Annotated in this window: 47 protein-coding genes (1 of these 47 running past the window's edge); 25 read left to right on the top strand and 22 right to left on the bottom strand. The window is 58.0% G+C overall.

The features are described from left to right. Window positions 1–1,733, top strand: partial view of a nitrate reductase gene (locus BM205_RS03925; RefSeq protein WP_092412798.1) — the 3' portion only. Its footprint begins 1,033 nt before the window's first position; the window shows 1,733 of its 2,766 coding nt (coding positions 1,034–2,766); the start codon falls outside the window, past its left edge; its stop codon occupies window positions 1,731–1,733. A 23-nt stretch (window positions 1,734–1,756) separates the two neighbouring features. On the opposite strand, the gene BM205_RS03920 is transcribed toward BM205_RS03925, so the two are convergent. Further along, window positions 1,757–2,980 carry an MFS transporter gene (locus BM205_RS03920; protein ID WP_092412796.1) on the bottom strand — a complete coding sequence of 408 codons (1,224 nt, stop codon included), beginning with the start codon at window positions 2,978–2,980 and terminating at the stop codon, window positions 1,757–1,759. A 155-nt stretch (window positions 2,981–3,135) separates the two neighbouring features. Between BM205_RS03920 and BM205_RS03915 the strand changes: the two genes are divergently transcribed. Both BM205_RS03915 and BM205_RS03910 read left to right on the top strand, forming a co-directional pair. Continuing rightward, on the top strand, window positions 3,136–3,615 hold the full coding sequence (locus BM205_RS03915; RefSeq protein ID WP_092412794.1) for a nuclear transport factor 2 family protein: 480 nt from the start codon (window positions 3,136–3,138) through the stop codon (window positions 3,613–3,615). Between the two features lie 100 nt (window positions 3,616–3,715). Next, window positions 3,716–5,764, top strand: a complete 2,049-nt coding sequence (locus BM205_RS03910) for a M3 family metallopeptidase (RefSeq protein ID WP_254783734.1) — start codon at window positions 3,716–3,718, stop codon at window positions 5,762–5,764. A 373-nt stretch (window positions 5,765–6,137) separates the two neighbouring features. Here the strand turns inward: BM205_RS03910 and BM205_RS03905 are convergent, their stop codons facing one another. The 3 genes from BM205_RS03905 to BM205_RS03895 are packed head-to-tail and all read right to left on the bottom strand — an operon-like array spanning window position 6,138 to window position 8,230. Continuing rightward, window positions 6,138–6,896: a molybdopterin-dependent oxidoreductase gene (locus tag BM205_RS03905; protein ID WP_092412790.1), complete on the bottom strand. Its 759-nt coding sequence runs from the start codon at window positions 6,894–6,896 to the stop codon at window positions 6,138–6,140. Continuing rightward, window positions 6,893–7,546, bottom strand: coding sequence for a cytochrome b/b6 domain-containing protein (locus BM205_RS03900; RefSeq protein ID WP_092412788.1), 654 nt, complete (start codon window positions 7,544–7,546; stop codon window positions 6,893–6,895). Before BM205_RS03900 ends, BM205_RS03905 begins: the two co-directional genes overlap by 4 nt. A gap of 60 nt (window positions 7,547–7,606) precedes the next feature. Beyond that, complete coding sequence (locus BM205_RS03895) at window positions 7,607–8,230, bottom strand: hypothetical protein (protein ID WP_092412786.1); 624 nt, start codon at window positions 8,228–8,230, stop codon at window positions 7,607–7,609. A gap of 153 nt (window positions 8,231–8,383) precedes the next feature. Between BM205_RS03895 and BM205_RS03890 the strand changes: the two genes are divergently transcribed. Next, on the top strand, window positions 8,384–9,064 hold the full coding sequence (locus BM205_RS03890; RefSeq protein WP_092412784.1) for a heavy metal response regulator transcription factor: 681 nt from the start codon (window positions 8,384–8,386) through the stop codon (window positions 9,062–9,064). After that, window positions 9,061–10,473 (top strand): heavy metal sensor histidine kinase, encoded by a 1,413-nt coding sequence (locus BM205_RS03885; RefSeq protein ID WP_092412782.1) that lies wholly within the window; start codon window positions 9,061–9,063, stop codon window positions 10,471–10,473. The genes BM205_RS03890 and BM205_RS03885 overlap by 4 nt, the downstream gene beginning before the upstream one ends. A gap of 45 nt (window positions 10,474–10,518) precedes the next feature. Here the strand turns inward: BM205_RS03885 and phnD are convergent, their stop codons facing one another. Together phnD and BM205_RS03875 are read right to left on the bottom strand one after the other, a co-directional pair. Further along, window positions 10,519–11,517: a phosphate/phosphite/phosphonate ABC transporter substrate-binding protein gene (phnD, locus tag BM205_RS03880; RefSeq protein WP_092412780.1), complete on the bottom strand. Its 999-nt coding sequence runs from the start codon at window positions 11,515–11,517 to the stop codon at window positions 10,519–10,521. Between the two features lie 135 nt (window positions 11,518–11,652). Further along, complete coding sequence (locus tag BM205_RS03875) at window positions 11,653–12,945, bottom strand: HAD family hydrolase (protein WP_092413338.1); 1,293 nt, start codon at window positions 12,943–12,945, stop codon at window positions 11,653–11,655. Between the two features lie 367 nt (window positions 12,946–13,312). Here BM205_RS03875 and BM205_RS03870 point away from each other — a divergent pair, with 367 nt between their 5' ends. Beyond that, window positions 13,313–14,497: a geranylgeranyl reductase family protein gene (locus BM205_RS03870; protein WP_092412778.1), complete on the top strand. Its 1,185-nt coding sequence runs from the start codon at window positions 13,313–13,315 to the stop codon at window positions 14,495–14,497. Here the strand turns inward: BM205_RS03870 and BM205_RS03865 are convergent. Further along, entirely contained in the window at window positions 14,494–15,033 is a 540-nt protein-coding gene (locus BM205_RS03865; RefSeq protein ID WP_092412776.1) for a methylated-DNA--[protein]-cysteine S-methyltransferase, read from the bottom strand. The genes BM205_RS03870 and BM205_RS03865 overlap by 4 nt on opposite strands. A 223-nt stretch (window positions 15,034–15,256) precedes the next feature. Here BM205_RS03865 and BM205_RS03860 point away from each other — a divergent pair, with 223 nt between their 5' ends. Together BM205_RS03860 and BM205_RS03855 are read left to right on the top strand one after the other, a co-directional pair. Next, window positions 15,257–15,715, top strand: a complete 459-nt coding sequence (locus BM205_RS03860) for a (2Fe-2S)-binding protein (protein WP_092412774.1) — start codon at window positions 15,257–15,259, stop codon at window positions 15,713–15,715. Between the two features lie 10 nt (window positions 15,716–15,725). Further along, entirely contained in the window at window positions 15,726–17,930 is a 2,205-nt protein-coding gene (locus BM205_RS03855) for a xanthine dehydrogenase family protein molybdopterin-binding subunit (RefSeq protein ID WP_092412772.1), read from the top strand. A gap of 58 nt (window positions 17,931–17,988) precedes the next feature. Here BM205_RS03855 and BM205_RS03850 read toward each other — a convergent pair whose 3' ends face one another. From BM205_RS03850 to BM205_RS03830, 5 genes are all read right to left on the bottom strand, one after another. Further along, entirely contained in the window at window positions 17,989–19,020 is a 1,032-nt protein-coding gene (locus BM205_RS03850) for a Glu/Leu/Phe/Val family dehydrogenase (RefSeq protein ID WP_092412770.1), read from the bottom strand. A 271-nt stretch (window positions 19,021–19,291) separates the two neighbouring features. Next, window positions 19,292–20,551: a DEAD/DEAH box helicase gene (locus tag BM205_RS03845; RefSeq protein WP_092412768.1), complete on the bottom strand. Its 1,260-nt coding sequence runs from the start codon at window positions 20,549–20,551 to the stop codon at window positions 19,292–19,294. 226 nt (window positions 20,552–20,777) lie between these two features. Further along, window positions 20,778–23,261: a DEAD/DEAH box helicase gene (locus tag BM205_RS03840; protein ID WP_092412766.1), complete on the bottom strand. Its 2,484-nt coding sequence runs from the start codon at window positions 23,259–23,261 to the stop codon at window positions 20,778–20,780. Further along, window positions 23,258–24,028 (bottom strand): fumarylacetoacetate hydrolase family protein, encoded by a 771-nt coding sequence (locus tag BM205_RS03835; RefSeq protein WP_092412764.1) that lies wholly within the window; start codon window positions 24,026–24,028, stop codon window positions 23,258–23,260. Before BM205_RS03835 ends, BM205_RS03840 begins: the two co-directional genes overlap by 4 nt. Before the next feature lie 2 nt (window positions 24,029–24,030). Beyond that, a complete protein-coding gene (locus BM205_RS03830) occupies window positions 24,031–24,789 on the bottom strand; it encodes a GNAT family N-acetyltransferase (protein ID WP_092412762.1) in 759 nt (252 codons plus the stop codon). A 124-nt stretch (window positions 24,790–24,913) separates the two neighbouring features. On the opposite strand from BM205_RS03830, the gene BM205_RS03825 reads away from it, so the two are divergent. Continuing rightward, the gene (locus BM205_RS03825) at window positions 24,914–27,064 is read left to right on the top strand and encodes a S9 family peptidase (protein ID WP_254783732.1); all 2,151 of its coding nucleotides are present in this window, start codon (window positions 24,914–24,916) and stop codon (window positions 27,062–27,064) included. Window positions 27,065–27,079: 15 nt separating this feature from the next. Here the strand turns inward: BM205_RS03825 and BM205_RS03820 are convergent, their stop codons facing one another. Then, window positions 27,080–28,102, bottom strand: a complete 1,023-nt coding sequence (locus BM205_RS03820; protein ID WP_092412760.1) for an alpha/beta fold hydrolase — start codon at window positions 28,100–28,102, stop codon at window positions 27,080–27,082. 181 nt (window positions 28,103–28,283) lie between these two features. Here BM205_RS03820 and BM205_RS03815 point away from each other — a divergent pair, with 181 nt between their 5' ends. From BM205_RS03815 to BM205_RS03805, 3 genes are all read left to right on the top strand, one after another. After that, window positions 28,284–28,691: a nuclear transport factor 2 family protein gene (locus BM205_RS03815; protein ID WP_092412758.1), complete on the top strand. Its 408-nt coding sequence runs from the start codon at window positions 28,284–28,286 to the stop codon at window positions 28,689–28,691. Between the two features lie 75 nt (window positions 28,692–28,766). Further along, entirely contained in the window at window positions 28,767–29,654 is an 888-nt protein-coding gene (locus BM205_RS03810; protein WP_092412757.1) for a helix-turn-helix domain-containing protein, read from the top strand. A gap of 103 nt (window positions 29,655–29,757) precedes the next feature. Continuing rightward, window positions 29,758–30,282, top strand: coding sequence for a DUF3455 domain-containing protein (locus BM205_RS03805; RefSeq protein WP_254783731.1), 525 nt, complete (start codon window positions 29,758–29,760; stop codon window positions 30,280–30,282). Between the two features lie 28 nt (window positions 30,283–30,310). Here BM205_RS03805 and BM205_RS03800 read toward each other — a convergent pair whose 3' ends face one another. The 3 genes from BM205_RS03800 to BM205_RS03790 all read right to left on the bottom strand — a co-directional run bounded on the left by BM205_RS03800 (window position 30,311) and on the right by BM205_RS03790 (window position 35,047). Then, complete coding sequence (locus BM205_RS03800) at window positions 30,311–31,489, bottom strand: nucleoside hydrolase (RefSeq protein WP_217646014.1); 1,179 nt, start codon at window positions 31,487–31,489, stop codon at window positions 30,311–30,313. An 80-nt stretch (window positions 31,490–31,569) separates the two neighbouring features. Then, on the bottom strand, window positions 31,570–33,762 hold the full coding sequence (locus tag BM205_RS03795) for a TonB-dependent receptor (protein ID WP_254783730.1): 2,193 nt from the start codon (window positions 33,760–33,762) through the stop codon (window positions 31,570–31,572). 547 nt (window positions 33,763–34,309) lie between these two features. Then, window positions 34,310–35,047 (bottom strand): GntR family transcriptional regulator, encoded by a 738-nt coding sequence (locus tag BM205_RS03790; RefSeq protein ID WP_092412753.1) that lies wholly within the window; start codon window positions 35,045–35,047, stop codon window positions 34,310–34,312. Window positions 35,048–35,382: 335 nt separating this feature from the next. Between BM205_RS03790 and BM205_RS03785 the strand changes: the two genes are divergently transcribed. The 5 genes from BM205_RS03785 (at window position 35,383) to BM205_RS03765 (ending at window position 40,501) form a co-directional block, all read left to right on the top strand. After that, entirely contained in the window at window positions 35,383–36,939 is a 1,557-nt protein-coding gene (locus BM205_RS03785) for an ABC transporter ATP-binding protein (protein ID WP_092412752.1), read from the top strand. Continuing rightward, entirely contained in the window at window positions 36,932–38,020 is a 1,089-nt protein-coding gene (locus BM205_RS03780) for an ABC transporter permease (protein WP_254783729.1), read from the top strand. Before BM205_RS03785 ends, BM205_RS03780 begins: the two co-directional genes overlap by 8 nt. Before the next feature lie 2 nt (window positions 38,021–38,022). After that, window positions 38,023–38,943: an ABC transporter permease gene (locus tag BM205_RS03775; protein ID WP_092412748.1), complete on the top strand. Its 921-nt coding sequence runs from the start codon at window positions 38,023–38,025 to the stop codon at window positions 38,941–38,943. A gap of 72 nt (window positions 38,944–39,015) precedes the next feature. Continuing rightward, on the top strand, window positions 39,016–40,158 hold the full coding sequence (locus BM205_RS03770) for a BMP family ABC transporter substrate-binding protein (protein ID WP_092412746.1): 1,143 nt from the start codon (window positions 39,016–39,018) through the stop codon (window positions 40,156–40,158). A 67-nt stretch (window positions 40,159–40,225) separates the two neighbouring features. Next, complete coding sequence (locus tag BM205_RS03765) at window positions 40,226–40,501, top strand: DUF3566 domain-containing protein (RefSeq protein ID WP_139227209.1); 276 nt, start codon at window positions 40,226–40,228, stop codon at window positions 40,499–40,501. Between the two features lie 80 nt (window positions 40,502–40,581). Here BM205_RS03765 and BM205_RS03760 read toward each other — a convergent pair whose 3' ends face one another. The 3 genes from BM205_RS03760 to BM205_RS03745 form a co-directional block, all read right to left on the bottom strand. Beyond that, window positions 40,582–42,159, bottom strand: a complete 1,578-nt coding sequence (locus BM205_RS03760) for an aldehyde dehydrogenase (NADP(+)) (protein ID WP_092412742.1) — start codon at window positions 42,157–42,159, stop codon at window positions 40,582–40,584. A 554-nt stretch (window positions 42,160–42,713) separates the two neighbouring features. Then, window positions 42,714–43,625 (bottom strand): 5-dehydro-4-deoxyglucarate dehydratase, encoded by a 912-nt coding sequence (gene kdgD, locus BM205_RS03755; RefSeq protein WP_092412740.1) that lies wholly within the window; start codon window positions 43,623–43,625, stop codon window positions 42,714–42,716. Between the two features lie 334 nt (window positions 43,626–43,959). Then, window positions 43,960–44,718, bottom strand: coding sequence for a FadR/GntR family transcriptional regulator (locus tag BM205_RS03745; RefSeq protein WP_092412736.1), 759 nt, complete (start codon window positions 44,716–44,718; stop codon window positions 43,960–43,962). 378 nt (window positions 44,719–45,096) lie between these two features. Between BM205_RS03745 and BM205_RS03740 the strand changes: the two genes are divergently transcribed. Together BM205_RS03740 and garD are read left to right on the top strand one after the other, a co-directional pair. Then, window positions 45,097–46,425, top strand: a complete 1,329-nt coding sequence (locus tag BM205_RS03740) for an MFS transporter (RefSeq protein ID WP_254783754.1) — start codon at window positions 45,097–45,099, stop codon at window positions 46,423–46,425. Beyond that, entirely contained in the window at window positions 46,422–48,011 is a 1,590-nt protein-coding gene (gene garD / locus BM205_RS03735; RefSeq protein ID WP_092412732.1) for a galactarate dehydratase, read from the top strand. Before BM205_RS03740 ends, garD begins: the two co-directional genes overlap by 4 nt. Window positions 48,012–48,018: 7 nt before the next feature. Here garD and BM205_RS03730 read toward each other — a convergent pair whose 3' ends face one another. From BM205_RS03730 to BM205_RS03720, 3 genes are all read right to left on the bottom strand, one after another. After that, window positions 48,019–49,080, bottom strand: coding sequence for a questin oxidase family protein (locus BM205_RS03730; protein ID WP_092412730.1), 1,062 nt, complete (start codon window positions 49,078–49,080; stop codon window positions 48,019–48,021). Window positions 49,081–49,173: 93 nt separating this feature from the next. After that, the gene (locus BM205_RS03725) at window positions 49,174–50,487 is read right to left on the bottom strand and encodes an ATP-binding protein (RefSeq protein ID WP_254783728.1); all 1,314 of its coding nucleotides are present in this window, start codon (window positions 50,485–50,487) and stop codon (window positions 49,174–49,176) included. Further along, a complete protein-coding gene (locus tag BM205_RS03720; RefSeq protein WP_092412726.1) occupies window positions 50,477–51,154 on the bottom strand; it encodes a response regulator transcription factor in 678 nt (225 codons plus the stop codon). The genes BM205_RS03725 and BM205_RS03720 overlap by 11 nt, the downstream gene beginning before the upstream one ends. A 253-nt stretch (window positions 51,155–51,407) precedes the next feature. Here BM205_RS03720 and BM205_RS03715 point away from each other — a divergent pair, with 253 nt between their 5' ends. The 6 genes from BM205_RS03715 (at window position 51,408) to BM205_RS03690 (ending at window position 57,136) form a co-directional block, all read left to right on the top strand. Beyond that, window positions 51,408–53,582 (top strand): TonB-dependent receptor domain-containing protein, encoded by a 2,175-nt coding sequence (locus BM205_RS03715; protein WP_092412724.1) that lies wholly within the window; start codon window positions 51,408–51,410, stop codon window positions 53,580–53,582. A 70-nt stretch (window positions 53,583–53,652) separates the two neighbouring features. Beyond that, the gene (locus BM205_RS03710; protein WP_092412722.1) at window positions 53,653–54,327 is read left to right on the top strand and encodes a MotA/TolQ/ExbB proton channel family protein; all 675 of its coding nucleotides are present in this window, start codon (window positions 53,653–53,655) and stop codon (window positions 54,325–54,327) included. Between the two features lies 1 nt (window position 54,328). Continuing rightward, entirely contained in the window at window positions 54,329–54,727 is a 399-nt protein-coding gene (locus BM205_RS03705; RefSeq protein WP_092412720.1) for an ExbD/TolR family protein, read from the top strand. An 8-nt stretch (window positions 54,728–54,735) separates the two neighbouring features. Then, window positions 54,736–55,416: an energy transducer TonB gene (locus tag BM205_RS03700; RefSeq protein ID WP_092412718.1), complete on the top strand. Its 681-nt coding sequence runs from the start codon at window positions 54,736–54,738 to the stop codon at window positions 55,414–55,416. A gap of 70 nt (window positions 55,417–55,486) precedes the next feature. After that, window positions 55,487–56,206, top strand: coding sequence for an acid phosphatase (locus BM205_RS03695; RefSeq protein WP_092412716.1), 720 nt, complete (start codon window positions 55,487–55,489; stop codon window positions 56,204–56,206). 150 nt (window positions 56,207–56,356) lie between these two features. After that, on the top strand, window positions 56,357–57,136 hold the full coding sequence (locus tag BM205_RS03690; RefSeq protein WP_092412714.1) for a hypothetical protein: 780 nt from the start codon (window positions 56,357–56,359) through the stop codon (window positions 57,134–57,136). Window positions 57,137–57,671: the final 535 nt, after the last annotated feature.

Here is a 57,671-nt window from a genome sequence, read left to right as displayed (position 1 = left end):
CGGGTATGGGTCCGTTTTCGATCACAGGTCAGCCAAATGCCATGGGCGGCCGTGAAGTGGGCGGCATGGCGAACATGCTGGCGGCGCATATGGATCTGGACAATCCCCGTCATCGCGAAACGGTGCAGGATTTCTGGCAGGCGCCGCGTATGGCGGACCGGCCCGGCTTGAAAGCGGTAGACCTGTTCCAGGCGATCGAAGCCGGCCGCGTCAAGGCGGTTTGGATCATCGCCACCAATCCTGTGGTCAGCTTGCCAGATGCCGACCAGGTCCAGCGGGCATTGGCTAAATGCGAACTGGTGGTGGTGTCCGATATTATTGAAAAAACCGACACCAACGCCTTTGCGCACATCTTGTTGCCAGCCATGGGTTGGGGCGAGAAGGATGGCACGGTCACCAGTTCGGAACGTCGTATTTCGCGCCAGCGCGCTTTCCTGAGCGCGCCGGGCGAGACCCGTGCCGATTGGCAGATTCTGTGCCAGGTGGCGCAACGCATGGGCTATGCGGGTTTCGATTTCAGCGCGGCACACCAGGTGTTCGACGAGCATACCCGCTTGAGCGCCTTCCGTAACGGCGATGCCTACGGCCAGCGCCGGCTGTTCAATCTGACCGGCCTAAGCGCTCTTGGTCAAGCCGGATTCGATGCTTTGCAACCGGTGCAATGGCCTATCGTCACCACATCGTCAGGTGAAAAGCAGGGTACGGCGCGCTTGTTTGCCGACGGCCGTTTTGCCCATGCCGACGGCAAGGCGCGCTTTATCGCCACTACGCCACGGGCGCCGCGGCACGCACCCGACAGCGAATATCCGCTGAGTCTCAATACCGGCCGCGTGCGTGATCAGTGGCATACCATGACGCGCACCGGCAAGTCGCCCAAGCTGGCCGATCATGTACCGGAATCCTTCGTCGACATGCATCCGCAAGATGCCCTGTCGTACGGCGTGCGCGAAGGCATGCTGGCGCGCATTTCGACGCGCTGGGGAGCAATGGTGGCCAGGGTGCAGCACGGCGGCGGCATCACCCGCGGCAGCATTTTCGTGCCGATTCACTGGAACGGACAATCGGCATCAGATGCGCGGGTTGGAGCCTTGGTCAATCCGGTGGTCGATCCGGTTTCAGGTGAGCCGGAGTTCAAACACACGCCGGTGCGAGTCGAAGAGTTCAGGGTGGCCTGGTACGGTTTCGTGTTGAGCCGCAGCCAACCGGCATTGGATGATGTCACGCATTGGACGCGGATCCAGGGCCGCCGCTTTAATCGCTACGAACTGGCTGGTCGCAGTCCGATCGCCGATCGTGGCGCCTGGGCGGCCAAACTGCTCGGAGTAGATGCTGCCGATGCCGACTGGCTGGAATATGAAGATGCCAGCGCCGGCATCTATCGCGCCGTGCATGTGGTCGATGACCGTATCGATGCTTGCGTGTTCCTGTCGCCGCGCCCGGATTTACCATCGCGTGCCTGGCTGGCGAGCTTGTTCGTCAAGGAACAGCTGGAAGATGCCGATCGGGTCGGCCTGCTGATCGGCCAGCCGATTGAGAAGGGCGCCGATACCGGGGCCACGGTGTGCTCCTGTTTTTCGGTCGGACGCAATACCATTTGCGATGCGGTGCGCAAGCAGGGCTTGACTACCGTGGCGCAGGTAACCACTTGCCTGAAGGCGGGCGGCAATTGCGGCTCATGCGTTCCGGAGATTAAAAAACTGTTGTCGGAAATATTAGTCGAAGAAGACGCATGAACGCGGGTCTCGGTAATCTGTGATTAGTGATGGCTGGCGTCGCCAATCGAACCTGGCGTGACGTGGGTTGCCTTCTCATTGCGGCCCAGTAGCCACCAGAGAATCAGCCCGGCTGCACTCAAGCCCGCACCTGTCATCGATACTCCAATCCAGCCGGCATAGCCGTACATCGAGGTCGACAGCACGGATCCGCAAGCACCGCCGACGAAGTAGCAAGTCATGTAGCCGGCAGTCAGCCGGTTCCTGGATTCCGGGTGCAGATGATTGATGACACTGAGATTGGTAACGTGTATCGCCTGCACCATCAGGTCCAGCAGCAAGATGCCAACGATCAGGCCTGGCAACGAGCTCTTTGCAAACACCAGCGGCAGCCACGACAACAGAAGCAGGCCCAGGCCTACGGTAGTGGAACGCGCGGCATGGCCGCGATCGGCCAACCGTCCGGCATGCGAAGCAGCGAGGGCGCCGGCGGCGCCGACCAGTCCGAACAAGCCGATGGTGCCGTCGGAATAATTGAAAGGCGCAGCCGCCAGCAGGAAAGAGATCGAAGTCCAGAGCACGCTGAATACGGCGAAGATGATCCCGCCTATCAAGGCGCGGGTGCGCAATACCGGTTCTTCCAGGAACAAGGTCAAGATCGATGCCAGCAAGCGCGGATAGTTGAGATGCTGTTCCTGGTGATGGCGCGGCAATGCGCGCCCGAGCACTATCGCGGTGACGATCATCAATGCGGCGCCGAACCAGTAAACAGTCTGCCAGCCGCCCAGCGCCGACAAGTAACCCGCGACGGTACGCGCCAGCAAGATACCCAGCAGCAGGCCAGTCATGACGTGCCCAACCACTTTGCCGCGCTCTTGCGGCGCCGCCAGCGTCGCGGCAAATGGCACCAGTACTTGCGACACTACTGAAAACAAACCGGTCAGCGCGGTGCCTAGCAAAACGAACACCATGCTTTGTGCGGTGGCGGTGATCAGCAGTCCGCAAGCGGACAGCAAGGTCATCACGACGATCAGTTTCTTGCGTTCGACCATATCTGCCAATGGCACCAGCAGCAGCAGGCCCAAGGCATAACCCAGCTGGGCAACGGTGACGATCAGTCCGGCGCTGCCGTTGGAAATGCCAAAACGGGAGGCGATAGTGTGCAACAGGGGTTGCGCGTAATAATTGCTGGCCACCGCGACGCCGGTTGCGATGGACATCATGATCACCAGGCCGGAGCTGAGTTTGGTGGATTGTGAGTCTGCCATGTTGAAGTGCCTTTAAAAAATCAAGCCGACACTTTATCCCTTATCTCAATGCGGCGCTTTGGCTGCCCGAAAATGCTCAAATGGTCACCAGCATGGCCGCCAGCAGGATTTGCATTTTGTGATTACTATTCATAACCCGACCAAGGAGTTTTACCATGAGTCAAACCAGCGAAGCCCGTCCGCCGTTCCCGCCCTTCACCCGGGAGACTGCGATACAGAAAGTCAGGATGGCGGAGGATGGTTGGAATACCCGCGATCCGCGGCGCGTGTCGCTGGCCTACACGGTCGACACCATCTGGCGCAATCGCTCAGAATTTCCGCAGGGGCGCGAGCAGATCGTGCAATTCCTGACACGTAAATGGGAACGCGAACTGGAGTACCGGCTGATCAAGGAATTGTGGGCTTTCGACGGCAACCGGATCGCCGTGCGTTTTGCCTACGAGTGCCACGACGCTGCCGGCAACTGGTTTCGCTGCTACGGTAATGAAAATTGGGAGTTCGATGAAAACGGTTTGATGCACCGGCGTTATGCCAGTATCAACGACTTGCCGATTAAAGAATCCGAACGTAAATACCACTGGCCTCTTGGGCGGCGTCCGGATGATCATCCGGGGTTGAGTGATCTGGGTTTGTAAGCCCGGCTATCAGAGCTTACAAACTACCTCTGGCGGGGCGCATTAAAGATTCGCATACGGCGATACAATAGCGTTCTCTTCTTTAGTCCGGATGCTAGCCATGACAGATGCTCAAGCCATCAACCCGCTGTTGCAAGACTGGAATACCCCTTACGGATTGCCGCCGTTCGATCAGGTAAGGGCTGAACATTTCGTAGCCGCATTTGCAGTTGCGCTGCCTGCGCACCTGGCTGAAATCGATGCGATTGCCGCGCAATCCGCAGCGCCAAATTTTGCCAACACGCTGGCCGCTTTCGACGCTTCGGGTCGCCTTAACAGCCGCATCAGCCTGCTGTTCGAGAACCTGACCGCAAGCGAAACTTCACCGGCCCTGCAAGCTGTCGAGATCGAACTGGCGCCGCGGCTGGCCGCGCACAAGAATGCGATCTATCTGCATGCCGGCCTGTTTGCACGGATCGCCGAACTGTACGCAAAGCGCACTGAGCTGGACCTGGATCCGGAACAACTGCGCCTGCTGGAGCGCATCCATCTCGATTTCGTCCGTGCCGGCGCCAACCTGCCGCCGCAATCGCGGGCGCGCTACAGCGCCTTGACCGAAAGATTGGCTGCCTTGAGCACCGCGTTCACGCAAAACGTGCTGGCCGACGAATCCAGTTTTACGCTGGTACTGGAAGACGAAGCCGCGCTGGCGGGCTTGCCTGATTTTCTGCGTGCTTCAGCCAAATCGGCAGCGCAACAACGCGGCTTGCCGGAAAACAGCCATGTAATTACCTTGTCGCCATCGCTAGCCGAACCTTTCCTGACGTTTTCCGATCGACGCGATCTGCGGCAATCGGTATGGCAAGGCCGGGTAGCGCGCGGCGCCCATGCCGGCGCTCATGATAATCGTCCAGTAGCCGCTGAAATCATGGCTTTGCGTCAGGAACAGGCACGGTTGCACGGTTATCCGACTTACGCCGACTATCAGTTGATCGACCGCATGGCCGGCAAACCGGAAGCGGTGTCGGCTTTGCTCGGCAAGGTCTGGGAACCGGCCAAGGCCAAAGCTGCCGACGACCGCGCCGCGCTGACCGAAATGGCGCGCAGCCTGGGCCAGCCGACGCCGATCGCAGCCTGGGACTGGCGTTACCTGGCCGAGAAAGTACGGCAGGCGCGCTACGATCTCGACGACGCCGAGTTGAAGCCTTACTTTGCGCTCGAAAACATGATCTGCGCCATGTTCGATTGCGCCCAACGTCTGTTTGGCATCAGCTTCGTCGAACAGCACGGCGTCGCGTTGCATCATGCCGATGCGCGCCTGTGGGAAGTGCGCAATCGCGACAACGCATTGATCGGTTTGTTCATCGGCGATAACTATGCCCGCGCCAGCAAGCGTAGCGGCGCCTGGATGCATATTTTCCGCAGCCAGTCCGGTCACAACGGCGGCACGCTGCCGGTGGTCATCAACAACAATAATTTCGCCAAGGCGGAAACGACCTTGCTGAGTTTTGACGATGTCCGCACCTTGTTCCATGAGTTCGGCCACGGCTTGCACGGCTTGCTGTCGCAGGTGAAATACGAGCGCCTGGCAGGCACCCAGGTATTGCAGGATTACGTTGAATTGCCGTCGCAGATTTTCGAGAACTGGGCTGAAGAAGAGGTCGTGCTGCAGCGCCATGCCCGTCATTATCAGAGCGGCGAAGCGATGCCGCCAGCGTTACTGGAAAAGCTGAAGCGCGCGCGCCAGTTCGACCAGGCCTGGGCCACCATCATGTATGCCGGCCCGGCCTTGATCGATATGGCCTTGCACTCGCTGCCGAACGGCAGCAAGGTGGACATCGCCGCCTTCGAAGCGCAGCAGTGCGAACTGCTGGGAGTGCCGCAAGACATCGGCCAGCGTCATCATCTGTCCCACTTCCAGCATTTGTTCAGCGGTGCAGATTATGCGGCCGGCTACTACGTGTACATGTGGGCCGAAGTGCTGGATGCCGACGCGTACAATGCCTTCATTGAAGCCGGCGACCCGTTCGAGCCAAAGATTGCCGAACGTTTGCAGCGTTACATCTACAGCTCTGGCAACAAACAAGATCCGGCCCTGGCGTTCCGCGCATTCCGCGGCCGCGATCCGAAGGTGGAGCCGATGCTGGCTAAACGCGGTTTGATTGCATAAGCAGCCGTTCGCGAGTAAAGAAGTAGGGTGGGCAAGATTTTTTGCCCCACCCTACTTGAATTCCGCTCATACAAACTTGAAAATTTGTCGTTTGACGTTACCAGCCTGAACCGAGACACTCGGTAACAAGTGCTGCCTCGTCTTGTCTGGCAGCCGCATTTTTTACTGCGACCATGACCTCCCGCCAGAAACTCGTCCTGCCAAACAATTCCAGCCCGCCTGCCCCGGCCGATCTGCTCGCTAGCATGGAAAAATCGCTAGCCGCGTTCATGAAAACGCTTGCGCAAGATGATGAAGATACAAGCCCGCCTCATTTAATGAATCAGCATCGCTCCTGCCCTTGCTGCACCGGACGCGGTGAATGAAGGTTCGTTTATGAGCCGCTATACCAGTTATATCCCTGATCTTCCCAATAACCGCCCGGATTCTCATTGGTGACGAAGATGGCGGCGATGTGCTTGGGATTTTTGAAACCGAGCTTGGTCGGCACCCGCAGCTTCAACGGATAGCCGTATTCAGTCGGCAATGGCGACTGTCCGAAGTCCAGCGCCAGTATCGTCTGCGGATGCAGAGCCGTGGCCATGTCGATGCTTGAATAATAACGATCTGCACACTTGAAGCCGACATAACGCGCCGTGGTATCCGCGCCGATATGGGCCAGGAAAGTACGGAACGGCACACCGCTCCACTGGCCGATTGCACTCCAGCCTTCTATACAGATATGCCGCGTGATTTGCGATTCTTGCGGCAATGCCCGCAATTGCGCCAGGTTCCAGCTACGTTGGTCGCGCACCAGGCCCGAGACTTCCAGCTTATAGGTATCGCCGTCGATTTCCGGGGCCGAGTCGACGTCATAGAAAGCGTTGAATGGAAACGGCTTGGTAATCATGCTGGCCGGATAAGTCGGCGCCAGGTGATCGGGGCGGAACAGCATGCCTTGTACCCGGTCGTTCCAGCGTGACATGGCCCACAATACTTTATCGACTTGATCGCCGTCCTGCAAATTGCAACCGGACAGCAGCGACAATGCACCCAGCGACAGGCCGGAACGCAGGAAAAGGCGGCGCTGCAGCTGCACCAGCTCAGGCTGGAGTTCGTTGTTTTTCGGCAGCTTATTTTTCTTTTCGGTCATGCTTGTTGCTCCTGTTTCGGGGTCTTGTCACGGGAATGGCGAGGCGCCCGTCCGGTCAGCATTGGCAGTAAGGTACTCGGCACGATCAGCACCAGCGCCAGATGCACCGCAACGAATGCCACGATGCCTGCCATCGCAACAAAGTGCACGCGGCGCGCGATATCGTAACCGCCGAACAGATCAACCAGGCCGTCTAGCTGCACCGGTTTCCAGATCGACAGGCCGGACGCCACCACCAGCACGCCGAGCAGCAACACGGCGATGTACATCAGGCGTTGCACGGCGTTATATATGCCCGGCTGATGCGCCAGCTTGAAAGTCAGCGCATCCTTGACGTTGCGCAGCAGGTCGCGCGGCCGCAGCGGCAGGAAATGGCGGCGGAAATGACCCGCCAGCAAACCGTAGCCAAGATAGATCAAGCCGTTCACCACCAGCAGCCACATCGCCGCCAGATGCCAGGCAATTGCGCCGCCCAGCCAGCCGCCCAAGGTTGCCCATCGGGGAAAATCGAAACCGAACAGCGGCGAGGCGTTGTAGATCTGCCAGCCGCTCATCACCATGCAGGCGATGGCAAAGGCATTGATCCAGTGGGCTACACGCACCAGCAGCGGATGAATGATGCGGGTACGGGGTTTGTCAGCATTCGCCATGAGTACACCTTATCAAGAATCGGTGCGGGCGGCGGGAGGGGGGCCGCCCGCGATGCTGCATTACATCGGCGGCACTACGCCATTGACGCCGACCGTGGCGCGGCCGACAACGTCGCTGCCATCGGCGGCCTTGCTGACAAAAAACACGCCGTGCGCGCCCGGCACCAGCAAGCTGCGGTCACCTTTGTTGAGGCTGACGATAGGAACATCGGCCGGCACTACGATTTTCTTTTCGCCATCAGGATATTTGACCGTGATCGTGCGGCCGCTGGTCACCACCACATCGCCCACGGTACCGTTGGTCATGCTGCTGTTCTTGCCGAGATCCCAGGCGTAATGACCCTCGCCAACCTTCATGCCGGCCGGGAATACGTGCACTTCCAGCGCCTTCAGGCTGCCGTCCGGCAGTGGCACTGCCGCTGTGCCGATAAAACTGTCCGATTTGATATCGCCGATCGCTGCGTGGCTGACCGAGAAGAGCGTCAGGTCGGGAGCCAGTTTCAGCGTCATTTTCTTGCCGCCCTTGGCGCTGACTTCGAGATTGTCGGCATTCACCTTGTCGATGGTGGCGCGGACCCGGGTCACCGGCGCCGCTGCTTGCGCGGCAGCCATGCTGCCATAGGCCAGGAGTGCAGATGCTGCCAATACAGGAACAAGCCGGTGCAGGAGTTGTGTGGTTTTCATGGAAACGGTCTCTGTGATTGCTGGGAGGTCCAGTCTAGGCGCGGGGCAATGTCTTATCGGTGACATGCGAATGACAATATTGTCATTCTTCTCGACTATCGAATTGATAGAATGGGGTGGTTTTCAAGTCCATAAGCACTCAACAGGCCCAGCATGTCTATCCTCGTCATTGAAGACGATCCCAAGACCGGCGCCTACCTCAAAAAAGGTTTGCGCGAATCCGGCTACGCGGTCGATCTGGTTCGCAACGGTAGCGACGGCTTGCACATGGCGCTGGAGAATTCCTATGACCTGGTGGTGCTGGATGTGATGTTGCCCGGCATAGATGGCTGGAAAATCATGGGCGCCTTGCGTGCCAAGCGCGATCTGCCGGTGATTTTCCTGACCGCGCGCGATCACGTCAACGACCGTATCCGGGGCCTGGAACTGGGTGCCGACGATTATCTGGTCAAACCTTTTTCCTTTACCGAACTGCTGCTGCGCATCCGCACGCTGCTGCGGCGCGGCGTAGTACGCGAGACGCATGAACTGGATTTCTTCCAGGTCGCCGATTTGCAGCTCGATCTGCTGCGCCGCAGGGTCACGCGCCAAGGTATCGATATCGTTCTCACTAACAAGGAATTTCTATTGCTGCATCTGCTGGTCAAGCGTAAAGGCGAAGCGCTGTCGCGCACTGTCATCGCCTCGGAGGTGTGGGATATGAATTTCGACAGCGACACCAATGTGGTTGATGTCGCTATCAAGCGCCTGCGCGCCAAGATCGATAATCCCTTCGAACATAAACTGATACACACGGTGCGCAGCATCGGTTACATGTTCGCGGAAAATCCATGAATATCTGGCGTAGGCAATCGCTGACGGCACGCGTGACTTTCCTGTTCGCGCTGATCGCCTGTGCCATCGTGACCAGCCTCGGCATGTACTTGTATTCGTCGACCCGGCAGGCGTTGGAAACGCGCGCCGATTATTCCCTGATCGGCCGGGTCGAGCATTTTCGCCGCCTGTTGCACGATCTGTACAACGTCAAGCAGATGGAAGACCGGCCGGCCCTGTTCGAAACCATGCTGGGCAGCGAGCAGGATGTACTGATGTTCGGTTATCCGGGGCAAACACCATTCGTGCGGGTTAATCCCGATAACATGACACCGCCGCCGATGACGCCGCAAAACCTGAATCAAGCGCTGAAACTTGGCGCGCTGACGCCAGGCGAACGGACCGACGGCGTTCGCGTGCGCTGGGTGTCGGCACTGGCCGAGGTCGGCAGCGACGGCACTACCGTAGTGATTACCGGCGCCCATGTGATGACCCAGGAATCGCATATCCTGGCCCGCTATTATTGGCAAGTGATCGCGGCAGCGGCAGCTTCTGTGCTGCTGACGGCGCTGCTAGGCTTCCTGGTGCTCAAGCGCGGCTTTCTGCCGTTGAAGGCGATGGCGGAGCGCGCCGCTGAAGTCAGCCCAACCAACATTGCTGTACGTCTGCGGGAAGAAGACGCGCCGCAGGAGCTGCGCCGGCTGGCAGCTTCGTTCAATGCGATGCTGGACCGGCTGGCCTACGGCTATGAGCATCTGTCGCAATTTTCCGCCGATCTGGCGCACGAGATAAGGACCCCGATCGGCGCGCTGATGGGACAGACCCAGGTAACTTTGGGCAAGGTGCGTAACGCCGCCGAATACCAGCAAGTACTGGAATCGAACCTGGAAGAATTACAACGCCTGAGCCGGATTGTCGAAAACATCCTGTTTCTGGCGCATGCCGATCATGCCGGTCTGACGGTAGAAAAAACGCCGTTGATATTGGCCGACGAGTTGCATAAGATCGCCGATTATTTTGAAGGTGTTGCCGAAGAACGCGGTATCCGCCTGGAAGTCGACGCCAGCGGCAAGGTGCAAGCCAGCCCGGTCATGTGGCGCCGCGCCGTGAGTAACCTGGTAGTCAATGCGGTGCGTTATGCGCTGCCCGGCAGTACGGTGCGCCTCAGTGGTCGGGCGCAGGGAGAAGGGATTCAGGTCGAAGTGGAAAACCAGGGCGATCCGATACCGCGAGAGCAGCTGGATCGTCTGTTCGACCGGTTTTACCGTGGCGATAAATCACGCAGCGAATATACTGAATCGAATGGCCTGGGCCTGGCCATCGTGCGCGCCATCATGCTGGTGCATGGGGGCAGTGCGGATGTTGTGTGTTCGCATGAAGGGCTGATTCGTTTCAGCTTGTATTTCCCGGACGGCGCGGCACGCATTTAAGCATGTAACTGACGCTGTACTCGCGCCGCGCCGCTACAGGACGCGTTACCGTATACGCGCCATCTCCAACGCCATGCTCAATTTTCCGAAGCGAGCGGTAATGTCTTCGAAAGCCTTCTGCTTTTGCACCGTACTCAATTTGGCGTCATACATATTGCTGCGCAACAGGCCAAACATGGTGAGGTCGGCGATCGGCTTCAACTGAGCGTCGGTGGAATGCTGGAAACCGGACAGACCGAGAATTTTTTGCAGTACGTCAGGCTGGCTCGCAGGATTTTTCGACTTGCCGTAGGTGACGAAAAAATCTTCGATTCTGGCTTTGGCAGCGTTCGGCAGATCCTTGCGATACAGCAGCGGATCGTTGGGAATCAAAGGAGATGACCAGATCACTCGCAGCTTGCTGAATTGCTCTGGCGATTCTATTTTCAGCCTGTCCAGTTCTTCGGTATTGTTGGTCGCCACGTCGACCTGGCCGTCGATTACCGCCTGCAGGTTTTTCTTGTGATTGCCGACCGTAATCGTCTTGAACAACCGCTCCGGCTCTACTTTATTCTTGGCGAAGGCATAGTAGGCCGGCACCAGGTAGCCTGAGGTCGAGCTTTTGTCTCCGTCATAGAAACTGTAGACGCCCTTGTTGGCCAAGATATCCTCGAACGATTTGACCGGGCTCTTCGCGGGCGTGATCAGTACCGAGTTGTAACCGCGCGAACCGTCTTGCTTTACCATCTGCGCAAAAACCGTCGACTGGTTATCTTCCACCGCTGCAAGCGCAATCTTGCTGCTTAGCCAGGCGACCTGAATGGTGTTGGATTTCAATCCGGCCAGGATCTCGTTGTAGTTGGTGGATACCACCGTGCGCACTTCCATTTTTGTGTATTTGGCGAAATCGTCAATCACCGGCTGCCAGCGTTTCTGGGTATCTTCCGCGGTGGTGGTGGCGATCAGGCCGATGGTGATTTTTCTTGGAGCGTCGTCATCTTTGGCGAATGCAAAAGACGCGATCATGGAACACAGAACAAGGACGGTTTTTAGTAATCTCTTCATAAATGCCTATCTGACTATTGCGAATGTTGATGGAAAACGGATACATCGGCCGTGCCGAGGCAACGGTCGAGCAATGCGATGCGAGGAATGTGTGCAGCAGCCGGCTGCCCGCGGGCAGCCGGTGTGCGCAGAGCGTTAGCCGAGCAGCGTTTCGCCGGTTTTGCCGTACTTGATGCTGGCTTCCGATGGCATCCAGTTGCCAGTCAGTTCATTGCGGCCTTGCAGCAGGAAACGCGGCGACCTGGCCGGGATTTGATCCGCGGCCAGCTTGGACAGATCGCCGATCTTGCCCTTCTTCATGCGATTGACGATCATGCCTAGCTGGGTGTCGGCAAAATCGCGCAGCATGTCGTAGTCGCCATCGCTGTCGCCAGCCACGAAGATCGGTCCGTAACCCTTGCTGGCGACCAGTTCCTTCTTGATGACTTCGGTTTTTCCCGGTCCCCAGTTGAGCGGCCAGCCAGTCTTGTATTTGTTGATGAACACGCCGTTGGCGGTTTCCAGGCGCAGGCCGAGTATATGCTCGCGCTTGACGTTGTAGCCGTACTTGGGCGTCGTCGCAAATACCGCCACCACTTCCTCCAGCGAGGCGGTGCTGACATAGACGTCGATGCCGCTTTGCTCGAACGCATCCATCAAGGTCGCAATCTCGGTGCACAAGCGAATCCCGTGGAAATGCGTCACGCTGACGATGCCTGCTTTACCGGGCAGCGCCGCGGGGCTGGTGTATTTGGTTTTGACCAACCCCAGGCCCAGATTGTGATCGTTGGAAGCCTCGGCCAGCTGCTGTACTTCGGCCACCGACATATTGGTGAAAAAATAGATTACCCAGGGATAGCCGACATTGACGCCGTAGGTCTCATTGACGGCTTCATACAGGTAATACAGCTTGGCGCGGAAATCCTGGAACTGGGCGGTTTCGCGGATATCTTCCAGTTTCTTGCTGCCTTTTAATTTTTCGTAGTTGTCGTACAGGTATTGATAGTTGCTATCGATGTCGCTGCAGATGGCTTCCAGCTCGACGGCGTTGCCGGCGGCGTTCTTGTAGCTGGCGGCAAACGGCCCGGCCGGGACATTCTGGCGAATGATGGCGCCCATTTCCGCAGGGCTCAGCTTGAACGACAGGGTGTTGATCTGATACATGAGCAACGCCTCTTCGGTATCGTTCATGATGCTGGTGTTATCCCAGTCGAATACGGCGTAAGGACGGCGTTTCGGGTTGTAGCCGGCGCTGTTCTTGCCATTGCGCGCCAGCAGTGCCTGTATTTGCTGACGATTGCGCTCACCCCATTTGGCGCGATCTAGTGTCAGGCCGGCGGCTTTGTTTTCCTTGGCCAGCAGTTCTGAAGGCAACGCCGCGGCTGCCAGTCCAACTATCAGTCCCCCGGTCAGGCCACCGGTTAACAACGTGCGTCGTTTTTGCTGCATGGTTTTAACTTCCAATTTTTTTTCGTTTTTCATGGATATGGCCTCCCTGTGCCTGTTGAAGTGTTGTGTCATGTCCCTGTTCCATACGTTTTTTTTATGTGTGGCGTAAGCAGCCGAATACACTAACATGTTTCTAAATAGAAACATATACAAAGGATAAAAGAAAAGCACTATCCGGCGTCTGCAAGGCGCATGTCTGCCGCCACCGGGATCGCCGTTTTTTGCTATGCTGACGGTTCTGCCGCGCAAGACGGATTGCCGTGGCCAGTGATTATTTGCGAGGCGCTGCTGATGAAGTCGTCAGGAAGTCCAGGTGTGAATGATTGTGTTGAGTTAGCCGGGCCATCTGGTCCTGCGCGAGGCTGCCATGTTCGTTGACGGCGAGGGCATGACCGACGTATTGATTGTCGGCGCCGGGCCGGCCGGCTCTCATCTGGCTTATCTGCTGGCAGAGCAGGGTCTGCAGGTGACGATCATCGACAAGCAGGCTTTTCCGCGCGCCAAGGTATGTGGCGGCGGTTTGTCGCGCAAAGCGATGAATTTGCTTGATTTCGACCTCGGTCCGGCGATGCATCAGGAAATCGGCGGCGCCATCCTCAATTACCGCAATCGCGACGCCATCATCAAGGAAATTGAACCGATGGCGGCCTGCACCGTCGTTCGCAGCGAATTCGATAAATTATTGCTGGATCGTGCCTGCGCCAAAGGCGCGCGCTTTCTCGCCGAAACCGCATTTATCGATGCGACGGAAAGCGCCGACGCCGTCAGCGTCGTGACCAGCCAGGGTACCTTGCGCTGCCGCTTGCTGCTGGCCGCCGACGGCGCTGCCAGCGCGGTGCGCAACAAGTTGTTCGGCAAGGATCTGGTGGCTTACGTGCCGGCATTGGAAGCCATGGTGTGGCCGGCTGAAGGGGTGCTGGAGCGCTTCGGCGCGCGTGCCCTGTTCGATTTCGACGGCATGCCGCGCGGCTACGGCTGGATCTTCCCCAAGCGCGATCATTTTAATGTTGGTGTGTACTCACCTTTCGGCGGCACCGCATTGCGCCAGCACCTGGATCGCTTCACCGCAGCATACGCCAGCTTGCAGCAACCGCTGCGGGTCGAATACCAGGGCTACATCATCCCGTTGAAGAATCGTCGCAATGTGTTCCAGCGCGGCCGGGTCTGGCTGCTGGGAGACGCGGCTGGCCTGGCGGAAGCCTTGTTTGGCGAGGGGATTTATTTTGCGCTGAAGAGCGCCACCATCGCTGCCCGGGCGATTGCTGCCGATGGCATTGGCGCATCGGTCGCTGATTCAGGACTCTATAGCCGGTTACTGCGCCGCGAACTGCTACCCGAGCTGCGCGCCGCAGCATGGATGGCGCGCCTGATCTACCGTTTTCCGAAACTGGCTTTCTCGCATCTGGTGCTGAATCAGCATATCAACCACGATTTCGCCGGCTTGATCAGCGGCCAGATGGGTTATCGCCATTGCTTGTTCAAAACTGCAGTTGGTTTTCCGCGCTGGCTGCTGCCGAGCAAGGCGCCTGAAAGCGGCGGCAATCCGTCCTAGAAACCGGGCAAGCGCAAGCTTTCCGGATCGCCGGCTTCGGCGCGCTCATGGCCTAGCAGCCAGGCCTTGCGCTCCAGGCCACCGGCAAATCCGGTCAACTTGCCGTTCGCGCCTACTACCCGATGGCAAGGGACGATGATGGCGATCGGATTGGTGGCGTTGGCGCTGCCTACCGCGCGGGCGGCGCCGTTGTGTTCGCCCAGTTGCAAGGCGAGCTTGCCGTAAGTGGTCATCCGGGCTGGCGGAATCTGGCGCAATGCGGCCCAGACGCGGTGCTGGAAATCGGTGCCGTTGGTGGCAACCTGGATATCTTTCAGCGCATCGAGTTCGCCGGCGAAATAACGTTGCAGGGCCGGCTCCGCGCTGGACGGGGTGGTAGCATCGCTCAAGTTGTAATGGCCATAGTGGGTAGTCAGCAAGCTGCGCATGCGTGGTTCATAATCGTCGAAATCCAGTGCGCGTACGCGGTCCTGGGTATCGGTGACCAGCAGGATGACGCCGATGGGCGATGCGATCCGGTGCAGGAATAAATTCATGGTGATAATCTCGTCAGATAATAGAGCGTAGTTTAAAGTGTGCTGTGGCTTCCTGCACTCCGTTGCTTGCTTTTAAATTCAGTAAATAGCCATGTAAAGGTGAGCACGTCTTTGTTTTTTCATATTTGGCTGTCTAAAGTAATGAAGCAACCGTACGGCTATATGGCAACTAGCCGGAGAAATTAGCGTAAGAATCCAGCCGCAACCCTTTTGGAGAAATCGCATGATTAGCCTTCAGGTGAATGGTCTTACAGTAGAGGTCGATGTCGCGCCAGATACCCCTTTATTGTGGGTGTTGCGCGAAAATCTCAAGCTAACCGGTAGCAAATTCGGTTGCGGCATCGCTGCCTGCGGTGCATGTACCGTGCATGTTGGCGGCAACGCGGTGCGTTCCTGTTCTTATCCCGTGTCCGCGGTCGGGCAACAGCCGGTGACAACTATCGAAGCTGTCGCCGCCGATCCGGTCGGCAAAGCGGTGCAAGTCGCCTGGATCAAGCATGACGTGCCGCAATGCGGTTATTGCCAGAGCGGGCAAGTGATGACGGCCGTGGATTTCCTCAAAAAGAAACGCCATCCGAGCGAGGCTGAAGTGGTCGCCGCCATGGGTGGCAACCTATGTCGCTGCGGCGCTTACCAGCGGATCAAGGCTGCGGTGCTGGATGCCTCTAAATCTTTAGCATAGGAGTGCGATCATGTCTTCCGAACTCCGCGTGGCACATTCAAATTCAGCAACACTGAAAAAATCGCGTCGCAGATTCCTGCAGGCGTCTGCCGTTACCGGCGCCGGGCTGGTTCTCGGTTTCTTCATTCCAGGCTTGGGACGCGTGGCCGTGGCTCAGACTGCCGCCCCCAAAATCTATCAGCCGAATGCTTTCTTGCGGGTGGGGCCGGACAATAGCGTGGTGGTGCAGGTATCCAAAGTCGATATCGGCCAAGGCACGCTGACCGCATTGCCGATGCTGCTGGCGGAGGAGCTGGATTGCGACTGGAGTAACGTGCGGGCCGAACTGGCCAAAGGCGAAGATATCTTCCGCGACCCCGCATTCGGCATGCAGATGGTCGGCGGCTCCACCAGTATCGCCCACAGTTTCCAGCAATACCGCGAAGTCGGCGCGCGCGCCCGCAGCATGTTGGTGGCTGCCGCCGCCAGCCAGTGGAAGGTCGATCCGGCCAAATGTAAAACCGCGAAAGGCGTCATCACCGGCCCGGGCGGCCAGCGATTGAGTTACGGATCGGTAGCAAACGCGGCGATGTCGTTGCCGGTGCCGGACAAGGTGCAGTTGAAAGACCCAAAACAGTTCACGATCATCGGCAAGGCGACGCCACGGCTGGATACGCTCGCCAAGTCTAGCGGCCAGCAGAAATTCGGCATCGATCTCGATCTGCCGGGGATGAAAGTGGCGATGCTGGCGCGGGCCGTGCCGTGGGGTGCCAAGATCACCAAGTTCGACGATAGTGCGGCCAAGGCAATCCCCGGTGTACGCAAGATATTCACGATTCCAGGGATTCGTGGCGGCCAGAGCGTAGTGGTGGTGGCCGACGGCTACTGGATCGCCAAGAAAGCGCGCGACGCGCTGAACATAGAGTGGGACGCGCATGGGGTGGAGGCGGTCAGTTCGGAACAGTTGTTCGCGACCTACCGGGAAGCGGTGATGAAGCCTGGCACACCGGCGATCAAAGCGGATACCTCGGCGCTAGCCGGATCGCCCAAGATCATCGACGCCGTCTTCGAGTTTCCCTATCTGGCGCACACGCCGATGGAGCCGCTCAACATGACGGTGCATTTCACCGGCGACGCTTGCACGGTCTGGGCCGGTTCGCAGTTTCAATCGATGGACCGGCAGGCGATTGCCAAAGTGCTGGGCATCCCTGTCGGCAAGGTCGAATTCAACACCATGATGGCGGGCGGCGCGTTTGGCCGGCGCGCCATGCCGGAATCCGAGAATGCGGTGGAGGCGGCGTATGTAGCCAAGGTCATGCGCGGCACGCCGGTCAAGATCATGTATTCACGCGAAGACGATATCAAGAGCGGTTACTACCGGCCGATGCATGTGCACCGGGTGCGCATCGGTTACGACGCGCACGGCAAGATCACGGCCTGGGATCATGTGATTGCCGGCCAGTCGATATTGACCGGCAGCCCGTTCGAATCGTTTCTGGTGAAAGACGGCGTCGACGGCACCATGACCGAAGGCGTGACGGAGTCGCACTACGCGATTCCGAACCTGGCGCTGTCGGTGCACAATATGAAGGTCAACGTGCCGGTGCTGTGGTACCGCTCGGTGGGTCATAGCCACAATGGGTTTGTCATGGAAACCCTGGTCGATGAGATCGCCCGTTCGGTCGGGCGCGATCCGGTCGAGTACCGTGCCAGCCTGTTCGACAAATCGGCCAAGCGCAGCATGCAAGCGCTGGAGCTGGCGGTGGCGCGCTCCGGCTACGGCAAGCGCAAATTGCCTGCGGGCCAGGCTTGGGGCGTCGCCGTGCATCATGGCTTTAACACCTCGATTGCCTATGTGGTGGAAGTGTCGATGCATGAAGGGCGGCCGCAAGTGCACCGGGTGACGGCGGGCGTGCATTGCAATATGGCGATCAACCCGCGCACCATCGAAGCGCAAATCCAGGGTGGGGTGGTGTTCGGCATCTCAACAACCTTGCCCGGCAATCAGATCACGCTGAAAAACGGCGTCGTGCAGCAATCCAATTTTTCCGATTACACGCCGGCGTATATGGGTAGTTGCCCGGTAGTCGATGTCTATGTGGTGCCCAGCGCCGATACGCCGACCGGAGTTGGCGAACCACCGGTGCCGCCGATTGCGCCAGCCATTGCTAACGCTGTCGCCGCGTTGACTGGCAAGCGCCTGCGCAAATTGCCGTTCGATGCCATAACGACTTGAACTGAAATGTAAAAATGGCGCCCGAGGGCGCCATGATGATGTGTTTCAAAATTGCAGATTAGTGCTTGAAGCGCGTTTCAGCCAGTTTGTCTGCCACCACGCTGGTCGGCAAACCTTCAGCGTCGGCGCGTTTGAAAATCTCGCCCAGGGTCACGCCGATTTCACGCACGTGGGCTTCGACATCGGCTTCCGGTTTGTCGTAGTACTCGTAGCAAACCTTGATGATGCCGCCGGCGTTGATCACAAAGTCCGGCACGTACAAAACTTCTTTGCGACGCAGCAATTCACCCACTTCAGCGGTAGCCAACTGATTGTTGGCAGCGCCGGCGACGATCTTGGCTTTCAGGCGCGACAGGGTTGCCGGGTTGAGCGTGGCGCCCAGCGCGCATGGCGCATAGATGTCGGCCTGCACGTCATAAATCGCATCGGTTGCCACTACTTCAGCGCCAAATTCGGTGCGCGCGCGCTCCAGCGCAGCCTGGTCGATATCGGTGACGATCAGCTTGGCGCCGGCAGCATGCAGGCGGCGGGCGTAGTCGTAACCGACATTGCCCAGTCCTTGCACTGCAACCGTCAGGCCTGCCAGCGAATCGCGTCTCAGGTAATGCTTGACTGCGGCTTGCGCGCCGACAAAACAACCCAGTGCGGTGAATGGCGACGGATCGCCGCTGGCGCCGAGGCCGGCGACGTATTTGGTCTTGGTGGCGATGTGCGCCATGTCGGCCGGGCTGGTGCCGACGTCTTCCGCCGTGATGTAACGGCCGCCCAGGCGTTCCAGGGCTTCGCCCATGGCTTCGAACAAGGCTGGTGTCTTGGCGGTTTTTGGATTGCCGATAATTACGCTTTTGCCACCGCCGATAGGCAGGCCGGCAACCGCATTCTTGTAGGTCATGCCGCGCGACAGGCGCAGCACATCGTTGACGGCGACGGCTTCGCTGGCGTAGTCCCACATGCGGCAACCACCCATGGCCGGGCCGAGGTTGGTGTTGTGGACAGCGATGATGCCTCTGAGGCCGGATTTTTCTTCGGAAACGAAGACCACTTGCTCGTGGTTGTCGAAATTCAATTCATTAAAAATGAAGGTACTCATGCTTTTGGCTCCGTGCGGATAGCATTCACTCGTCCGGGTAGGGCGGGCTGATGGTTTTCCGTTATCTCTAGGTTAAGGTCGGTAATACGGGTGTTGGCGGCGGGTTGGCGCCGGGCAACGGCTAAGGCCGTGATTGTGTCACGCAGGCGAGAGTGTAATTTATCGCTATGTGAAACTCAATCAGGATTGGAAGTTTGCGCAGAAATTGGTTTATTGCTAATTTATCAAGTGGCAATAAACCAGTGGGCCGCACAGGCATGGCGGCCTTTCATTACTCGGTTTCGCCACGCGCCGCCGCTTCACGCAACTTGTCTTTCTTGCTCTTGCGTTTGCCTTTGATACCGCCGTTGGAAGTATCTGTGGACGATTCAGTACCGGCTAAAACGGCAGTGACCACAGGCTCGAACCCGGCAATCTGCTCGCGCTCGCATTTCAGGTTATGGCGTTTCTCTATGAGGCGGAAATGCGCTTCCGTGTCGGCGCTGATGAAGCTGATAGCTATGCCGCTTTTGCCGGCCCGGCCGGTGCGGCCGATGCGGTGCGTGTAGTCTACCGCCGAGCGTGGCAGATCGTAGTTCAGGACTACGGGCAATTGCGCAATGTCTATGCCGCGGGCGGCGACGTCGGTGGCTACCAGCACTTGTACTTTGCTGGCTTTGAAGTCCGCCAATACCTCGTCGCGTGCGCCTTGGCTGAACTCGCCGTGGAAGGCAGCGGCTTTGATACCTGCCCGATGCAGTTTTTCTGCAATGTGCTCTGCTGCGTATTTGGTGGCGACGAAGACCAGTACCCGGCCCCAGGTATTTTCACGCAGCAGGTGCCGTAGCAATTGGGTGCGGCGGCCGGCGTCGACTTGTATTGCGCGTTGCTGGATGGCTGGCTGGTTTTGTTCTAGCGCGAGGATGGCGATGCGGGTCGGTTGGTGCAGCATCTTGGCGGCGAGTGCGTGGACTGCGGGTGGGAATGTTGCTGAGAAAAACAGGTTTTGGCGTTGCTTGGGTAACAGCGCCAGGATGCGTCCGATTTCGTCGGTGAATCCCATGTCTAGCAGGCGGTCTGCTTCGTCCAGTACCAACGAGGATATCGTGGCGATGCTTAGGGCGTTGTGTTCAATCAGGTCTAGCAGGCGGCCTGGTGTTGCGACTACGATGTCGACGCCGCCGCGTAGCTCCATCATTTGGGGGTTGATCGATACGCCGCCGAACAGGGCTGCGATTTTTAGCGCTTGCGGGGCGGTTTGGGCCAGGGCGCGGATGGATTCGGCGGTTTGCTGGGCTAGTTCGCGGGTGGGGACCAGGATCAGGGTTCTTAGCTGGCGCGGCTTTTCGGTTGGGCTGTCTTGTACTAATTGCAGTAGCGGTAGGGCGAATGCGGCGGTTTTGCCGGAGCCGGTTTGGGCGGCTGCCAATACGTCGTTGCCGCGCAGGATTTCGGGGATTGCTGCGGTCTGGATCGGGGTTGGCGTGGTGTAGCCACGTTCGCTTATGGCTTGGAGGATGGTGGGGGATAGGCCCAGGTTGGAGAATGGCATGATGGTGGGCCTTGACAGCTTGTGGGGGTAGCTATCTTACCATTTGCGTTACTTGATACGGTTGCTACTCCGTGGAGGCTTGCCGGGGGCGGCCCGGCAGCCGCATACTTTCTTTGCTTCGCCAAAGAAAAGCGACCGCAAAGCCACTGCCTTCCCTTCGGTCAGGTCCCCTAATTAACGGACCACGGAGTACAAACGCCAGCATTCGACAGGCGTTTGACCCAACTCAAACCAAAGGTGCCAACAACAACTGCAAATCCTCACTGCTAAACTTGGTTGCCAACGCCGCATCGCTACCCAACACACCTTCCGCCAACGCAGCCTTGCGCGCCTGCAGCTCAATGATGCGCTCCTCAATGCTGCCCTCAACCACGATCTTGTAGACGAACACAGTCTGCTCCTGGCCGATGCGATGGGCGCGCGCAGTGGCTTGTTCTTGTACTGCAGGATTCCACCACGGATCGATGTGGATCACGGTATCTGCGGCGGTCAGGTTGAGGCCGACGCCGCCGGCTTTGAGGCTGATCAATAGTATGGGTACGATTTTGCTTTGGAACTCCACTACCAGCTCGCCGCGTTTTGCCGGCGGCGTCTTGCCTGTCAAGGCTAACCAAGGCAGCTGTAATGCGTCGAGTTCAACCGCAATCAAGTCCAGCATTTCGGTGAATTGAGAAAACACCAGGATGCGCCGCCCTTCCGCTACCAGTGCCGGCAACATGTCGCGCAGCAGTTCCAGCTTGGCGCGCTCCATGCTCGCCGGATGCTCCATGCCCTTCAGCAGAAACGGATCGCAGCATACCTGCCGTAGCTTGAGCAGGGCGTCGAGAATGGTGATTTGTCCGCCGGCAAAACCTTTGCGTTTGAGGACGCCGCGTACCTGTTCGTCGGCGGCCAGACGGACGCTTTCGTATAGATCGCGTTGCTGGCCTTGTAATTGCACGCGTTTGACTGCTTCGCTGCGTGGCGGTAGTTCGCTTGCCACTTCATCTTTGCGGCGGCGCAGGATGAATGGCCTGACTCGTTGCGCCAGCAATTGTGCGCGGAGGGTTTGGCCACCGTACTCGATCGGTTTGCGCCACAAGCGTGTGAAGCTTCGCATGTCGCCGAGGAAACCGGGCATCAGGAAATCGAACTGGGTCCACAATTCGCCTAGATGGTTTTCCAGCGGGGTGCCGGTGATGCATAACCGATGCCGCGCGCGCAAACGCCGCACGGCGCCGGCGCTGCGGGCGGTGGCGTTTTTTACGGTCTGCGCTTCGTCCAGAATCAGCATGTGAAACGGCTGTGCTTCCAACGCCGACCGGTCGCGCCATAACAACGGGTAGGTAGTGAGGATCAGATCGTATTCTGCCATGCGAGAAAAAACGCGATGGCGCTCCGGCCCTTGCAAGGCGAGTACACGCAAGCCCGGCGCCATGCGCCTGGCTTCGGCCTGCCAATTGAATATCAGCGAAGTCGGCAGTACTGCCAGTGCGGGCAGGTCGAGGCGGCCGGCCTGCTTTTCGATCAGCAGGTGGGCCAGCGCCTGCGCGGTTTTTCCGAGACCCATATCGTCGGCCAGGATACCGGCCAGGTGATGTTCGCGCAGGTATTGCAGCCACGCCACGCCATGTAATTGATAGGGCCGCAGGGTAACGCCAAGGCCACTCGGTGCTATGACGGTCGGTGGCGTGCCGGCGCCTTGCAGCCGTTGTGCCAGCGCGCGCAGGCCGGCGTCGCCTTGCAATTGCCAACTGCCGTGGGCGCCGGCGCGTTCGCGCTGCGTATCCAGCAAACTCAGGCGCATCGTTTCGAGGCGATAAGCATCCCAGGATGACAGCTGCAGCGGCCCGTCTTTGCGCTGCGGGTCTGTCAGCAACTCCAGCATGCTGCCGACGATTGCCTTGAGCGGGGCCGCGCGGGCTTCAATCCGTTTGCCACCCGGCGCTCGCAACATGATCAAGGCATGGTCGTCGATCAAGGCAATCTGTTTGGCGTCCAGCCAGCGCCCGTCACGTTGCAACAAATGCGCCAGCAGGGGCACCAGATCCACCATCTCGCCGTCGATTTCAATGCCCAGGGTCAGTAGCCAGGAACCTTCGCCGGCAGGCAGGCCCAAGGCAGTCACCGTCTGCTCGCGACCGCGCATGCGCGTCGCAACTTCCTTGCCCAGTACCTGGCCGGTTTCGGGGCTGACGATCAGGTGCCAGGCATCCACCGGCACGCTTTCATGCACAAAACCGGGACGTACTACGATCGCCCAACCCTTTGCCTGCAGATCCGGCAATTGCTCTGCCCAGAAATCGCCGAAAAAATCTTCCTGCACCAAAGTCCAAAGCGAAGCCAGAGTTTGCCCGGCTTCCTGCGCAGCCTCGTCCGTGCGCCATTGCAGGGTATCGCTCGGTAGCGGATGCAAGCCCAGATCCCACACCAGGTCCAGGGCGTCGGCTTCGGCTCCCAGGTCGCGTAGCAACAGGCGTTGACCCTGGCTGTCTTCAACCGTTTGCGCCGATGCCGGGCGGCGATTCAGCAGCGTGGTGGGAGCTGCGGTCTCCCACTGCAAGCCGTCGCCGGTGACATACGTCCAGGTGATTTGCGCCACGGTCACGGTGGGGCCGCGCGGGCCGAACGGACCGGAAGGGCGCATGCCCAGGAGGCCGTCGCCGCGTCCCAGGGTTTGCAGCGTCAGTCGCGGCCGGAAGTGGCCAACGGTGTCTGCAACGGCATTCATCTCGGCGAAAAACGGACGGCCAGTTCGCCCAGGTCACCGTATCGTATTGCAATGTCCTGTGCCACCGGCAAGCCGAAACTGCCGGCGTAGGAGCCGGTGATGACGGCTTGTCCAGCCTGCAAACCTTGTCCTGCAGCGCGCAGGAACTCTGCCAGCCAGTACAGAGGAGCGCGTGGATGGACGGCGGGATGGCGGCCACTTAGCTGGTTTGTTTCCTGGGTTGCAATGCTGATTCGGATCGCTAATTCGGCAGCAGCATGCGCAGCTTCCGCATCCACCCGCGGGCCGAGGTACAGCCCTTGGTTGAGTAAGCCGTCAGCCAGGTTTTCAATAAAACCCGCTTCGTCCGGTTCGCTGTAGCGGCTGTCTATCAGTTCTAGTGCGAGGTAGGTACCGCCAATAGCGGCATCAATTTCTGCTGCAGAGTAGGGTGATGAGCGCGCCGGTAAGTTCTGAGCGAGGACGAAAGCCAGTTCCGGTTCAACCCGGACCTGGCCGCCGCGTACCCATGCAGCGCACGCGCCACCGCTGCAGACGGTGCCGGCATAGATGGGGGCAAGCACGGGTTGTCCATCGACAGGCAATCCGCATTTCCACGCGACGATCTTGTCGCCCAGCTGTTCACTCACGAGAGCTTGCACCGCCAGCGCGGCCGCGGCATCCAGTGGCCGCAAGGACGGCGGCAGGCGTGCGCCCTGCGTGCCGGATCGGCGGCGTTCCGCGAGAATGGCTGCGGCAGGCAGGGAGTTATGAGTTTGAGAAGTCATGTCTATGGACGTATGCGGTAATGATATTCATATTGTTCATCGAACCCGAGTTTTCGGTACAGCGCAATTGCCGGCAGGTTATCGGCAACAACCTGGAGATATGCGCGTGTTGCGCGTTGCGCCTGTCCCCACTCCAGCAAAGCTGTAACGAGCCTTGTCGCTGCGCCGCAACGACGTGCATCCGGCGCGACGACAATGTCGAACAGACCCACGGCCCCGTTCTCTGCCACCGCCAGACCATAGGCAACCGGAGTTTCATTCTCAATGAGCGTGGCGAACGCGGCTGGCATCGTGATGGCCGCGAGCATACGATCATGCACCGCCTGCGACCCTGACGGGACGCCGTTCGCCTGCGAAAAACCGGCGCTCCACGCATCGCTTGCAGCTGCTTCAATCACGACATCATGCGCGGTCGATGCTTGTGCCGAAGTCGCCAGCGATGCAGTCATGACAAGTGTACGGCCGATTTTACGATATCCCGCCTGGTCGAGTGCGTGGTCCGGCTCGGCGCCTGCCAGCGGCGATAAGCGGAAGATCGCGGGTAAGCCATGTCTCGCATAGAAATGCTCCACGACCTGCAGTGTTTCGCTGAATGCCACCGTCGGGCGCAAGGCATTGGCAGAATTCGCGCGTTTGGTGTACCCCTCGGACAGACGTAACAGCCAGCCGCCGCAGAGCGCGGATTTCTGCGCTGGCCATGCATTGAACGCACGTTCCTCAAGTGAACTGATGAGATCGAAATCAACGAACGGTGTTGTCATCTTGTTTCGCTGCTGCTGAAAGTGGCGGAAAGATATTCTAACCGGTATGCGTATGCGAATTTTCAATCGATGCGCGATGCGCCAGGTGTACATTCATGCTTATCGATACAAGGATCTGTACACTATGTCTTTCCTTCAGCAACGTGCCCATGCCCTGGGCGCATTCTTCCTGGCTCTGATGACTTCCACTTCTACTCCCGCTACATCCGCTCCAACACCTCCGGTCGCTGCCAGGCAGCCCTGGCAAGAAACCCGGCACGGAGAAATCGTCAGCGACGACTATCACTGGCTGCGTGAAAAAACCAATCCCAAGGTGATCGCCTACCTGAAGGCAGAGAACGCCTATACGCAGGCAATGACCAAGAAGCTGGCGCCGCTGGCGAAAAAGCTCTACGGTGAAATAAAGGGCCGCATGAAGGAAACCGATCTGTCGGTACCAACCCGGCGTGGCAATTTCTACTATTACAGCCGCACCGAGGCGGGCCAGCAGTATCCGATAATTTGCCGCCGGCTCGCCAAGGTCGACGCCGATTTTTCCTATGACGCCAGCGCCACGGAAGAAATCCTGCTGGACGAGAACCAGCTGGCAAAGGGTAAGAAGTTTTTTGAGGTAGAGAGTTTTTCAGTCAGCCCCGACGACCGTTACCTGGCGTACTCCACCGATACCACCGGTTATCGCCAGTACCGGTTGCACATCAAGGATATGAGCACAGGGAAATTGCTGGACGATTCGGTGGAGCGCGTCACCAGCCTGGCATGGGCTGCCGACAGCCAGACTTTGTTCCTGGTGCAGGAAGATGCCACAACCAAGCGTTCCGATCTGGTGCTGCGTCTGAAGCTTGGCAGCAAGCCGGTCGAGGTATATCGCGAAGCGGTAGAGCAATTCAACCTGGATGTCGGCATCAGCGGCGACCGTAAATTCATTGAACTCGAGGCGCAAAGCACCGACACCACTGAAGTCAGCCTGTTGCCGGCGGACCAGCCGGACGACAGCTTCCATTCAGTGCTGGGACGTGAAACCGGACATCGCTACCATGTCGACCATCGCGATGGCGAACTGTTCATCATGACCAACAAGGATGCCAAGAATTTCCGCCTGGTGACGGCGCCGCTGGCGACTCCCGGTCCGGATCATTGGAAAGAGCTGGTAGCGCACGATCCCAAGGTTTTGCTGGAATCCTTCGAACTGTTCCGCGATTTTCTGGTGGTCAGCGAAAAATCGGATGCGCAAGAGCGTTCCCGCATCTACAATTTTGCCGATCACAGCTGGAAGACTGTGGAGTTCGACGAAGCGGTTTACGCATCGCACCCTGGCGGCACGCCGGAATTCACATCACGCCAATATCGCCTGATGTATGAGTCGCCGGTAACGCCGTCGACGGTGTTCGATGTCGACATGGCGAGCGGTCGGCGCGTAGTGCTGAAACAACAGGAAGTGCCTGGCTACGATCCCGCCTTGTATGAAACCAGGCGCCTGTGGGCCACCGCGCGTGACGGCGTCAAAGTACCGCTGTGGACTGTTGCCCGGAAGGGTGTCAAGCTGGATGGCACAGCGCCATTGCTGCTGTATGCCTATGGTTCGTATGGCATTCCGGCTGACGCCGGTTTCTCTAACAGCCGCGTCAGCCTGCTGGATCGCGGCGTCATATTCGCCGAAGCGCATATCCGCGGCGGCAACGACATGGGTGAGCACTGGCATGACGACGGCATGCTGATGAATAAGAAGAATACCTTCAACGATTTCATCGACAGCGCCGAATATCTGATCCAGCAAGGCTGGACCAGTCCGCAGCGCCTGATCATCGAAGGCGGCAGCGCCGGCGGCCTGCTGATGGGCGCGGTCGTCAATATGCGGCCCGACCTGTTCCATGCGGTGCACGCAGCGGTGCCGTTTGTCGACGTAATGAACACCATGATGGATGCCAGCCTGCCGCTGACTACCGGCGAATACCTGGAATGGGGCAATCCCAACGAAAAGCCCGCCTACGACTACATGCGCAGCTATTCGCCCTACGACAATATCGAGCGCAAAGACTATCCGCCTATGTTAGTCACCACCGGGCTCAACGATAGCCAGGTGATGTATTGGGAGTCGGCCAAATATGTCGCCAGACTGCGCGCCATGAAAACCGGCCACCACGCCTTGCTGCTCAAAGTGAACATGGGCGCCGGCCACGGTGGTGCTTCCGGCCGCTACGACGCAATCAAAGAGCGCGCGTTCGAGATGGCGTGGATGCTGTCGCAATGGGGCCTGCACCTGTCTGCCAGGCGCTGAGTGACCAGATTGGATTTATTGCCTGGCAAGCCAGTCCAGCAAGGCTTTATGAAACCCGGCCGGCTGCTCCATCTGCGGTGCATGGCCGAGGCCGGCAAACTCGATCAACGTTGATTGCGGGATCAGCTTGGCCACCTGCTTACCCAACAGCTTGTACTGGCCGATTTTCGCCTTCACCGCAGCCGGAGCGGCATCGCTGCCGATGGCGGTGGTATCTGCATCGCCGATCAGCAGCAAGGCAGGCATGCTGAGATCCTTGAATTCATAGACCACCGGTTGCGTAAAAATCATGTCGTAGATCAGCGCCGAGTTCCACGCCACCAGCGTGTGGCCCGGTCCCTGGTTGAGTCCGGCCAGCATGGTCACCCAGCGTTCGTATTCCGGTTTCCAGCGGCCGACGTAGTAAGTACTCTGTTCATATCTACGCAGGCCGTCGGCATTCAGCTTCAACTCCCGCTGATACCATTGATCGACCGTGCGATACGGTACGCCAAGCGCCTTCCAGTCTTCGAGGCCGATCGGATTCACCATCACCAGCTGCGTCACCTGTTCCGGATACAGCAAGGCGTAGCGCGTGGCCAGCATGCCGCCGGTGGAATGGCCGACGATGATCGCTTTGCGGATTCCCAGTTGCTCAAGCAAGGCGTGGGTGTTGATGGCGAGTTGCTGGAACGAATACTGGTAATGATCCGGTTTGGTCGAGGTGCAAAAGCCGATCTGGTCCGGCGCCACCACGCGGTAGCCTGCGTCACTCACGGCCTTGATGGTTTGCTCCCAGGTCGCGGCGCAGAAATTCTTGCCATGCATGAGAACCGCGGTGCGGCCGTTGGCGGCGCCGGTTGCAGCGACATCCATATAGCCCATCTGCAGCTGCTTGCCTTGCGATTCGAAGGCGTAGTGCTTTAATTCATACGGGTAGTCGAAACCCTGCAATTCAGAGCCGTAGGTTGGTGCGGCAGAATTCGTTTGCGCTACCGCGCCTGAAAGAGTGGCGCTTAGCAGCAGGCCGGTGATCCAGAAAGATATTGAGTTAGTCATGCTGCCTTATTTTTTCAAAAGTTTAGTTGCCATTTTGCCACTGTATTGCGACAGGCAATGCCGCATCCATTTGATTACCTGAGAGGTAATCGACCATGCCCGGCATGACGCGGAGAATGCAACTGTCGACAACGACAAAGCAGATCTTCCCGAACCTACCAATCCTTGAAGGAGCACGATCATGACCAACGCCACCAACGCCACCACTGCCAAGAATATCGTAAATGAAGCCTCTGCAATCGCCAGCCGCTATATCGCAGCCTGGGACGAACAGGATGCAATCCGCCGCCGTGCCCTTATCGCGACCGTGTTTACCCCGGAAGCAACCTATGTCGACCCCATGATGCGCAACGCCGGCCATGAAGGGCTGGATGCCATGATCGGCGCAGTGCAACAGCAGTTTGCCGGATTGCGTTTCAAATTGCATGGCAGGCAAGATGGCCATAACGACGTGGTGCGTTTTTCCTGGACCCTGGCTGCCGAAGGCGCCGAGCCGGTAGCTTACGGTACCGATATCGTGGTGGTAGCGGACGATGGGCGCATCAGCAGCGTCACCGGCTTCCTGGACGCGATGAACTTGCCGGCTTGAAGCCTTCTCAAGTGAACTACGGGCGGCCCTGTCGATATCCAGATAAACTGCCCGGTAATTCTTTGGAGCCAAATTATGGGTGCACAGCAAGCCGTAGTGAAGGCAGGTTTAGTGAAGCCGCTCATGGCGAAACAAGGCGCAGAACCGGCTGCACGGAATCGCTATTTCAACGACTTCGCCGCAGCTTTGCGTTATTGGCGCGACAAGCGCGGCTACAGCCAGCTGCGCCTGTCTACCGAAAGTCTTATCTCGCAGCGCCATATCAGCTTCCTGGAAAGCGGCCGATCGCAACCGAGCCGGGAACTGATTCTCAAGCTAGGGACGGTACTCGACATCCCGCTGCGGCAGCGCAATGTGATGCTGCTGGCAGCTGGTTTCGCGCCGGCCTACCAGGAACGGAAATTGACCGATCCTGAATTAAGCGCGGTCAAGCAGGCGCTGGATTTCATGCTGGCTCAGCAAGCGCCTTATCCGGCATTAGTGGTGGACCGCTTATGGAATCTGGTGATGAGCAATGGCCCGGCAGCCATGATGATTAGGTGGCTGCTGGATATGCCGGAGAACCAGCCGATTCCGCGCGAAGGCATCAACGTCTTGAAGCTGATGCTGGATCCGCAAGCTATCCGGAAATATTTGGTGAATTGGCAAGATGTCAGCGCAGATCTGTTGCATTGGATACAGCGCGAAGCCATGAGCGATGGTCCTGGCAGCGAGGCCAACAGCCTGCTGGAGCAGCTGATCGCGCTGCCAGGCATCAGGGCCGCCACGCAGGCGCCGAATCTCGACACCCGCGTCTTGCCGTTCCTGGCGATGACGATCAGGAAGGATGATGTGGAATTGAATCTGTTCACTTCGATCGCCACCATGGGCACACCGCACGACGTCACCGTGCACGAGTTGCGGATAGAATCGTTCTTTCCCGCCGATGCTGTAACGGCGGCATGGTTCAAGAGCCGTGCCTAGGCCATTTATTGTTTTACAATAAAGACGTTGCAAACGATTCAGTCCGTGATATTTAGCAAACGCATCCGTCACATTTTCTGGGAGAAGAAATATGGCAAGGAAAATGCTAGCTCTGACAGCGGGAGCAACCTGCTGCGTAGCGGTTCTGGCCGGCTGTGTCGGACCGCAGCCGAGCGCGGTTCCCGCCAATCTGAGCGTGGCGCCGACGCAGGTCTTGTCGCTGGAACTGAAGGCGACCGGTGTGCAAATTTATCGATGTGCCGCAGCAAAAGACGACGCTTCGAGATTTGAATGGCAGTTTGTGGCGCCGGAAGCGGATCTGTTTGATCAGGGCGGCCAGAAGATAGGCTGGCATTACGCCGGTCCGAGTTGGGAGTCGACGGATGGCAGCAAGGTGGTCGGTACGGTGCAGGCGCAAAACACCGGCCCCGACGCCAATGCCATTACGTGGTTGCTGCTTAGCGCAAAATCAAACTCCGGCACCGGCATCTTTGGCCAGACGCAAAGCATCCAGCGGCTGCAAACGGTTGGCGGTAAAGCCCCGGCGGACGGTTGCAATCAAACCGCTCTCGGCAAGGAGGCGCGCATGCCTTACCGGGCGATATATCGTTTCTACTCTGCCAAATAGCAAGCTGCCAGGCGCGGCGATGAACTGATCAGGGTTTGGTTCCGGCTGCCTCTGCCGCTTTGGGAGCAGGCGGCGTCGGCTGGTTCATCAGTTTGATCATCAGTTTTTCGAAGGCAGGCACGTTGACTTCGCGCACCACGGTCGTCGGGCTGGCGATCAGGCCCGGTGGCGCGTAAGCGGCTGGCCAGGACAAGGTGTTGCCATAGCCGGCGCCGAAGTCGGTATCGATGCTGACAAACAACTGGTCGGATTTGCTGATCAGCGTCGGATCCAGCCAAACCGCCGTGGCCAACTCATCCCACAAAGGGAAACCGGTCTCGGTCACCTTTTTCACCATCTGCGTCAAAGGCGTGTTCGCCTTGGTCATGTCGTTCAACAGCCTGGCGCTGAGTTCGGTCGCGGTAGACGGATCGGCCGGTACCATGACGATGCGTTTCCACGGTGCGCGCAAGGCGATCTTGGCTGCTTCAGGATCCCAGCGGAAGTTGAATTCGAGACGCGGCGAATTGATATATTCGCGTGCAAACTGTTCCGCCGATTTGGACGGCAACATTTGGTGTGGATTCAGGCTGCCGCCCATGTAGACGATTTCCTTCGCCGTCTCCGCAAAGGTGGGATCAAGACTGATCGCCAGCGCCACGTTGGTCATCGGCCCGGTAGCAAGGATGGTGACCTGGCCCGGGAATTCATGCACTTTCCTGATCATGAAAGTGGCGGCGATTTCAGTCGATGGCTTGGTATGCGGCATGCCTTCGGGAAGTGGCGGCACCACATCGTGCGCGTGGTAATTCGGCTGGCTCTGGATGGTGCCGTCCGGCCATTTTTCATCCATCCAGGCGCCTTTGTAGAACAGCTTGCCGTACAAGGCTTCCCAGCGCCGCGTGGTTTCCTGCGTATTCAGCAAGGGGAAGGCAGAACCGGGCAACACCGGAATATCGCTGCGGCCGATCACTTCCAGTGTGCGCAGGGCGTGCGCGATATTCTCGTCGCGCCAGGTTGAACCGCTGACAATCGTGATGCCCAATACTTCCACATCCGGTGACTGGATCGCCATCAGTTGCGCCGCCCGCGGGCCACCGACGTCGTCGTCGATAATCACTTTGCGCTTGCCTTCGGCCTGTGCCTGCAACGGTACTGTCGCAGCGACCGCCAGCCCCAGCATGAAAACCGTCGATAGCAAGCGGCAACGCACTGAATTCGATTTCATAAAGTACTTTCAAATAGTTAAAGATCTCCAGGAACGACCCGTAATGTCGTCCCTGGAGATTGCTGCAATGCTCGGCTAAATCAGAAATTCGACCGGAACTGAATACCGAACATGCGCGGTTCATTGATGAAGGCTGTCCGGTTGTCAAAGTCGATGCCACCGACCGCCACTATCTTGTTAGTGATATTGCGGGCGAATGCGGCGATTTCATACTTGTCGCCATCCCACTTGTAACCCACGCGCAAGCCGCCTTCGAGCAGCGGTTTGCCGGTGAACTCGGTCGAGTTGTACAGGAAGAAGTTGATCTTGCTGCGATACGACCAGTCGCTATAGAAGTACAGTTCGTCGTTGTTGCCCATCGGGATGCCGTAGCGCGCCGTCACGTTGGCAATCCACTTCGGTGCTTGCGGCAGCGAATTGCCGTCGATCGAAAACAAGCCCGGCCGCACCTGGGTGTTGAGCATGGTGCAGGAGGCGCAGCCGGCTACCAGCAGGTTCGGGTCGCGAATCTGGGTGTAGTTGTAGCTGCCGCCAACGGTAACGCGCAGGCGTTCGGTCAGGTTGGCTTCCAGGTCCAGCTCGGCGCCGCGGCCCACTGTCTTGGCTGCGTTCACCAGCATGATCGAGTTGGAAGCGCCGCCCACCGCTGTCAGCTGCTGGTTCTTGACGTCGAAACTGTAGACGCTGAAGTTGGCGCGGGCGCGGCGGTTGAACAAGTCGGCCTTGATCCCGGCTTCGTAGGAAGTGATGGTTTCAGCATTGGCCACAGTGATCGGTACCGATGACGACGGCGCCGCAATACTCGGCGCGCGGAAGCCGGTGGCAACCCGTGCATAGGTATTGATGTCGTTGGTCAAGGCGTAGTTGGCGCTGGCGTCCCAGCTCACGTTCGATTTATTTTCGCTGATCGATCCGGGTCCGGTAAACGTGACGTTGTTGGCGATCTCGTTGGTGAAATCCTTTTTGTCCTGTGTATAACGCAGGCCGCCACGCAATTTGAGCCTGTCGTTGACGTCATAGGTCAACGAGCCGAACGCGGCATAGGCAGTGTTTTTCTGGCGATTTTTGAGATAGCTGGTTTGCAACTGCGTGTTGCTGTCGAAGTTGGCGCTGTCGCCAGCCACATCTTCGTAGAAGTAATACAGGCCGGTCTGCCAGTTGAGAGGCCCTTCGTTTTTCGACTCTACCCGGAATTCCTGCGAAAACTGTTTGTGGTCGGCTATGCCGCCACCGGTTTGTACCTGGAATGGAATGAAGCCGGGGCCGGTCGGCGTGCCGCCGTCGATGTCGCCGCGGCTGAAATAGCTCGAGATGGTTTCGTAACCGGTGATCGAATACAGTTTTACCTGATCCAGGTTCCAGCTAAGCCGGGCGCTGCCGCCGGCGGTATGCAGGTATTGATCGTTCAATCCGTTGAAGGTGACCTGCGATGGACTAAATCCGGAGACGAAACCGTCGCTGCCTTTCTCCAGGATATTGGCGCGGAACAGGCGTGCGCTGCCGGTGGTGGCGCGCGAGTGGATATTGAACAGCGCATTGAAAGTGCCGTCCGGCTTGTACAGGAACTGCAGGCGCCCGGCGCGTTCGTCGTAGCCTTCCAGGTTGGGCGTCCCGCCGCCGTTGTTGGTGACCCAGTTGTCGCGATGTTCTACCAGCGTCGAAAAGCGCATCGCCCATTGATCGCTCAAGGGCACGTTGACCGCCGCCTCGACATTGGCGGTATTGTGGGTGCCGTCGGAGACACTGTAATAACCGGAGACCTTGTCCAGGCTTGGCTTGGCCGAATCGAACTTGACCACGCCGGCCGGCGTATTGCGGCCGAACAGCGTGCCTTGCGGACCGCGTAATACTTCGACTCCGGCCAGGTCGAACATCGGGAAGCCTTTGAGAGCGGCGTTTTCTTGCACCACATCGTCGAATATCAGGGATACCGGCTGCGAAGCAAAGGCAGAAAAATCGGTATTGCCGTAGCCGCGGATATAGAAGCGGGGGAAGGTGCGGCCATTCGACGATTCGATATTCAGGCTGGGCACTTTGGCCGCCAGCACGCGGATATCCTGGCCGCCGGAGGTGAGGACATCGAGGGTTTCACCCTTGAGCAAGGTCACCGAGATCGGCACGTCCTTGATTTTTTCGACCTTGCGCTGCGCCGTGACGGTCATGGTTTCCAGTTGCAGTCCGCTGCCCGGTGCGGTTGCCGTCGCCGCCGCGGCTGGCGCGGTTTGGGCCATTGCCGCCCCGAACGGCAGCGCTGCTCCCAGCGTCAGAACCATTTTATGTGCGCACCGCATGTGGGCGCGAGCCCTCGCTTTTTTCCCCATTTTTCCACTCCCTCTGTTGTCGACATTGATAAACTGAAACTGCATCGAACATGCGCGTTTTTGTTATGGCTATATCGCGCAAGTTGAGATCAGATCATCGAGAAGTTATCTCGACTGTTGACCGGAACGGATTCAATCAACGCAAAGACCGTGCCAGAATTTTTCCAGGCAGGAATAATCGGAAAAATGTTGAGGAAATCGAATTACGATTTATATCGTCAATATATTGTATACATATGAAAAGCCGATTTTCATGCCGGGTTGCGATGCAACAGCGGCAAGCGGAGAGGTTCAAGGCGAGGTGATTGTTGGCGAAAAATAACGCTGTTTATTGGTGAGCCTCCGCGCCAAATTAGGGACGTCGACATCGGGAAAGAACCGGATTAGTGCGTATCAATGTCTCAGAATAGCGACACTTTTCAATAAGTTGTATACACTTTAAAGAGGCTGTAGCAATGTCCGGTGTGGGATGAGGCGAGTGGGATTTTTGGTGCGGTATCTATGCGATATCGAGTATTTCCGCCAGGTCCACTTCGTGTTCGTCGTCGCTCAGGCGCAGGGCGCGCTCGATATCGAGCAGATGCTGATTCATCATTTTGACGGCCTGTGTGGCGTCGCCGGCGGCAATCGCGTCTATCAGGTGTTCGTGTTCGTCGTTCGGGCAGGCAGTCTTGCCTGGCGCCTGATACAGCGCGATGATCAGGGAGCAGCGCGATACCAGTTCGCGCAGGAAGCGGGTGAGCACCGGATTACCGGCGCTCTCGGACAACAGGATATGGAACTCGCCGCCGAGGCGTATCCATTTGGCGTGATCGCCTGAATGAAAGGACGCATGTTCTTCTCTTACGATCTGACGCAAGCGGGTGATTTGCGCGCGGCTGGCGTTGGCTGCCGCCAGCGGCATGATCGCCGCTTCGATAGCGCGCCGCGCGGCGAAGATATCACGGGTTTCCTGTGGCGTAGGCCGGGCGATGATGGCGCCCCGGTTGGGCCGCAATTCCAGAATATGGTCATGCGCCAGGCGCTGGATCGCCTTGCGCACGATGGTCCGGCTGACGGCAAACAGATCGCACAGGCTGGTCTCGGTCAGCTTGGTTCCCGGCGGCAGGCGCTGGCTCATCACCGCTTTCAGGACGGAGTCGTAAATCTTTTGATCGACAATGCCGCTGCCGCGCGTGGTGACGGGCTTGGCCTGCGCGGAAACCGTGTCGCCAGACTTACCAGACTTTTTTTTCATGTGTCTCATTTCCATTTTGAATTGCAAGCCTGCGCTCATGCTACCGCATATTCCCGTCGTCAGTTACCGCCAAAATCACAGGCACAAACCGCGCCAGATGCCTTCAACCTTCTCGCCGGCGTTCTCACCCCGACCTCTGGCATGCAGTTTGCTTTTGTAAGGACTTTATGCCGGTGAACCATTGCACGAATCCTTGCATTTTAAGTCGGCTATAAGCATAAGAATTGATGTAGCATGTTGCTTACTTGGTATGCGCTAAAAGGCGCACGCAGCACGGTAAGCAGCAACGCTGGAATCATTTTGCAACAGTCTTTCACTGGTACAGGCAAAAGAAAGTGACTTCAACCATACCGCGTCTGGAAATCGCCCATATCCGCAAAGCCTATCCAGGCGTGCTGGCCAATGACGATATCAATCTGAGCGTTGCCCCCGGCGAAATCCATGCTGTCCTCGGCGAGAACGGCGCCGGCAAATCGACCTTGATGAAAATCATCTTCGGCACGGTGAAACCGGATGCCGGCGAGATTTTCTGGAACGGCGAACAGGTCCACATCGCCAATCCGCATGTGGCGCGCAAGCTCGGCATTGCCATGGTGTTCCAGCATTTCTCCTTGTTCGATACGTTGACCGTTGCAGAGAACATTGCGCTTGGCATGGCATCTGATGTCAGCATGCCGGAGCTAGTCACGCAAATCCGCCAGACCGGCGAAAAATACGGTCTGGAGCTGGAGCCGCATCGCCATGTGCATACATTGTCGGTCGGCGAACGCCAGCGGGTGGAAATCGTGCGCGCCTTGTTGACCAGTCCGCAATTGCTGATCCTCGACGAACCGACTTCGGTGTTGACACCACAGGCAGTGGACAAGCTGTTCGTCACTTTGCGCAAGCTGGCTGCCGAGGGCTGTAGCATTCTATATATCAGCCACAAGCTCGATGAAATCCGTGCGCTCTGCCACAGCGCCACAGTGATGCGCAACGGCAGGGTCACCGGCAACTGCGATCCGCGTAACGAAACCAGCGCAGGCTTGTCGCGCATGATGATTGGCGACGAGCTTGTGCGCTTGCAACGCGAACGCAATCCTGATTCACAACGCAGCGAACGCAAGCTGCATATCAACCACCTGAGCTTGCCGAAGGGGCACCTGTTCGCCACCGAACTGCACGATATCGAATGCGAAGTGCGAGCCGGTGAGATCGTCGGCATCGCCGGCGTCTCCGGTAACGGCCAGCAGGAATTGCTGGCGGCGTTGTCCGGCGAAGATCAGCGCGCCGCCCCCAACATGCTGATGCTGGTCGGCCGCGCTGCCGGTCATCTGGCGCCTAATCCGCGCCGCGCGCTCGGCCTCGGACTGGTGCCGGAGGAGCGGCTGGGCCGCGGCGCGGTGCCGACCTTGTCGCTGGCTTCCAACATGCTGCTGTCGCACCAGAAGACTCCCTATGTGAAGCGCGGCATGATCGATTTTACCTACACCCGTAATGCCGCCGCCGCCATCATTGCGCGCTTCAAGGTCAAGGCCAGCGGCCCCGATGCGCTGGCTAAAAGCCTGTCCGGCGGCAATCTGCAGAAATTCATCGTCGGCCGCGAGCTGGATCGCAAGCCGAGCGTGTTCATCGTGGCGCAGCCGACCTGGGGTGTGGACGTGGGCGCCGCGGCGCAAATTCACGCGGAAATCCTGGCGTTGAAGAAGGAAGGTTGTGCAGTGCTGATCATTTCCGAAGAACTAGATGAGTTGTTTGCCCTGTGCGACCGGCTGCACGTGATTGCCAAGGGCAAGCTGTCACCGTCGATCCAGATCGAGCAAGCCACCCGCGAGCAGGTTGGCTTGTGGATGAGCGGTCTGTGGCAAGGTGGACAAGACGCGCAAGATGGTCAGGAGGCCGCGCATGCGTAACCTCTGGCCCTGGAAACTGGAGCTGCGCGGCACGCCATCGCGTTCGATGACGTATCTGTCGCCGTTGATTGCGATTGTAATGACCATGTTATTGGGCGCATTGCTGTTCATCGCGCTGGGCAAGGATCCGCTGGCCGGCCTCAAGGTATTCCTGATCGATCCGTTCAACGGCAAGCGCGCTATCAGCGAATTGCTGCTGAAATCCATCCCTTTGATATTGTGCGCGCTGGGCCTGGCAGTATGCTTCCGCGCCAATGTCTGGAACATCGGCGCCGAAGGACAATTCACCGTCGGCGCCTTGTTTGCCGGCGGCGCGCTGGTGTTGATCGATGTGCCGGGGCATGCCATTCCCGGTGGCCTCGGCCTGTGCCTGATGATCGTCGCGGGGATTCTCGGTGGCGCCTTCTGGGCCAGCATCACGGCGTTGTTGCGCGACCGTTTCAACGCCAACGAAATCCTGGTCTCGCTGATGCTGACTTATGTCGCGCAATTGCTGCTGATGTATGCGGTGAACGGGCCGTTGAAAGATCCGCACGGTATGAATTTCCCGCAATCGAAAGTGTTCTCCAGCGAATTCATGTTGCCGGAAATGATCAGTGGCACGCGCCTGCACATCGGCTTTGCCGTCACGCTGGTGCTGGCGGCTGTGATGACGGTGTTCGTGACGCGCAGCTTGCGCGGCTTTTCGCTATTCGTCGGCGGCACCGCACCGCACGCGGCGCGTTATGCCGGCTTTTCCAGCCGTAGCGCATTGTGGACCTCGCTGCTGATTTCGGGCAGCTTCGCCGGCCTGGCGGGAGCGTTTGAAATTGCCGGTCCGATCGGCCAGTTGCTGCCGTCGGTATCGCCGGGTTACGGCTTCGCTGCCATCATCGTCGCCTTCATCGGCCGCCTGCATCCGGTCGGTGCGGTGCTTGGCGGGCTGGTGATGTCGCTACTGTATCTGGGTGGTGAACTGGCGCAATCGCGGCTCGGCTTGCCATCGGCAATCACCGGTGTGTTCCAGGGCATGCTGTTGTTCCTTCTGTTGGCCAGCGATACCCTGATCGATTATCGCCTGCGTCGGAAAGTCGAGATTTAAACATGGAACAATTCGCTTCTCTCATCGCCGCCTCGATCAACGCCGGAACGCCGTTGCTGCTGGCGGCGCTCGGCTTGCTGATCAACGAACGCGCCGGCGTCCTCAACCTTGGCGCGGAAGGCATGATGCTGGTCGCCGCGATTGCCGGATTCGCGGTGGGATATACCACCCATAGCCCGATGCTCGGGTTCCTGGCCGGCGCGCTCAGCGGCGTGCTGATGGCGGCGCTGTTCTCGTGGCTGGCGCTGGTGCTGGCGACCAATCAGGTCGCCACCGGACTGGCATTGTCGATTTTCGGCGCCGGTTTGTCGGCCTTCATCGGCCAGCGTTTTGTCGGCCTGGCGTTACCGTCGCAAACGCTGTCTATCCCGGTACTCAAGGACATCCCGTTTCTCGGCCAGGCGCTGTTCCAGCAGCATTGGATGAGTTACCTGGCCTTGTTGCTGTGTGCCGCCATCGGCTGGTTCATCTATCGCACCCGTGCCGGCCTGATTCTGCGCGCGGTTGGCGAATCTCCGGAATCGGCCCATGCACTAGGTTATCCGGTGCGCTGGATCCGCTTTGCGGCGTTGCTGTTTGGCGGCGCTTGCTGCGGCCTGGCTGGCGCCTACCTGTCGCTGGTGTACACCCCGATGTGGGTCGAAGGCCTGGTTTCCGGACGCGGTTGGATTGCGCTCGCCTTGACCGCGTTCGCCACCTGGCGTCCGGTTCGCGTGCTGCTCGGCGCATTGCTATTCGGCGGCGTCACCATCCTGCAGTTTTACCTGCAAGGCATTGGCGTTACGGTGCCATCGCAAATCCTGTCGATGTTGCCGTATGTAGCAACCATCGTGGTACTGGCGCTGATTTCGCGCAATCCCGACTGGATTCGCCTGAACATGCCGGCTTCGCTCGGCAAGCCTTTTAAACCGGGCGCCAGTTGAGCAACAAATGAGCAAAAAATCCAGCAAACCTGATAGTACGTCGACCAACCATCACATAGAGGGAGATAGAAAATGAAGATTTCACGCCGGGCATCACTCGCAATGCTCACCGCGCTGGCCGCTGCCACGCTCATCGGCTGCGGCAAGAAGGAGGAGCCGGCCGCAGCGTCAGCTGCCGCAGCAGCACCCGCCGCAGCGCCGGCCAAGGTTGAACCGCTGAAGGTAGCATTCGTCTACATCGGACCGGTAGGCGACGCCGGCTGGACTTTCGCTCATGACCAGGGCCGCAAGGCGGTTGAACAGAAATATGGCGACAAGGTTAAAACCACTTTCGTCGAAAACGTTCCTGAATCCGCTGCCGATGCCGAGCGCGTGATCCGTCAGCTGGCGGTCGACGGTAACAAGGTAATTTTCGGCACCACGTTCGGTTATATGGAAGCGATGTTGAAGGTCGCCAAGGAATTCCCGGACGTCAAATTCGAACACGCTACCGGTTTCAAGACTGCCGACAATCTGGCGCAATACGATGTCCGCACCTATGAAGGCGCTTACCTGGCCGGTGTAGTGGCGGGCAAGATGAGTAAAACTGGCAAGCTCGGCGTGGTCGCTTCGGTGCCGATTCCTGAAGTCATCCGCAATATCGATTCCTTCACCCTGGGCGCGCGCTCGGTCAATCCGAAAGCCACTACCCGCGTAGTGTGGGTTAACAAATGGTTCGATCCGGGCAAGGAACGCGAAGCTGCAACCACGTTGATCGGCCAGGGCGTCGACGTGTTGATGCAAAATACCGATTCCGCCGCCGTGGTGCAAACCGCGCAGGAAAAGGGGGTGTATGCTTTCGGCTGGGATAGCGACATGAGCAGCTTCGGCCCGAAAGCGCATCTGGCGGCATCGGAGATCAACTGGGGTACCTACTACACCAAGCGCGTCGGCGAAGTGCTCGACGGCACTTGGAAAACCAGCACCAGCTGGCTCGGCCTGAAAGACAACGGTATCGATCTCGGCGGTTTCAACGCTGCCTTGCCGGACGATGTCAAAGCGCTGGTTGCCGAACGCAAGAAAGCCATCATCGATGGCAGCGGGCCGATCTGGAAAGGCCCTGTGGTCGACAATACCGGCAAGGAAGTGGTGGCGAAGGACGTCGTGCCTGATGACGGTTTCCTGCATGGCATCACGTTTTACGTGAAGGGTGTAGAAGGCAAGGTGCCAGGCTAACCGTGCAAGTTCCGGATCGGCGTTCGTCGCAAGGCCGATCCGGAAATTAAAAAAGGGAAAATAGTTCGTGAAAAAACAAATTTCAAGCATTTCACCATTTCAAACCGCTAAGGTCATGGCACTTCTTTATTTCGCTGTTTCCTTGCCGATGATTGTTCTCATGAGTTTGTTTTACACATTGATGCCAGGACCTAAAGCACCGCTGGGCGTAATGTTCATATTGCCGTTTCTTTATCTGATCTTCGGCTTTATTTTCACAGCGGTTGGCGCGTGGATTTACAACCTCATTGCAAAATGGGTCGGCGGGATTGAATTCACTGTCGCGGAAATCGAAAATTCCTGATGTTGTGTTAAAACGGGACTGCGCGAATAAAGATTCGTGCAGTCCCGTTTGTACGATCGGGTTTGAAGCGAAGTATTTTTTTATGGTTTGATCAAATTTCCATCCATCAGTCGCGCCAGTCCAAGCGGATTACCGTCCTGGACAGCCTCCGGCAAAAGATCTGCAGGCAAATCCTGATAACAGACCGGCCGCAGGAAACGATCAATGGCGCTGGCGCCGACCGAGGTGCTGCGGCTGTCCGAAGTTGCCGGGAACGGCCCGCCATGCACCATCGCGTAAGACACTTCAACACCGGTTGGATAACCGTTCACCAGGATACGGCCGGCTTTGCGCTCTAGCGTCGGCAAGAGCTTTCTGGCCAGCGCATGATCTTCATTATCGAGCTGCAGCGTGGCGGTCAGCTGACCGGCCAGGTGTTCGGCGACAGCGCGCATTTCTTCTTCGTCCCGGCAGGCGACAATCAATGAGCTGGGGCCGAAATTTTCATCTTCCAGCTGTTCGGTAGCCAGGAAAGTCGCCGCATCGGTGGCAAACAATGTAGCCTGGGCGGCGCATGGCGCGCTTGCCGGCAGGCCCTGGCCGAGGGTGGTGACGCCGGCAATTGCGCCCATGCGTTCGACGCCGGCGACATAGGCGCTGTGGATGCCTGGTGTCAGCATGGTGCCGGCCGCCTTGGCTTGCAATGCAGTTGATGCAGCTTCTTGAAACTGTGACAGATGTTCGCCCGCCAATCCGATCACCAGACCTGGATTAGTACAGAACTGGCCTACGCCCATGGTCAGAGAATCGACGAAAGCGCCGCCGATTTGCGACGCCCGTGCGGCCAATGCGTGCGGCAGCAGGAACATGGGGTTGATGCTGCTCATCTCGGCGTACACGGGAATCGGTTCGCGTCGTTGTGCCGCTGCGCGCATCAGGGCCAGACCGCCTTGGCGCGAGCCGGTGAAGCCGACCGCTTTGATGGCAGGGTGGCTGACTAACGCCTGGCCGACTTCGTTGCCGGTGCCGATGATCAGGGAAAACACGCCTTCCGGGAGTTTGCAGGTAGCGACTGCTTGCTGAATTACGCGTCCGACTAGTTCTGAGGTGCCTGGATGGGCGTTGTGCGTCTTGACTACTGCCGGGCAGCCGGCGGCTAGCGCAGCCGCGGTGTCGCCGCCGGCTACCGAGAATGCTAGCGGGAAATTGCTGGCGCCAAATACCGCGACCGGGCCGAGGGCGATTTTGCGTAGGCGTAGATCGGAGCGTGGCGGGGTGCGGTCGGGTAGGGCTGAATCGAGAGTGGCGCTTAGGTGGTGGCCGGCGCGCACTACGGTGGCGAACAGGCGAAGCTGGCCTACGGTGCGGCCGCGTTCGCCTTCGAGGCGGGCGGCTGGCAGGCCGGATTCTTGGACTGCGCGTTCGATCAGGGTTGGTCCGAGGGCGAGGATGCCGTTGGCGATTTCTTCTAAAAATTGGGCGCGTTTTTCCGGCGTGGTTTCGCGGTAGATGTCGAAGGCTTGTTGCGCGAGGGCGCAGGCGCGGTCGACTTCTGCGGTGCCGCCGGCGCCGAAATCGGGGCTGATCTTTTCATTGGTGGCGGGATTGATTGCGCGTAGCGTGCCGTCGTTGCCGCGTACGCTGGATTGGCCGATAAGCATTTCACCAGTGATATTCATTTATTTTCCTCGATATACAAATGTTCGATTTTTTGCGTCATCGCAAAAGCAATTACTTTTTTGTCGCCGCGAGTGTAGTTAAATGGGGTCAGAGTTTTTTTACGACAGTCTTATCGTCGTAAATTACTCTGACCCCTTTTAACGGGCTACGGAGTAAATTCGGTGGTCGTTAGCTGAAACGGTTGCTACTCCGTGGATACATGCCGGGGGTAGCCCGGCAGCTAGTCACTTTTCTTGCTTCGCCAAGAAAAGTAACCAAAAGAAGGCGACCGCAAAGCCACTGCCTTCCCTTCGGTCAGGTCCCCAAATGCGTCACGTATCAGGCGGGTGGGAAGACCAACTCGCTTCGCTCAAACATGTCTTCCCACAATTCCCGACTGACACGCGCCACATTTGGCAGCGTCCCCATGCGGACTTCAAAGTCAAAAGCCGCGTCAAAAACAACCCCACGCAGTTATTTAGGGTCAGAGTCAACTTTCGCAGGCTTTATCGCGAAACTTGACTCTGACCCTAATTAACGGTCCACGGAGTACAAACCGTAGCCTGTTTACTTATTACTGCGGTCCTTGCGCCAAAATCAACGCCTTCAACTGCTCACACTCTTCCGCATTCAAATCAATCAACGGCGTCCGTACCGGCCCACCATCATGACCGACAATAGTTGCGCCGGCTTTGACAATGCTGACGGCGTAACCCGCTTTCTTGTTGCGGATTGCCAGGTAAGGCAGGAAGAAACTATCCAGCAAACGGCCAGTGGTAGCGTGGTCGTCATTCTTGACTGCAGTGTAGAAATCCATAGCCAGTTTCGGCATGAAATTGAATACCGCCGACGAATAAACCGGTACGCCGAGCGCCTTGTACGGTGCGGCAAACAATTCTGCAGTCGGCAAGCCGCCTAAATAAGTCATGCGATCGCCAAGGCGGCGGCGGATCGATACCATCAGTTCGATGTCGCCGATGCCATCCTTGAAGCCGATCAGGTTAGGGCAACGCGCTGCCAGCAATTCCATCGAATCTGCATTCAGGCGGCAGATGCCGCGGTTGTACACGACTACGCCGAATTTGACTGAGTTGCAGATGGCTTCAACATGGGCTACCAAACCATCTTGGGATGCTTCTGTCAGGTAGTGCGGCATCAGCAGGATGCCTTGCGCGCCCAGGCGTTCGGCTTCTTGTGCGAAAGCAATGGCGGTGCGGGTGGGGCCGCCGGCGCCGGCCAGGATCGGCACTTTGCTACGGCAGGTTTCTACCGCCAGCCGTACTACGTCAGAGTATTCGGAGGTGGTGAGCGAAAAGAACTCGCCGGTGCCGCCGGCCACAAACAAGGCACTCGCACCGTAGGGAGCCAGCCATTCAAGCCGTTCCGCGTAGGTGCTCGGGCGGAAATTGCCTTGCGCATCGAAATCGGTAATCGGGAAAGACAGCAAGCCGGAGGAAAGTACTTGTTTGAGTTCTTGAGGATTCATGGTCTCGGTATCGTGTAGTGCTGCGGTTGATGATCGAGCGCCTTTGCCACGCAGAAGGGCATGTTGGCGTTCAGGGATTTAAGTTATCAGTCATCGTACAACAAAGATTTGCAGTATGCAAGCCGGAAAATATCGTTTGTTTTATTCAGGAGGACAAAGAGGATGGGGTTAAAACGGCGAAAACCGGTGGAAAACAGGTTGCAGGCAGTGCGTCGCGGAGAGGGGGTTACCGAGTGGCTGAAGCTGCCGGGTACGCCGGCAGCTTGATTGTTCGATTTTGTTCGATTGCAGTCAGTTCGTTGTCAGCCAGCCAGCCTGCCAGCCAGTCAGCCGTTTACGACTGCAACGCCATGCTGTCCTGCACCTTGCGCAAACGCTCGCGGCTATTGCTCAGATGGGTGCGCATTGCTGCCCGTGCTGTCTCCGGGTCCTGACGCACGATGGCGTTGTAGATATCTTCATGCTCACGATGCACGCGGTCCAGATAGGCCGCCGGATCGTCATGTGCCAGTTTGGCGGAATTGATCCTGGTGCGCGGAATGATGGTGGTGCCGAGGTGGGTCAGGATATCTACAAAATAACGGTTGCCGGTGGCTTGGGCGATGTGCAAATGGAACTGCACATCGGCCGCAACCGAGTCGCCATGCTCGTTGGCGCTTTTCTGGAAGGCATCCAGCGCCATCCGCATTTGCGCCAGTTGCTCGTCATTGCGCCGTGCCGCCGCCAGTCCGGCGGCTTCCGCTTCGAGGCTGATGCGCAGTTCCAGGATGGCCAGGATATCGCGCATGGTGACCACGGTTTCCGGATCGATGTCGAAATTACCAGGGTTGCTTGCTGCCAATACAAAAGTGCCGATGCCGTGCCGCGTTTCTACCAGCCCCGAGGCTTGCAGATGCGAAATTGCTTCGCGTATCACTGTGCGGCTGACGCCTTGCGTGCGCATCAGTTCGGATTCGGTCGGCAGTTTGTCCCCCGGTTTGCTGACGCCGGTGCGAATGCTGTCGGCAATATTGGCGACCACGCTCTGCGCCAGGTTGCGATGTTTTTTTGGCGGAGCGCTTGGAACGGGCAGAGTATTGAGCGGTGTATTCATGGGGTGGGGCCGCGGGAAAAGTAAATCTAGTTGCTAAATTATTTTTCGGTGATTATACTACGATTCAAGTTGTAGGATGACTGATAACACAACTGTAGTCTAGTACACATAAACATCAATAACAATAATAACGGCGCCCTGCAGCAAGCAATAACGGGCAGGTAATAACCGACAAACAACAGCCGACAATCCGGTTCCGATCCGCAAAATACGCAAGATGCGCGATGACGAGTTCGGATAGTGGGGATCTGCAGCGTATCAAGCGGCTTCATTGCAAGCGCTGACTCTGGAAAACGACAGGAGACGTAGGTGAATATCAACAAAACTACTGGGCCGGTATCGGCTCAACGTGGCAAGCTGCGCTACACGATTTTGTTCATGCTGTTCATGGTGACCACTTTCAACTACGCCGATCGCGCCATCCTTTCCATTGCAGGTACCGCAATGAAAAGCGAGCTGGGCTTCGACGCCGTCACCATGGGATTCATCTTTTCCGCCTTCAGCTGGGCTTACGTGCTGGGGCAATTGCCGGGTGGCTGGTTGCTAGACCGCTACGGTTCGAAGCGCGTGTACGCCGCCAGCATCTTTATCTGGTCGCTATTCACCCTGCTGCAAGGCGGGGTCCATTTTCTCGGTGTGCTGTGGGCAGTGCCGGCACTATTCATGCTGCGCTTCATGGTCGGCCTGGCCGAAGCGCCTTCCTTTCCCGCCAACGGCCGTATCGTCGCGGCCTGGTTTCCGACAACTGAACGCGGCACCGCCTCGGCAATTTTCAATTCGGCGCAATATTTTTCTACCGTGTTGTTCGCTCCCTTGATGGCCTGGATCACGCATGCCTATGGCTGGTCGGAAACGTTTGTGGTGATGGGTGCTGCGGGTCTGGTACTGAGCATGATCTGGATGCGGACGATGCATAGCCCGAAAGATCATCCGCGCATGACTTCGGCGGAACTGGCGCATATCCGCGACGGCGGCGGCCTGGTCGACATGGATCAGGGGTTGGGAGGGAGCAAGAGCGGCAAGGTTAACCGTGGCGTCAAGCTGGGTTATCTCAAGCAGCTGCTCAGCAACCGCATGTTGGCGGGGGTGTATCTCGGCCAATACTGTATCAATACAATCACCTATTTCTTCCTGACCTGGTTCCCGATCTATCTGGTGCAGGAACGCGGCATGTCGATCCTGAAAGCGGGCATCGTGGCTTCGCTGCCGGCGATCTGCGGCTTTCTCGGCGGCGTATTGGGCGGCATGATTTCGGACCGCCTGATCAAACGCGGCTTCTCGTTGACCTGGGCTCGCAAGATTCCTATCGTCGCCGGATTGCTGCTGTCGACCACCATGATCTTGTGCAATTACGTCGATACCCAATGGATGGTGGTCGGCATTATGGCGCTGGCGTTTTTCGGCAAGGGTGTCGGCGCGCTGGGCTGGGCCGTTGTGGCCGATACTTCGCCGAAAGAGATCATCGGTCTTACCGGCAGCCTGTTCAACATGTTCGGCAATATCGCCGGCATCACCGCACCGATCGTGATCGGCTATATCATCAAGGAAACCGGTTCTTTCGAGTGGGCGCTGGTGTACGTCGGCGCCAATGCCCTGCTAGCCGTGATCAGCTACCTGGTGATTGTGAAAGACATCAAACGCGTCGAGCTCAAGCCGCTTGACGATGCCGGACAGCCATACAAGAAATTATCTGGAGCGGAATCATGATCAAGGCAGCACCGGTTGTCGATACGGGCAACAACAATACGCCGCTGTACATCCGTATGCAGGAGCAGGACAACGTTGCGATTGTGGCCAATGACGGCGGTTTGCCGGCCGGCGCGGTCTTCCCGTGCGGGCTGGTGCTGCGCGACAAAGTACCGCAGGGCCATAAGGTCGCCCTGCGCGATCTGGCGGAAGGCGAGTCCATCGTGCGCTATGGCGTGGTGATCGGTTATGCGCAACGGCCGATTGCACAAGGAAGCTGGATCGAAGAATCGCTGGTGCGGATGCCGCCGGCGCGGGAGCTGACCAATTTGCCGATTGCTACCAAGGTTCCCGCGGCGGCAACGCCGTTGGAGGGCTACACCTTCGACGGTTATCGCAATGCCGACGGTACAGTCGGCACCCGCAATATCCTGGCGATCAGCACCACTGTGCAATGCGTATCGGGTGTAGTGGAACACGCGGTCAAGCGTATCAAGGCCGAATTGCTGCCGCGATACCCGCACGTCGACGATGTCATCGGTCTTGAACATACATACGGCTGCGGCGTTGCGATCGACGCGCCGGGCGCCGAGATCCCGATCCGCACCTTGCGTAACATCAGCATGAATCCGAATTTCGGCGGCCAGGCCATGGTGGTCAGCCTGGGTTGCGAAAAATTGCAACCGGGCCGGCTTTTCCCGCAGGGCTCGATTCCGATTCAAAGCACCGGCGGCAAGGAAGAAGGCTTGCGGGTGGTGTGTTTGCAGGATGCCGAACATGTCGGCTTCGAGTCGATGATCACATCGATCATGGCCACTGCAGAAGAGCAATTGAGCGAATTGAATAAGCGGCGCCGTGTTGCTTGTCCGGCATCGGATCTGATTGTCGGGGTCCAGTGCGGCGGCAGTGATGCTTTCTCTGGCGTCACAGCCAATCCGGCGGTGGGTTTTGCCAGCGATTTGCTGGTGCGCGCCGGCGCCACGGTGATGTTTTCCGAAACCACCGAAGTGCGCGACGGAATCGACCAGCTCACTGCGCGCGCTGCCAATGCCGAGGTAGCGCAAGCCATGATCCGCGAGATGGCCTGGTACGACGACTATCTTACCCGCGGCGGCGTCGACCGCAGCGCCAACACCACGCCGGGAAATAAAAAAGGCGGCCTCGCCAACATCGTCGAAAAAGCCATGGGCTCGATCGTCAAGTCAGGCAGCAGCGTTATTTCCGGCGTGCTCTCGCCTGGCGACAAGCTGAAGCAAAAAGGTTTGATCTATGCAGCCACGCCGGCCAGCGATTTTGTCTGCGGCACCTTGCAACTGGCGGCTGGCATGAACCTGCACATATTCACCACCGGCCGCGGCACGCCCTACGGCCTGGCGGCAGTACCGGTCATCAAAGTGGCGACCCGCAACGACCTGGCGCGACGCTGGCACGATCTGATGGATGTCAATGCCGGCCGCATTGCCAGTGGCGAAGCCAGCATCGAAGACGTGGGCTGGGAGATGTTTCATCTCATGCTGGATGTCGCCAGCGGCCGCAAGAAGACTTGGGCGGAACATCACAAATTGCATAACGCATTGACGCTGTTCAATCCGGCGCCTATCACCTGACCCGGCCCTAATGCATCTGGAACACGCGGCCGGCCCGCCGCGCCGCTGCAGCCAGATACAGCGGTGATGGCGCGCGCCGGTTTTCGCAATAGCAGGTGTACACCAGCTTGATCACATGGTCGTCGTCGGAAGCGATGGCGGTGGTGAACAGGTCATGCCACGTGTCCGCGCTGTCGACCAGGACCTCTTCCTCTGGCAGTGTGGCGTGCAGAGTGACATGTGAAGCGGCCAGAGGTGGCGCACCTGTCGACACATAGGCGGCGCAAAATGCTACCCACAAATCCGGCAGCAAACGCTGCGCCAGCGTTGGCGGCAAATGTGCCATGACGCGGCGCGTGGCGTGCAGGCCAGTGACAATATGCAGGGCAGTAAAATTATTGGTTTGCCAATACAAGGCTATTGCCGCCAGCGCCATGTCGTCGAGCAGCTGTTGTTGCGGTTGCGCCGGTGCGGCCGGTAGCGTCGTGTAAAACGACGGGTCGGCGCCCACCGCGCGCAGGCGCGCTACAATCCAGTCGCCAGTGAATGTCTTGCCGTTCATTGCGCGCGACAATACCGCCAAACCTTGTTTCACCGAAGCGGCGGGAACGCGTTGCCGCGATCCCATATCGATGTACAGATTGCCGCTGACCAGCGCCGCAAGCCCGGCTGCGATTTCGCCGACATGTTCTGCTTCCAGGCCATATCCGAGCCGGATCAAGGCGTGAAAAGCACCGCTGGCAGGGGCAAACGGTATCCGGCTCAGCACTTGTGCAAGTACGGCATCCGCGCCGGCGCTCCAGATCCATTCTTCATAGAATCCGCACAAAGCGGTGAATGCACTGGCGTCGCCGAGGGAAAACGGCCAGGTTTCGCGGTTGACGGATCTGACGGCAGGCTTGGCAGCCAGCGCGAAGCGGCCTTCCCACTTATCGAAAAATTCCTGCAGGCGCGCGGGTTGCGCACCCATGGCGGCCAGCGCGCAAAGCGCCATCGGACAGTGATTGGCCATGCCTCCGTTGTCTGCTGCAAAGCGAGCGTTGTCGTCGAGCAGGTGATGCAGGGTTGGTTCGCGCAGTCGTTGATTCATGTCATTGGCTCAGGATAAGTGGTAGACGAACCCAGTATGCAAGTTCAAGTCAACTTGAAGTCAACCAGAATTTTGTAGATTGCAAATTACAGATTACCAGGCGGCTCTCTTGAAGATAACGCTGGCTTTCAATCCGCGCAGTCGCTGCGCCTGACCGAGTTGTACTTCAGCCTGATGCAGTTCGGCCACCTGCTTGACGATCGCCAGGCCAAGGCCACTGCCGGTTGCTTGCGGTACCAGACAGCGATAGAAACGGTCGAAAACACGCTCTCTTTCTGCCGGCGGAATGCCGGGGCCGCTGTCTTCTATCTCCAGCAGGATGTCATCTTGCCGGGCCCGGATGGTGACGTCGACCTGGCCGCCGCTGGGCGTATAACGCACCGCGTTGTCGATCAGGTTGCGTAGCAGGATGTGCAAATGATGTTCCGATCCTATGATGGCGCCCGCGTCCAGCTGTTCCACGCCGAGGTTGATCTTTCGCATGTTGGCATAGGGGATAAGATCAATCGTCACCTCGCGCGCAATCTCGTGCAGTTGCAGCGGTACGTGCTGATCCTGGATCCCGGCCGACTCCAGGCGCGACACCATCAGAAGCTGCTCGACCAGATGACTGGTTCTTTTAACGCCAGCCTTCAGATCGGCCAGCGCATACGTCTCGCGTCCGCTTCCCAGCGACTGCTCCACCAGCTGGGTTTGGATTTGCAAGGTTGCCAATGGCGTGCGCAATTCATGCGAAGCATCGGCAATGAATTTTTTCTGGCTTTCCAGAGCGATGCCGAGACGCTGCAGCAAAGTGTCGAGTGCGTGCGTCAGCGGTTTGATTTCAGCCGGTTGGTCTTGCGAGGCCAGGCGCCCCAGCTTGTCGGGCGTGCGCTTTTCCAATTCTTGCGACAGCCTGGTTAACGATTGCAACCCGGTGCCGACACTCCAATGTATCAGCAAGCCCATGATCAGCAAGAATATCAGCAGCGGGATCAGGGAACGCAGCGCATGTTCTACGGCGATATTGCGCCTGCCGCTCAACGACTGCGCCACCTGGATGAAATTGCTGTCGGTCTTGCGGATAAAAAGTTTCCACTCGCTGTCATGCCATCGCACTTCGCTGAACCCGAGTTTCGCGAATTGCGGCAGGACCATGGCTGGATGCGAGGTGTACCGCAGTTTTCCGTTTTCATCCCAAATCTGCAAGATGCTGTCGTCGCCGTCGTATTTAAGCGCAGGGGCGCTTCTTTCCAGATCGCTGCTGCTGAAATGGGCGGGAATCGCGTAGGCAATCTGGCTCATCTGGTCGTCGTAGATATCGGCCAGCAATGCGCGGTCGATCAGATAGTCCGCCAGCACAAAACACGCGCCCAGGATGGTCAATCCGGACAGCAGCCAAAACAGCAGTCGGTTCCTAATTGACACATGTACTTTCACTGCTGGCGAGCATATAGCCGAGGCCGCGGATGTTGCGGATTACGCCGGGAGATAATTTTTTACGCAATGCATGGATATGCACTTCGATGGTATTGCTTTCGACATCATCGTTCCAGCCATAGACTTTGTCTACCAGCTGGGCTCGCGACAGCACAGCGCCTGGCTTCTCGATCAGCGCCGCCAGCACCATCAGCTCGCGGCTGCTCAGGGAAATATTCTTGCCCTTATAGGTGACGGTATTGCTGGCAGGGTCGAAATGAATATCGCCATGTGTCAGCAACGGGCTGGTGCGGCCGCCGCTACGCCGCAGTAAAGCGCGCACGCGCGCGGCCAGCTCATCCAGATCGAAGGGTTTGCTCAGGTAATCGTCGGCGCCCGCATCCAATCCTTCAATCCGGTTCAGCACGCGGTCGCTGGCTGACAGAATGATGACCGGCGTGCTGTTGCTGTCGGAGCGCATTTTCTTCAGCACTTCCAGTCCCGATTTGCGCGGCAGCCCCAAATCCAGCATCACGGCCGAATACGATTCCGCAGCGAGGGCGGCTTCGGCGGCAATCCCGTCCTGCGTCCAGTCAACGGTAAAGCCATAGCGATAGAACCCTTTACGGATGCTATTGCCCAGCATGTAGTCGTCTTCAATCAGAAGTAAGCGCATTGGGTGTCTTGGCCTGGTCGACCTTACAAAATAGCAGCCGATTGTGACGAGCGCGTGAAATATGCGGGTGATTGACGTAAATCAGACAGATTCGGGCAGATTTTTTTAAGATCATTTTCGCTTAATTTTCAAAGCTTATGCTTCGCCCCGAACTACGGCCAGCACGCTCCTGCACGTAGCTGCAAGCCATTCACGGAACATCTTCTTTCGATTTTTACGACACGATCTGAATTCAAAAAAAGGAAACCTAGAAATGAAGCGCCCCAGTTTGAAGCCGACCACCCAGCAAGTCTTGCAGGCATTAGCCGTCATGTGCATGACTGCACCGATTATCGCCAACGCGCAGCAAGCAACCGATCTTGGCGCCGTTAGCGCCAACGGCGGGTCCGGTACCGTTGAAGTAACCGGCAAGGCCATCACTGCCGACAAGACCGCACCGTCGCAGAGTTCACTGACAGCACGTTCGGCGCAATCGATAGTGAGCGATGAGTTCATCCGCAACCTGACTTCGCCGGTAGCCGATTTCAGCCAGGTGCTGCAGATGACGCCGGGCATGTACAGCTATAGCCCGAACGGTGTCGGCCTGGGCGATACCAAGACCTTCTTCCGCGGCTTCTCCGACGGCGACTACACGATCAGCTTCGACGGCATTCCATTCCAGGACACGAATAGCCCGTCGCATCACACATGGGCATTTTTCCCAAGCCAGTTTTTGGGCGGCGCGGTAGTCGACCGCAGCCCAGGCTCGGCAGCGACCATCGGCCCGGCCAACTTCGGCGGTTCGGTCAACCTGCTGTCGCGCAACCTGGAACCGGACCAGCGCACCAGCGTGTTCGGATCGTACGGTTCATTTAATACCAAGATTTACGGTGCCGAGGTTGAAAGCGGCCAGTTCGGTCCGGACGGCTCGTCCAACCTGCTGGTGAACGCCCATCAAATGACATCGGATGGCTATCAAACTTACAACAAGCAAACGCGCGATGCGGTGTCGCTCAAATATCAATATGCAATTACCGACAACACCGCGTTGACCTTGTTCGGTTCCTATATCGACCTGAAAGCCAATACCCCGAATACCAAGGGTGGAACCCGAGCCCAGATCGCGCAGTTCGGCGACGATTATTTGTTGAGCAACAATCCCAAGCAGGCCAACTACTGGGGCTACAATTTCTACCATGTCACCTCGGACTTCGAATATGCCGGCCTGACCTCGAACCTCGGCGGCGGCTGGAAGCTGGACGACAAGCTCTACACCTACGCTTATCATAATCAGCAGAATTACAACGGTTCCACCATCACGGCCACCAGCGCCACCGACAAGCTCAACGCCTACCGCACCTACGGTAACCTGCTGCGCCTGAGCCAGGAATCCAGTTTCGGCATCCTGCGCACCGGCCTGTGGGCGGAAAACGCCGATACCAATCGCTACCAGATCCCATCCGATCCACGGACCTGGGTTGATTCGGTGCTGCCGAATTTCCACGAACGTTTCAAGACCACCATTCTGCAACCGTTCGTTGAATACGAGTTTCAGGTCGCCAAGGATCTGAAGATCACGCCAGGTGTCAAATATTCGTCGTATCGCCAGGATCTGACCCAATACGCCGATAACGGCAAGACCGTCGGTAACCTGGGTGGCCTGCCTAGCGTCGGGCATGCGGTGACTTACAACACGGTGTTGCCGTCGTTCGATGTCCACTACATGCTGCAGCCGAACTGGTCGGTCTACGGCCAGTACGTGGTTGGCGATGAAATTCCGCCAAGCAGCGTCTTCGATGTCAAGAACGCCAAAGTCACTGCCCTGCCGTCATCGATCAAGAGCAAGACCTTCCAGATCGGCTCGGTCTGGAAATCGGATCGCTTTACCTTCGATATCGATGCTTACCATATCAAGTTCGATAACGCCTACTCGTCCTTTACCGATAACGCCGGCAATACCACCTTCTTCGCCAACGGCAGCTCCACCACCCAAGGCATCGAGGCTGAAGGTAACGTCGTCCTCGGCGCCGGCTTCAGCCTGTACGCCAACGCCACCTACGGTACCGCCAAGTTCGCCAACGGCCAATGGGTTGCCAGCGCACCTAGCGACACCGAGACACTGGGCTTGAACTACAACCAGGGCGGCTGGGATATCGGCTGGCTCAACAAGCGTGTCGGCACCATGTACAACGACAACGGCAGCGTGCACCAGGCAGTCAAGATCGCGCCATTCACGATCTCCAACCTGTTCGTCAACTACACCATCAAGCATCCGGCGCAGTTCATCAAACAGGCAAAGATCCAGTTCGGCATCAACAACCTGTTCGACAAGCACAGCATCGTCGGCGTCAACCCGGCTACCACCACGACTTCGGCGCCGGCGCCGGGAGATGTGTTGACGCTGTTGCCGGCGCGGAGTTTGTCGCTGGCTTTGAATCTGGATTTCTAAACGCCTGTCGGACTTAGGGCATTCGATCCATCGGGAGAGCTTTGCTCTCCCATTTATCTGAATCTACATCATGAATATTTCACACCTGCATGAACTGGCTAACGAATCCGGCGGCACGCTGTACCTGATGCTGGTGCTGTTGCTGGTCGCCTTGACCGTCATCATCGAACGCGCGCGTTACCTGTCCAACATGCAGCAAGGCGGCGAACAGATCATCGCCATGCTCAAGCGTGAAGATGGCGGACAAGAGCAGGGCGTGTTGCCGCAAAAACTGGCGCGCCTGCCGCACGGCCGTTTGTTCGACGTGTTGCAGCATGAGCCGGCCAATGTTGACCGCGCCACTTTCGACGGCCACCTGGAAGAAGCCATCATGCATGAAGTACCGACGCTCGACCGCTCGCTGTGGCTGCTCGATACCGTCGTCACGCTGGCGCCGCTGCTCGGTTTGTTCGGTACCATCATCGGCATGTTCAACGCTTTCCACGTACTGGGCGATACGCAAAACGGCGCGGCCCAGGTTACCGGCGGGATTGCCGAAGCGCTGATCGCCACTGCATCCGGTTTGTTTATCGCCATGATCGGGCTGGCCTTCTTCAACGCCCTGCATACACGCGTGCGCATCGTGCTGCATCAACTGGAAACCATCAAGGTCATGCTGCTTAATCGTCACGACCGGCTACAGCCGCGAGTTACGTCTGGCGTATCTAATGTAAAGTCGATTTCCCATCCGGCGGCGAGGGCTTGAGATGCGCTATCTGGAAACCAAGAAGGCCAGGATAGAAATCATTCCGATGATCGACATCATGCTGTTCCTGCTCGTCTTCTTTGCGATGCTGACGCTGCGCATGATCCCGGCTTCCGGTCACCTGACCAAGCTGCCCACCAGCTCCACCGCTGTCAGTATTCCGACGCCCAAGCTGCTGGTCGAGATCCAGCAAGACGGCACCCTGCTGGTTGAGGGGCAACAGCTGACATCGGTGCAATTGACCGACAAGCTGCGGCGGCAGGACAACAGCAAGACCGCGGTCACGATTGCCGGCAATCAAACCGCATCGCTGCAGCAGGTGATGACGGCTATCGATGCCATCAAAAAGGGTGGTGTTACCGAACTCGGCCTTGCGACCCGCAACGGCGATAGTAAATAAAGGCGGCAATGTTGATTAATTTCCGTCATTTCCCGAGCGGCGCTTTTGCGTTGGCGATCCTGGCCGAGCTAGGCATCGTCGCCGTGGTGGCACTGATGCTGGCAGGCGCGGTGTCGTCCAAACCGGCCTTGTCGGAGCCGGTGCCGATCACGCTGGTCAGTGAAGAACCGGCGCCACCGACACCGCCAGCACCGCCGCCACCGAAACCTTTGCCGCCGGTCGCCATGCCAAAACCGCAGGTCCAGCCCAAGACCAAGGCGGCGCCGCAGAAACCCGCAGCGTCGGCAGCGGCAGTCCCGACTCCAGAGCCAGCGCCTAGCGCACCGGCACCGGTAGCCGAAGCGCCAACCGCTTTTTCAGAGCCGGTACCGACGCCGCCTGCGCCACCACCGGCTGGTAACAAGGACGCACCTAACGCCGAGTACGCGGCCAAGGTCAAGGCTGCGGTGCAAGCTGCCGTGGTGTATCCGCCGGCAGCGTTGGCGTTGCATTTTGCGGGGCGTGTGCGGGTCGAGTTCCATCTGCGCGACAGCGTCGCCGGCCAGGCCAGGATTGTCACCGCCAGCGGCGTTGGCATGATCGACCGCGCCGCTCTGGCGTCGGTGCAGAGCGCCAGCTATCCGACGCCGCCAGCCGATATGCAGGGCAAGGACCATGTGTATCAGGTCTGGGTTGAATTCAAATCCTGATGTTTTGATACCGGTTTGATCTTATTGATTTGTTTTTTTTATTAATCCGTTTCTATTTGAAAGTACCGTCATGCGTAAATTCATTGCTTCCGTACTGGTTATGTCCCTCGTCGCCTGCAGCGCATCGGTGCTGGCGCGCGAGGAAAATCCATTCATCACGTCGAAGGAAATCGACCTGATCAAATTGCTGCCGCCGCCACCGGCCAACGATTCGCTCCAGACCAAAGCCGAGCTGAGCGAAATCCTCGCCTTGCAAGCCGCCCGTACGCCGGAAATGGTAGCGCGTTCGCAAGCCGACGCCACTGAAAACATCTGGCGTTTCGCCGATGTGATGGGAGTCAAATTCAAACCCGAGCAACTGCCGCTGTTCGCCAAGTTTTTCCAGCGCGTGGTCGATTCGGAGGGCGCCGTGGTTGACACTTACAAGGACGTCTGGAAGCGCCCGCGCCCATTCATGTATAGCGATCAAGTCAAGCCCGTGGTCAAACTGTCCCGCTCCGGCGCTTACCCGTCCGGCCATGCAACAGCTGGCACGTTGATGGGCATCGTATTGTCCAACATGGTCCCGGAAAAACGCGCCGAGATCATGGCCCGTGCCGCCGAATACGCCAACAACCGCATCATCGGCGGCGTCCACTACCGTTCCGACATCGAAACCGGCCGCATCACCGGGACTGTGATCGCTGCCAGGTTACAGACCCGCGACGATTTCAAAAACGGCTTTGACGCTGCAAAGAAAGAGTTGCGCGCTGTGTTGGAACTGGGACCGGAGCCGGCTGAGAGCATGTAAGTCTGGGCGACACCCTATGCTGCAAGAAAGCCAATCTCCGGGTTGGCTTTTTTTTAGCTGTCATTTATGCGATCCGCCCGTATTTTTACGACATCTTTATGCGCACTTCCCTACACTGGATTCATCAAGGATAGCTACGCGGGTTTCATCATGATCATCACGATTTTCAGCGAAAACAGGTCTGTTAAACGGTCGGTAATCGCTCTCAACCTGGCAGCACATTGTGCGCTTAACCATCGCAAGGTACTGCTGCTGGATGCCGCTTCGCCGCAGCATGCGCTGGGCTGGGACAAGCGGCGTAGAGCCAATGGTGGCAAGACGAAGATTACCGTGCGCGGTATTGAGAACTTGCGGTCAGAGTTGGAAAATCCGGCATCCTATTACCGCAGCCACTATCCGGATACGATTATCGATGCCGATGGCGGCGATGCTCACAATACCGACGCAGCGCTGATTGCTGCCGATGTATTGGTGATTCCGTTCGAATCTAGCCAAGGCTATGGCGGAGAGGAATTAATTCAACGCATCGAAACCCTGCGCTTGTTTAATCCCGCGTTGCGCGTGCTGGTGGTAGAAGTCCAGGCCATCAGCGCCTTTGGCGCTGCCGCAAGAACAGAGAACAATCCAGCCCAGGCCGCAGCAAACAAAATCCTGACAGCGACATTGGCAGAGACAGTGATTCACGAATGGATCGACGATCGCAGCACCTTCGATCAAGGGTTGTCCTTATTCGAATGCGAGCCCCGCAATGAGCGTGCCATAGCGGAGATCAAGGATCTTTATAAAGAAATCAGAAGAATCAGAGTCCGTCCGCTAGAACCCGCCGCCAACAGTTTGGCCATATTGCATGCTTTGCAAAGGCGGACGGAAGAGAAGGAGTTGTGCCAGGTTGGTAGCGATGCCCCCTGCGAATCGTCAGCGAGCAGCTGATACGGTCGAAGTACAGGGCAGTTGCGGTTGCTTTTGAATTTGAAGTCCGCATTGGGACGCTGCCAAATTTGGCGCGTGTCAGTCGGGAATTGTGGGAAGACATGTTTGAGCGTAGCGAGTTGGTCTTTCCACCCGACTGATACGCGCCATATTTGGGGACCTGACCGAAGGGAAGGCAGTGGCTTTGCGGTCGCCTTTCTTTGCTTACTTTTATATGGACGCCTCCTATTTGCCAAGGTTTTTTTGTGTACTGCCAAACAGATAAGGATGCAGTTTTATATCCGGCCCTGTTGCAGACTGAACCCTGCTGGCCTTGATGGAATCCGCTGACTCACACCTAATTTCTTTGACGAGCTCTTGGCTCTAAAGTAAGTTCAGGTTTCGTGAGTCCCGGTCTGACCTGTTTGCCATCACACTCAATTACCTTGCGCAACCTTTCAACGTACTCATGTTGTAAAACTCATCAACTGCTACGTAACGATCTGTTCATGCGGCTCTGGTGCTGACGTAAGCGCGCTCATACTTTCGATCGTGC

It is taken from the genome of Collimonas sp. OK307 (genome assembly GCF_900113705.1).
In the GTDB taxonomy this organism is placed as follows: domain Bacteria; phylum Pseudomonadota; class Gammaproteobacteria; order Burkholderiales; family Burkholderiaceae_D; genus Collimonas.
Note: the sequence above shows the minus strand (reverse complement) of the source record. Positions and strands in the feature narration are given on the sequence as shown.

What these genes read in the sequence shown, in the direction of transcription:
- BM205_RS03920 (WP_092412796.1), bottom strand. Translation starts at nt 2,980, where the DNA reads ATGGCAGACTCACAATCCACCAAACTCAGCTCCGGCCTGGTGATCATG.
- BM205_RS03915 (WP_092412794.1), top strand. Translation starts at nt 3,136, where the DNA reads ATGAGTCAAACCAGCGAAGCCCGTCCGCCGTTCCCGCCCTTCACCCGG.
- BM205_RS03910 (WP_254783734.1), top strand. Translation starts at nt 3,716, where the DNA reads ATGACAGATGCTCAAGCCATCAACCCGCTGTTGCAAGACTGGAATACC.
- BM205_RS03905 (WP_092412790.1), bottom strand. Translation starts at nt 6,896, where the DNA reads ATGACCGAAAAGAAAAATAAGCTGCCGAAAAACAACGAACTCCAGCCT.
- BM205_RS03900 (WP_092412788.1), bottom strand. Translation starts at nt 7,546, where the DNA reads ATGGCGAATGCTGACAAACCCCGTACCCGCATCATTCATCCGCTGCTG.
- BM205_RS03895 (WP_092412786.1), bottom strand. Translation starts at nt 8,230, where the DNA reads ATGAAAACCACACAACTCCTGCACCGGCTTGTTCCTGTATTGGCAGCA.
- BM205_RS03890 (WP_092412784.1), top strand. Translation starts at nt 8,384, where the DNA reads ATGTCTATCCTCGTCATTGAAGACGATCCCAAGACCGGCGCCTACCTC.
- BM205_RS03885 (WP_092412782.1), top strand. Translation starts at nt 9,061, where the DNA reads ATGAATATCTGGCGTAGGCAATCGCTGACGGCACGCGTGACTTTCCTG.
- phnD (WP_092412780.1), bottom strand. Translation starts at nt 11,517, where the DNA reads ATGAAGAGATTACTAAAAACCGTCCTTGTTCTGTGTTCCATGATCGCG.
- BM205_RS03875 (WP_092413338.1), bottom strand. Translation starts at nt 12,945, where the DNA reads ATGCAGCAAAAACGACGCACGTTGTTAACCGGTGGCCTGACCGGGGGA.
- BM205_RS03870 (WP_092412778.1), top strand. Translation starts at nt 13,313, where the DNA reads ATGTTCGTTGACGGCGAGGGCATGACCGACGTATTGATTGTCGGCGCC.
- BM205_RS03865 (WP_092412776.1), bottom strand. Translation starts at nt 15,033, where the DNA reads ATGAATTTATTCCTGCACCGGATCGCATCGCCCATCGGCGTCATCCTG.
- BM205_RS03860 (WP_092412774.1), top strand. Translation starts at nt 15,257, where the DNA reads ATGATTAGCCTTCAGGTGAATGGTCTTACAGTAGAGGTCGATGTCGCG.
- BM205_RS03855 (WP_092412772.1), top strand. Translation starts at nt 15,726, where the DNA reads ATGTCTTCCGAACTCCGCGTGGCACATTCAAATTCAGCAACACTGAAA.
- BM205_RS03850 (WP_092412770.1), bottom strand. Translation starts at nt 19,020, where the DNA reads ATGAGTACCTTCATTTTTAATGAATTGAATTTCGACAACCACGAGCAA.
- BM205_RS03845 (WP_092412768.1), bottom strand. Translation starts at nt 20,551, where the DNA reads ATGCCATTCTCCAACCTGGGCCTATCCCCCACCATCCTCCAAGCCATA.
- BM205_RS03840 (WP_092412766.1), bottom strand. Translation starts at nt 23,261, where the DNA reads ATGAATGCCGTTGCAGACACCGTTGGCCACTTCCGGCCGCGACTGACG.
- BM205_RS03835 (WP_092412764.1), bottom strand. Translation starts at nt 24,028, where the DNA reads ATGACTTCTCAAACTCATAACTCCCTGCCTGCCGCAGCCATTCTCGCG.
- BM205_RS03830 (WP_092412762.1), bottom strand. Translation starts at nt 24,789, where the DNA reads ATGACAACACCGTTCGTTGATTTCGATCTCATCAGTTCACTTGAGGAA.
- BM205_RS03825 (WP_254783732.1), top strand. Translation starts at nt 24,914, where the DNA reads ATGTCTTTCCTTCAGCAACGTGCCCATGCCCTGGGCGCATTCTTCCTG.
- BM205_RS03820 (WP_092412760.1), bottom strand. Translation starts at nt 28,102, where the DNA reads ATGACTAACTCAATATCTTTCTGGATCACCGGCCTGCTGCTAAGCGCC.
- BM205_RS03815 (WP_092412758.1), top strand. Translation starts at nt 28,284, where the DNA reads ATGACCAACGCCACCAACGCCACCACTGCCAAGAATATCGTAAATGAA.
- BM205_RS03810 (WP_092412757.1), top strand. Translation starts at nt 28,767, where the DNA reads ATGGGTGCACAGCAAGCCGTAGTGAAGGCAGGTTTAGTGAAGCCGCTC.
- BM205_RS03805 (WP_254783731.1), top strand. Translation starts at nt 29,758, where the DNA reads ATGCTAGCTCTGACAGCGGGAGCAACCTGCTGCGTAGCGGTTCTGGCC.
- BM205_RS03800 (WP_217646014.1), bottom strand. Translation starts at nt 31,489, where the DNA reads ATGAAATCGAATTCAGTGCGTTGCCGCTTGCTATCGACGGTTTTCATG.
- BM205_RS03795 (WP_254783730.1), bottom strand. Translation starts at nt 33,762, where the DNA reads ATGGTTCTGACGCTGGGAGCAGCGCTGCCGTTCGGGGCGGCAATGGCC.
- BM205_RS03790 (WP_092412753.1), bottom strand. Translation starts at nt 35,047, where the DNA reads ATGAAAAAAAAGTCTGGTAAGTCTGGCGACACGGTTTCCGCGCAGGCC.
- BM205_RS03780 (WP_254783729.1), top strand. Translation starts at nt 36,932, where the DNA reads ATGCGTAACCTCTGGCCCTGGAAACTGGAGCTGCGCGGCACGCCATCG.
- BM205_RS03775 (WP_092412748.1), top strand. Translation starts at nt 38,023, where the DNA reads ATGGAACAATTCGCTTCTCTCATCGCCGCCTCGATCAACGCCGGAACG.
- BM205_RS03770 (WP_092412746.1), top strand. Translation starts at nt 39,016, where the DNA reads ATGAAGATTTCACGCCGGGCATCACTCGCAATGCTCACCGCGCTGGCC.
- BM205_RS03760 (WP_092412742.1), bottom strand. Translation starts at nt 42,159, where the DNA reads ATGAATATCACTGGTGAAATGCTTATCGGCCAATCCAGCGTACGCGGC.
- kdgD (WP_092412740.1), bottom strand. Translation starts at nt 43,625, where the DNA reads ATGAATCCTCAAGAACTCAAACAAGTACTTTCCTCCGGCTTGCTGTCT.
- BM205_RS03745 (WP_092412736.1), bottom strand. Translation starts at nt 44,718, where the DNA reads ATGAATACACCGCTCAATACTCTGCCCGTTCCAAGCGCTCCGCCAAAA.
- BM205_RS03740 (WP_254783754.1), top strand. Translation starts at nt 45,097, where the DNA reads ATGCTGTTCATGGTGACCACTTTCAACTACGCCGATCGCGCCATCCTT.
- garD (WP_092412732.1), top strand. Translation starts at nt 46,422, where the DNA reads ATGATCAAGGCAGCACCGGTTGTCGATACGGGCAACAACAATACGCCG.
- BM205_RS03730 (WP_092412730.1), bottom strand. Translation starts at nt 49,080, where the DNA reads ATGAATCAACGACTGCGCGAACCAACCCTGCATCACCTGCTCGACGAC.
- BM205_RS03720 (WP_092412726.1), bottom strand. Translation starts at nt 51,154, where the DNA reads ATGCGCTTACTTCTGATTGAAGACGACTACATGCTGGGCAATAGCATC.
- BM205_RS03715 (WP_092412724.1), top strand. Translation starts at nt 51,408, where the DNA reads ATGAAGCGCCCCAGTTTGAAGCCGACCACCCAGCAAGTCTTGCAGGCA.
- BM205_RS03710 (WP_092412722.1), top strand. Translation starts at nt 53,653, where the DNA reads ATGAATATTTCACACCTGCATGAACTGGCTAACGAATCCGGCGGCACG.
- BM205_RS03705 (WP_092412720.1), top strand. Translation starts at nt 54,329, where the DNA reads ATGCGCTATCTGGAAACCAAGAAGGCCAGGATAGAAATCATTCCGATG.
- BM205_RS03700 (WP_092412718.1), top strand. Translation starts at nt 54,736, where the DNA reads ATGTTGATTAATTTCCGTCATTTCCCGAGCGGCGCTTTTGCGTTGGCG.
- BM205_RS03695 (WP_092412716.1), top strand. Translation starts at nt 55,487, where the DNA reads ATGCGTAAATTCATTGCTTCCGTACTGGTTATGTCCCTCGTCGCCTGC.
- BM205_RS03690 (WP_092412714.1), top strand. Translation starts at nt 56,357, where the DNA reads ATGATCATCACGATTTTCAGCGAAAACAGGTCTGTTAAACGGTCGGTA.